This window comes from Williamsia soli (assembly GCF_017377795.1).
Taxonomy (GTDB): Bacteria; Actinomycetota; Actinomycetes; order Mycobacteriales; family Mycobacteriaceae; genus Williamsia; species Williamsia soli.
Genome location: NZ_JAFRDR010000014.1, coordinates 57,672 through 115,342, shown reverse-complemented (window position 1 = coordinate 115,342; position 57,671 = coordinate 57,672). Strand labels below are relative to the sequence as shown.

Sequence of the window (57,671 nt, the reverse complement as noted above, 5' to 3'; positions counted from 1 at the left end):
CCGGCCGCGACAACACCTCAGAGGCCGGATACGACTGACCACGAAGGGCTTTGGCGTAGACAATGGCGCCGACAGGCCTTGTGGGGAGCAGCGGCTCGGACCACGCAGGTGTCACTGCATCCGATGATGCCCGCCCACACGTCGGTCAGCGCACGCGTGGTCGCCGCCGGTGTCTTTGCCTGCGAGATGACGGCGCTATCCCCGACCACCAGCAGTGCGTGATCGCCGGCCAGCGCCGACAGCCAGGCGGCAGGGTGAGTGTCAGGGAACCCCCACAGGGCAAGCGGAGCTTCGCGGTCGCCGGGATAGACAAGATAGGTCAGCTCTATCGCCGACTCGGCGCTGAGATCGAGAGCCACCTGACTGACGGTGGGCAGCGGCGCCGCATCACTGGTTAGAGGGTTCTTGATCGCTTAGCCCTGGCGGGTCTAGCCACCCGTCAGGGCCCAAGCGCACGCGATGCGTAGATGCACCGCGGGCCACCCCAGCGAACCCGGGGTCACATGGAAGTCAGCGCGGCTGACCGAGAACGGTCAGGCCGAGATCGCAGTGCGATCCGCAGCGTCTGCCGGCGCGGCGAACTGTTCACCCGGATTTCTGTGCGCAGCGTGGTTGTCCGGCACCGCTGTGGGAGTCGACACCTGTTGGGGCTCGTCCTTCTTGGTCCGGCGACGCCGCCGCGTTCCGCCGGCCTTAGCGGCCGGCGGCCGCGACGCGGACAAGTGCTCGACGGTGAACGGTTTGAGTGTCTTGGTGTCGAACCCGGCGGACCGCGCTTCGGACACCAGAGTGTTGAGTCGGCGGACGCGTTCGGCGTCGGCGACCAGGAACTCATCGCGGGTATTGGTCAGAGCGGTGTGGGTCTCGACGATCTCCCGGAGCACCTGCACCTTGTGGTCAGCTTCAGCGCGGACCTGCGCTTCTAGCGACTGAAAATCGACAGATGTCATGACGTGTGTTCTCTCTCGTTGACGGCAAAACGGAGACGGAAGGCAAATCCTTCCGCGTACTGCAGCGCGTGAACACAGACGGCAATATGCGTTCACGCACCGAGGAACCCAACGGTGCCTCGGTGCCATCGTAACGCCACACCGCGCTAACGGTCAGGGACGATCTCTATCGCGTAGGTCATTCGCCCTGAGCGTGCAATTGCTCGGTACGCTCGCGCAGTGACTGTGCCGCCAAATGAGTTCACGCAAGAGTCCGTAGTGGGCGAGACACCTGCAGAAGCGATCGTTCGGATGGGCGACGTAAGCCGAGGGATGACAGTCGCGATGGACGAAGCGAGCGCGGCACTGACCAATAGCATTGCGGACGTCGAGCGCGACCTGAAGGCGCTACGAGAAGCGGCGGCAGATTCTGACTTGGTGCGCGAGTCGACGGTGGTTCTTGAGTTCCTAGGCGAACTTCGCACGGACCTGGTTGACCCAGTCGAGTTTCATCCTCCGCGATCGGCCGAGATCAAATTTCGTCTGGGGCATCTGATCCCGACGAAAGAGCTCGCATCGCTTACGGATGCTCTGCAACTCCGGTGGGAGGGTCGGGCACATGATTTAGCTGCGCGCGTCGAGCAACGAAAATCGATACCAGATTCGTTCACGACGTGGAGGGATGCGCAGTATCCAGCTGTACTCGATCAGCTTGCCGACGTTCAGGCAAACGGTATTCAGGTCGTCGCTAGTCCGCGCACGCAGCAAGCGCTATTCAGCAGGCTCGCTCAGCGTCTCGCTCGCAACGTACAGGAGTCTGAGGCGGGTAAGAAGGCAGTCCAAGAAGCAGCGGGCGAAACAGGACAAGAAGTCATCGGACAAACGTTCGGAACTGCGGCTGACACCGAAGCAGCCTCTGCAAAGTGGTGGACGGCGGCGGTCGTAGTCCTGGTGCTTCTGGGGCTCGCAGGAACGCTAGCGGTCGTGCACTTTGAGAACGATTTGCTCGGCTCTCTCGACGGGGGTTGGGGCCTAATCTTTAAGGCTCTCGTCGGGTTGCCCCTATATGGCCTTGCGGCGTACTGCGCACACGTGGCCGGAGAGCACCGAACTCTCGCAAGGCACTTTCGGATACTGGCGGTGCAGCTTCGAGCTGTCGGCGCGTACATCGAACCTCTGTTGGAGGATCAACGCTCGGAGCTTCGCATGATTCTAGGTAGGCAGGCCTTCTCCTCCCCTACCCCGGCCGATGCCGGCAGGGATTCCCTCAACCCGGCGCAAGCCGAACTCACAGCTCTGCTGGGCAAAGCTCTGGACCTGATCAAAGGCGGCGGCAAGGGCAGCGAGTAGCATCGCCCCGCTTTCCTCCGAGCGGCGGCTACTCATCAGCTGCCGGTCCAGTGGTCTCGGATTCATCGGAAGTCGAAGGAGCTGATGACGTCGGCGGGGACGCAGGGCCGGCGTTATCTAGATCGATGATGGTCAGTCCGAGACGAGGCGTGCTGCTCGTTGCATCTGCAGGGCCGACGAACTCTTCTGCACTCAAAGCCGCGTAGACGCAGACCCATTGGTAGTCCACGCGGGACACTTGCAGCGCAACGGTCATGTCGGTCGATCCCGTTGATGTTGGCCCGGTCTCACCCCAGTAGAGCGTGCGGGTCGTTGCATCTTCTGTGAGCATCACGGGCTTCGCGCCGGGGGCGTCGTCGATGGTTTTTAATACTCCGTCTTTGACGACTACTGCGGGCCCGGGCTTTCGGGGGTTTCTGCACGCCTCTTGGATCGTGCTCGGGACATTGGATTTTACGGCCATTACGCGAACCAGCATCTTGTCTCGGCTTCGAAGAGAAAGGCCTGACCCCGACACCTGAATGTTCACGAGTTGGTCGTTCACCGAATCCTGTTGGGCCGACACAACGATGTCCGGCTGTTCTCGTTGAGCAATCGCTTGCGTACCCCAGTACGCAACTAGCAGGGCGCCGAACAGCACAAGTACCGACCCGGCTACCTCCGGGCCAATGGTCTGAATGTCTGTGAGAAGACGGTGGGTGAACCTCGGCACTAGTAACAACGCGAAGGCAAGCACTGCGAGTGCTAGGCCGGCGATTTCAAAGCCAAATGCCACGGAATCCGGCCAGTTGAAGTCGTCCGCCCATAGACGCCCGAGTAGAAGAAACCCTATGCCGAACACGAACGCGACCAGGGCCTTGTCAGGGTCAGATAGTTCAGACTTGTCTTTGCTGGCCTCCCTGTTCCGCGCTTGCTGTGCGCGGACCGCCGCGAACACCGCAGGAAGTGTCACGCCGATAATGACCAACGCAAGTGGCGTGAAGACGCGGAACGGTTCGTCGCGGATAAAGCGAGACCGTGCGTCGCCTTCTAAGCCGAGTGTGAGAAGGATGCCGACCACGACGGCTGTCCCGAGCGGAATGGCCATGCGCGCAGCGTCGGTAATTGCTGCCCCCGTTGTGTTCTCTCCTGAGCCCGCAGAGGTTTCCTGTTGCGCTTTCGGATTGCCTTTGCCATCGGCTGCGGGAGGGGTCATGGTCGCCTTCCGTTCGCACCGTAGAAGCGTCCGTCGTGCTGACAAACAATGGCGCTTCGGGGCATTGGCTTGATGGCACCGACTGTAGTGCCCTTCGCGCAATCAGTCCTTGCGAACGGTGGATGAGCTAAGCGCAAATGTAGTTAGTACGCAGCAGTATTCATCTTCGATTGTTTTGAGAAGCCCTCGCGTGGGCCGGAGGTCATCGGTGCCCGATGCCTAGCCGCCCGCTGTCCTAAGCCGTCTTTCATGACCGCAACCCCGAAGTAGCTGTGCTGTGCATCTAGAGCAGCGGATGTTTCGGGTTGGCGTTTGCGCGCCGACAAGCGGCATCACCCGAGGGGACGATGCGCAGGCAGTTGCTGCGGTGGAGCAGTTGCTGCGGTGGAGCAGCGGAGCAAGCTGTCGTTTAGGCATGCCTAAACGCTTGTTTCCGTTCCTGGGTCGCGGTACGGTGCATCCATCAACGGTGTTGGTGGATGAGTCCCCACGGGTGGGTTCGCTGCGCTGAGCCGACAGAGTGACGAGCGGAAGGGAGGGATCGCGATGGCCGACGAAGCGGCTGATGAGGAGCAAGCATCGCGTCCGTCCCGGTCGATAATCCGGCGTCGGCGGGCCAACGTTCCTGGTGGGCGCGACGAGAAGATCGAAGTGAAGGTCACCGCGGAAGAGAAAGAGTTGCTGCGGGCTCGCGGCAAGCTGATGAACATGTCGTCGCAGCGGTTAATGGTGACCTCGGCGCTCGGTCAGAACAACGCTCCGCGTGTGGATTACATCGAACGGAAGCAGGCGTGGGAGCAGGCGTGCGAGCTACGCAACCTCATCGCTGCGATCGGCAACAACATGAACCAGATCGCCCGCCAGGCCAATAGTGACGAGCAGATCCCTGAGGATTTCGGGGCGGCGGTCGACGCTGTGATGCGTGCGCACCGACGGGTGTTCGATGCTTTCGGTGAAACGTTCGGGTTCGAGGGCCAGCGCGGATGATTCCGAACATCGAGACCGGCGCGAAGATGACCGGCCTCGTCATGTACCTCGCCGGCCCAGGGCGGGCGAACGAGCACGCTAACCCCCACATCGTGGCCGCCAGTACCCCGTCGCTGAGTTTGGTCGGCGGCGCAGGTGTGGAGCTAAGCCACGACACCGCGCTGGAGTTGGCCGGCGAACTCGACGCGGCACGCCTGGTGTTCGGAACCGAAGTGAGCCGTCGCGACAAAGGCGCACTTGCCGCCGCACAAGAGCGCGGTCTGCGCGGCTCGGCAGCGATCGCCGAGGCCACTAAAGACGAAAACGTGTGGCACTGCTCGCTGTCGCTCTCCCCCGAAGAAACCGAGGCACTCACAGGCGAAGGAGCCAGCGAGCAGGGGTTGTCGGACGCGCAGTGGCAGAAGATCTCCGAGCAGTTCATGGCGCGGATGGGATTCGACAGCGACGGCGATGCACCGGCCCGGTGGGTAGCCGTCCGCCACGGACTGACCAAGGCCGGCGGCGATCACATCCACATTGCCGCGTCGCGTGTGCGCGACGACGGCAGTGTGGTCAAGCTGTGGTTCCCCGAACCGGGCGAAGACCGGCCGCGCGGAGACAAATGGCGCGCCCAGAATGTGTGTGTCGCACTCGAGGAGGAACACGGCCTGCGGATCACTGCTGGCCGCGCAAAAAGCTACCCAAGCAAAGGGACTTCACCCGCACAACAGAACATTGCCGACCGCACCGGCCGGGCAGAACCAGCGAAACAAACACTGGCCCGCCGCGTCCGTGGCGTCGCCGCGGCCGCCGATTCTGAAGCGGAGTTCGTGCGCATGGCACGAGCGAACGGGCTCCTGGTCCGACCGCGCTATGCCGCAGGGTCGAAGACGGATGTTGTCGGTTACTCAGTCGCACTCCCGACTGACAACTATGCCACCCGCGACGGTCGACCGGTCTGGCACGGTGGCGGCAAACTGGGTGTCGACCTGACACTGCCTCGCCTTCGCGAACACTGGGCAGCGCCCGATGACGGCGCACGCGCCGACGCAGTGAGCGCCTGGGCGCACAATCACCGAGAGCAGATCGACCCCCACCGCTCCCCCGCCTCGTCCCCGGCGGCCGGAACGGATAAGCGTGCAGCTTCCCCACCGCGTCGACTCAACGCCGCACAAGCCAAGGAACGGCTGCGCGCAGCGGTCGCAAAAGTCGCAACTGCGTCACCGACCGAAGATGCGTTCGTCAGCGCCGCCTACACCCATCCAGATCTACTGATCCGCCCTCGGTTCGCCGCCGGCAGCACCGACAAGGTTGTCGGCTACTCAGTTGCCCTACGTCCCAGCGTTTATGCCGCTGCTGACGGCAAGCCGATGTGGCACGGCGGCGGGAAACTCGACAACACGCTCTCGCTGACAGCTCTGCGAAAGAGATGGCCGCGCACGGGCGTGCAGGAGCAAATGGCGGGCCACGCGTGGCAGCGCGCAGCCGGGCGCGCCCAAGACGCTGAACGTGTCGGAGCGAGTACCTCGACTACGGCCGGGTCGGAGTACTTCGACGCGCACCGCACCGCACGCGAGTGGCGTGACCGAGTGAACGGCCTCAACGACACTGGCGGATCGGACCGCGCCTGGACACGCGCTGCCCGCGAGACCGCAGGCGTCATGTCGGCGTGGGCCATCACCGCCGAAGGCAACCGGCCAGCTGAACTATCTCGGATGGCCGACGCGCTCGCCACATCCAGCGGAGAACGCCGGCCACGACATGCTGACGGCAAGCACGCCGCGAGCATGATGCGGCGATCTGCCGCGATGATCCTGGCCGCGAGCCACGACGATCCGCGCTATGCGTGGATGGCTATGTTTGCGCAACTCGCAGCCACCGCCCGAGCTATTAGTGATGCATTAGAGACACAAGGACAAGGGAGGCGGGCTCAGGAGCTACGTGCGGCCACTGTAGCGGCCTCGGGCCGCTACGAAACGATCGCTGACAGCGCTCGTGGCGATGGACTGCGTATCGCCAGGACGACAGCGCCACAGCGGGCAGGAGCACCCGGACCGGGCCGGAATGCAACCACAGTTCGGTCCGCCCCGGGCCAGCCCTCCTCCCGCGACGACGATCTCGGACGCTAAACGATGAGCGGCGAGAATGCTACTGAGAAGCGCGCGCGGCTTGTGCTGGAGACCGTTTTGGGCGTGCCGCTTGGTCGGGTCGATCCCGGAGCCGGTGGTCAGGCCTCACCGGACTTTCGATGCGTGCGGCCAGCTATGGCTGTCGAAGTCAAAGAGTTGACGAGCGAGGACTATAAGTCTCTTTCGCGGGCGGCCGACAGAGAGGCAGAGCGTCTGCACACAGCTGTCCCGGGACTCACTAAGTTGTGGATGATCATTATCGTCGCGCGCAATGCGGAGGAGGAGCTTGATCGGCATTGGGGCGCGGCACCTGACCAGCCGTACCTAAAGAAGCTGGCGAAACAGCTGCGTCCGCATCTGTTGGTACTCGAAGCCGCCGGGATTCAGGACTATCGCACCGCACAGTGGTTCAGTAGAGACCCGGCTGTGCGGGCAGCATGCGCTGCGGTCGCGACCCTCGTGCGAAACGGAACATGCTCGGCGGGAGAACCGATTGGCGAATTCGGGCCAGGAGTGATGGGGGCGGCGAGCGCGATCGGATACGTGCGGTCACCGGACCCCAACTCCCTAGTGGGGTTGCTGAACCGCTGGCTAAGCCGCAGAGGCACAAACCTGCGCGACTCACTCCGTGATGAGCCCGGGGAGCATCACGCCGTAATCGTTCTCGACCGTAGGACGGTGGCGGAAGTCGATGCGGCCGAGGAACACGGTGACAGCTATATTCCTGACGCCCGCCTAGAACTACCAGACGAGATCGACTCGCTCTGGGTCATCGCTGGGGCAATCACCTTTCGCTACAGCAGCGCCACTGCAGTATGGCAGCGCATCGTGATCTAAGTTTCCTCGCCCGTAGCATCATCTAAAGGTGCCGGCCGATCGCTCTGACCACTTCTGAAGGTGACGTGATGCAACGGGTGTATCTCGACCAAAATGCGTGGATAGCGCTCGCGAAAGCGAAACTAGGGCGCCCCGACGCGCCCCGGGGATCTCGAGACGTTTTCGACTTCGTCCGAGAAGCAGCACGGAGAGGCGACGTCTCGTTTGTCTTGTCGCTGACGCACCTATACGAAACGCAGAAACGGGGCTGGGACAGCCGACTCGACATAGTCGAAACAATGGCCGAACTCTCGAAGTTCGAGACCATCGTCCACCCAAAGGTGATCGTTCCCCAAGAGGTTGATCACCTGGTGGCGATGATGCTCAACGAGCAGGAGCCACGAGTGAACGTTTTCGGTCGCGGGCTGTTTGACCTTCTGGGTCCGCAGGCTCTTGAGAAGTTGGCGATACCGGCGGAGGTTGACGCAACACATCTCACGGAAAGTGCCCGGCTCGCCGAGCTTTTGAATGCCCATCGCGGCGTCGCCGACCAACTTCTTCTACTCGCCGGACCGCAGGGGTACGTGGAGGGCGATCTCGCGGCGTTCGCTGAACACCTGCGAGAGATCGACCGAAGATTCTCAGACGGTCAGACCGACGTAGCAGCGAAGATAGCGGGCCTGGGCATCGACAACACGCAACTGGACGACGTACTGGTTAGTTACGTGCTGCTTGAGATAAAGGACGAAATCATGGCGAGTGCGCTGAGATACGGAGTGTCGCCAGACTCTGTAATGGATTGGTGCATAACCCATCCGCGCAGGGCTCTTGAACTTTTACCGAGCAGGCATGTCGTACAGAAGATGATGTTCCGCCAACATGTTCAACGTCAAACGAAGTGGAAAGAGAACGACCTCCATGACTTTACGGCCCTGGGGGTCGCAGTCCCGTACTGCGATGTCGTAGTCACAGAGAACCACTGGGTGGATACGCTGCGCCGAACCGGCACGGACACGACCTACGCCACTTCATTGGTGAGTATGAAGGAGATCGGGTCACTGCACACGGTGCTACTTGGTCTCCTGCACTGATCCTCGGTTCGAGCCGTCGCGGGACTAGTCGGGCTGCCACGTATGAGTCGCTTCGATAAGCCCGCAATGATGGGGTGCGGCGACCATCTGCTCGGCCGCGGCATGCGCGACGCGCGAGTCACTGCCCGCGCCGGGAGTCAGCAACAAATAGCCATCGCCCGGCGTACCGCTGCCCAGGATCTCGACCGCCACATCGGGTAATTGCGCACGCACAGCACGTTCGCACTGCTCAGCAGTGATATCCACAGGGAAGGCGATGTGGACGATGACTGACTGCCGGACGTCTCCGTCGGCAGTACAGTCCCCGTCCTGGTACATCACGTTAGCGCCCGAGGCCACGTTCGGGGTTTGGTTGTGAGCGTGAGGGTTTGACTTTCGGTCGTTTCTTGTTGGCGGTGGCGACCGCATCGCGCGGGCGGGTGGGGTGATCGGTGGCGGCCACGGCGGCGGCTCTGCCAGCTCTGGAACCACTGTGTTCGGCGGCGAGATCCGATCGGTTTGCGCCGACCGTCTCTGGTGCGGTCTGAGCTATCGCGTCGCCGTGCGAGTTGAGGTCGGCAGACCGGTCGTCGCTTTCGCGGAAGGTCTGGTCGCCGCCGTTGGCTTGGTCGAGGAGCTGTTCGACATGTTCTCCGTCGCGGTCGGCGTCGGCTCGTTCGGAGCTGGTACCTTCGGGATCGAAACCGCGTTCGGCCCAGTGCTGGGCGCGGGCGGTTTCAAGCTGTTCGGCGGCTGCGCCTCGCGGCTGATGGAGCAGCTCGTTGAGGTCCAGTCCGTAGGACGCCAGCTCGTCGGCGATGTTCTCGCGCAGTGACCGTGCGACGTCGGAGCGGCCAGCCCACCGGTCTGCGGCGTCGTAGGCGGCGAGGACTTCGCTGCCGGGGGCGCGGGTGATCCACTGTTTGTCGGCGCCGGCCTCCCCTACCCGTCGGGGGTCGATACCGTGTTCGCGCAGGACCTGGTCGTTGAGCATCTCGTAGGGGGCACTGCGCCACAGCTCGCCGTCGTCGCGATTCGTCGCGAGTTCGGATCGCGCTTCTTGCTGGATGTCGACCTGCTCTTTCACAACTTGTTGGGGGTCGGCTTGCTCGCCATCGCGCGATTGGCGTGCACGACGGCGGTGGTGGGCTTCGACGAGTGAGGCAAGGGTGGCGATCGCGCTGGCGAGCGCTCTTTCCATCCCGGTGGTGAGTTCGCGTTCCTCGTTCTCGTGGTCTTCCATCATCAATTCCCCTCTGTGAGTTGACCGGCCATGATTTGTCGCAGTACGTCTTCTTCCATCAGTGCGACGGGGAGAACTTCGGCGGCCGGGTCGTGACGATCGAACTCCGCCGAGCAACCGTCGAACGGACCCTCGGTATCAAGCAAGACCGCCATTTGGCGGTCGGCGTGATCGAGCCACCACACGTCCATGCCGGTGCCAGGATCGAGGCGTAGTTGCTCGTAGGCACGCCAGAGCGATTCGAGGCGACTCATCGCTTCGGCGTGCGCCCACCATTGCCGGCACCACTGCCGTCCGGGCTTGTTCACGTCGCGGGCATAGATGTAGACGAGGTGCTGTTCGACGAAGTCGTAGACCGACGCGAACCGCAGCTCGGGTGGCGCCTCGGCTTCGGGAGGTGTCGTCGGGGCATCAGCAGGTGCTGCGGCCGCTGGTTCGGCGGCGTCGTTGTCGAGCCAGGACTCGTCGTCCTCGTAGTCAGTAGTCATGGCGCGCGTTACCTCCGAAGTGGTGTGGGATCGCAGCTGTTGCGGTGTGTTTGGGACGGACAGGTTCAGGGGCTGTACCGACTTCCGGTGAGTGCAGGCGCAGAGATTCTTTGATGAGTCCGGCGTACGGCTTGACCATCCAGGGCACCGTTTTGGCGATGGTGGCAGGGTTGCCGGCGGAGAACACCAGAGCTCGCCCGCGTGGCCACGCTTGCAGGTCCGAGACGGTGAAGATCCGTTCGCGGGAGATATGCCGGGAGACCGAGTCGTTGCCCCGTGAGCGGGAGACGGTGGCGATGTCGCGGTCGTAGTCGCCGACCAGCTTGGACAGGTGCTCGAGGAAGTCGTCTTCTTTGACGTTGCCGCCGTAGACGAACACGTTGGCCGCGCCCATCAGTTGCTGCATTCCTTCTTTGCCCCACACCCGGACCCCTTGGGACCAGTTCTGCAGCACAGTCATGATGTTGATACCGCGAGAACCGTAGTGGCTGTACAGATCTGGCAGACGCCGCCAGCGGACGACATTGGCCGCTTCGTCGAGGGCGCAGAGCATCGGGGTCGGGAGCCGCCCACCTGGTGAGGCGGTGGCGATCTCTTCGGCTGCCTCACACGTCGCGACCGTCAATGCCGCGATCAAGGGTCCAGCGGAGCCGACCCCTTCGCGGGACAGGCAGTACAGGGTCTCTCCCCCGCGCACGAGCTGGTGCAGATCCAGGTGCGGGCGCAGGTCGCCGCGGTTGGTGGTGATCCATGGTGCGATCTGCCGAGAGCGCAGGCAGTGCACCATTTTCAGGGCGGTACCGAAGATGCCGTCCTGCTGTTTGGCGGCCAGCCGGAGCCGTGCCTCGAGGGTGGCGGCGATCTGGTCGTAATGGTGCTCACGCAGGATCTTGACCGCTTCGGCGCATCGGTCACGCCGGGTCAGGCGGTCGTAGACGGCGGTGATCGGTTCGCGGGCCAAGGCGGAGGCGAGCAGTAGGTTCGCGACGAGGTCCTGGCCTTCGGGATCAAAATACGGGTCCTTCTTCGACGCCTGACCGTCGTCGCCGTCAGCGAACTGCTCAGCCAACGATTGCGCTTTGTCTTCGTCGGTGACGTAGGACAAGGGATTCCAGTAGAACTCCGGTTCGGAGTTGGCGACGCGCTGGGGATCGAACACCCACACCCTCCGGCCCATCTGTTCACGGACGTGCCGGGTGTGATCGAGGTTGCCGCGTTTGTTCTCCGTCGCCAGGACCGCTCCCGGGGCTTCGCAGATGGCGGGAATGACCCGGGAGGTGGACTTGCCCTGGCGAGGCCCCCAGATGTCGAGGTGCATGTCCTCGAACGATCCGAACAGCGCGGGTCGTCCGGTCAGGGCGCTGCCGATGGGAACCCCAGGGCTCGCGTGTGGGCAGGTGCTCGGATCGGGCATCACCACCCCGATGCTGGCGGCTTTGGCCGCCACCGCCGGCCGGGTGATCGAGGCGATGTCGCGGCCACGCCCCAACAGTGGTGCGGCGGCGTCGACACGGACTCGTGGTCCCCGATGCCGGGTCCACAGCACAGCGCCGACGACACCGATTACGGTGATCACCGCGAGCAGTCCCACCGCCAACACAGTGGCGGTGGTCGGCCACAGAAGCTCCCCGCGCGCCACTTGCCCGGCCGCAGTGATCGGATTGCTCGGCACACTCTGGCCACCGGCCAACTGCAGCGCCGCCCAACCGACCATGACAACAGCAGCTAACAACCCGAGGCCGCCGAAGATCAGCGACGCTTCGGAACTTTTCGGATCGCGTATCTTTCCCGGCGTTGTGGGCATCTCAGACCTGCCGGGCCGGGAGAGGGACGAGCGCGGGAGGTGTATCGGTCATCGGAGTGCTCCTTGGTTGTGAGAGTTGGGACTGGTGGAACGTGATTGCCAGGTGAGCGCCTGCTGTAGGTAGGACATCGCCTGAACTCGCTGGCTATCAGTTGATTCAGGGCGAACGAGAACGTCGGCCGCCTGGGTGGCGGCATGGTGTGCGCAGCAGCGTCGGCGAACGGAGTTGTCAGGTTCGTTGCCTGCGTCGATCAGAGCAGCGTGCGCATCGGAGAGCAGTGCTACGGGGTCATTGGGAATCCCCACCATTCGGTGTCCTTGCTGTTGGAAGGGGACAGGGCCGCTGACACCGAGGGGTGTCAGCGGCTCTGGTCGTCAGATGGTTTCGCCCCAGAAGTACCAAGCGTTGACCGGGGTGGGGACCCAGAAGCACGGTGAGACCTGGATGAAAGGGCTCGGTGCGTTCTCGCACTCCTGCTGGGAGCTGTAGGGGCCGACGCGATAGTTGGGCCAGGCCGGATCATCGGCGTTGGCCGCTCCCGCCCCGGTCAGTACGGCCGCGGTGGCTGCGCCGGTGACGACGACTGAGGCGATCTTCGTGCGCATCGTGTTCTTCATGATGAGTCTCCTTGTGTGTTGTGTTCTAACGAAATCTGGATTGGCGTGAAACGCCTTATTTGGCTGTGCGGCAGCTCCTTTCAGCCGAAACAGGTCGCGGGTTGGTTGGCGGTGCGGGCGTCATGACGCCGTTGCAGGGGTGAAGAGGCTGTCGAGTCGGATTTCGCGCCAGGTTCGGTAACCCGGGGCCCGACACAGCGCGATCGCCGGGTTCTGGTCGGTCAGTTCGATGCTGACCGCTACCCGGTGCCGTGATGCGGTGGCGGAGAGGTCTTCGGCAGTGAGGTCGTGGTGGCTGGTATGCACGATTAGCCGCACGGTGTCGAGGCCGGCTTTCTCGCGGGCTTTGCCGGCGAGGTAGATCGCTTTGTCGGCGGCTGAGCGCTCAGCCGACAGTTCGTCCCCTGCTCGGTAGATGACGTCTTTGGCGTGGAACTCGCCGTACCACGATTCGTGATCGTCAGCGACCGCGCAGACTGCATACGAGGCGACTTCATCGTCACCGGCGCAGAACAATTCGATGACCGGTGCATCCTTCGCTGCTGCCTCGATGTGGGCGGCTTCGGCGGCGATCGCGTCAGCGCGGATTTGGTCGTAGTCGATGTCGAGTTGTTTGCGGAGCTCGGTTTTCACTTTCGGCCACAGGTTCTTCGTGGCCACGCCCGCGTCAACGGCCCACGCCCGGATCTGGCGATGATCTTTGGCTGTGATGAGCTGCTCGGCGCCGTCGGTGACGGCTTGTTCTGCGGTGTCCCAGTCCTGGGTCTGTGTCATGGTCGTTCACTCCTTCATCGGGTTATGCGTGTGGTGACTTCTGTTGCGGTCGGTGGGTTATCCGGCGGTGACGGTGAATACGGTGAGCCGCCAGCCGGTGTCGGTGTGCGAGAGGGTGGCTTCGATGCGCATCGGGGTCAGGGGTGTGGTGTCGCCGCCCGAGTGCAGGGTTTGTTGGCGGACGGTGACCAGGCGCACGGCCGTGGTGGGGGTGTCGGGGATGTGTCCGGCGTCGACGTCGGCGGTCGCGGTCACCACATCGCCGCTGCGTCGCCACGATGCCCACCGCGAATCGGGCCGCTCGGGTGTGGCGGTCTGGGTCGAGGACGCGGCGGCCGCGAGATCTCCGCCGAGCCACGGCGCTGCCCGTCGCAGGGCCGCCCCGGAACTGGGGTCGGTGACCGGCTGCCAGGTGAACATCATCGACAACGCCTGGGCCGCGACCACATCGGGTCCGGCGGTGGCCGGGTCCGGCGCATCCGGCGCACCGGGCAGCTCGTGGTCATGATCGTGTCCGGCTGACGGTCCCGGGGAGGGCTGGTCCGGGCCGGTGGCGCCGCCGCACCCGGCCAGGAGGATCACCAGGAGAGCGGCCAGTGCAGCGATGACGGCAGCTACTGGCCCGCGGGCGGCGTCATGGTCAGACATGGCCGTCACCTGCCGGGTGGACGGTGATGTCGAGGTGGTCGAGGTGGTTCTGGGTGGGCGAGCCCCGGTCCTGCATCGGTGCGCCGTGGTACCGGTCGACGGGGAACGGCCGGTAGTGCTGGCGCCAGATGAGGTAGCGCACCCGGTAGTCCTGGGCGTGCTCGCTCACCCAGGTTGCGATCTGGTCCCCCAGTTGCTGACCGGCGGGGGTGTCCCAGCCGGGGATCATCACGTCCAGGGCCAGGCCCTGGCGGCGTTCGGGGTACGGGTCGTTCGGGCGCATGCTGCTGAACTCAAGCGGGCCGAAGGTCGCGGTGAGGTCCTGGGCCAGCTCGACGATGGCCCGGTCACCGCTGATGATCTGCTCGGGACTAACGCTCGCCGAGATAGGCGGTTCACTGATCGGTTCGGCACTGGTGCACCCGCCGAGCGCTACCGCTACGGCGAGGGCGGCGATCGAACCCGCTGTGCGGGAGGTTATGGGCAGCATGAATGTTCTCCTTTATCGGGCCGGAGCCGGGGCAGCCGACGACGAACGTGGGACGGGTGCGGCGGCGAGTTGAGCTTCGTAGGTCGGTTTGTTCGCCAGGATGATGTCGGCGTAGGGGCGGGTCTGGGTGATGTAATCGGCTCCGTCGGTGGGGAATCCGTGGTTGCGTTGCACCGCGCCTTCGCCGGCGTTGTAGGCCGCGAGGTAGAGGGCTTCGCGGCCGCCGGGGGTGTCATCGCTGACCGATCCGTCCGCGATCCAGCCGTCGATGGTGGCCGCGATCGCGCACATGTACCGGCCTTGGGCCATCACCCCGTCACCGATGTCATACGGGTCGACTCTGCCGTTGCCGTCGTCGTCTTTCCCGTAGGCCGGCCAGGTCCCCGGCATGAACTGCCCCGGGCCCATCGCACCGTCGGGTGAGGTCGCGCGGGGGTTGAATCCCGACTCCTGGTGCCCTTGGGAGGCGAGGAACGCCGACGAGATCGGACGGCATAAGGTGCCGGCTTTGCGGTACCAGGGCTCGAACTCCGGCGGGACTGTCCCGGCCGCGAGGTTGTCTTCCCCACCATGGGTGTCTTCCGGTTGCTTGCAGTCGTCGCTACTGCCGCCTGCGGTGCTGCCGCCTTCGGGCGCCTTGCCGAAATCAGTTCCAGGCGCAGGGAACCCGTGACCGATGGTGGTGACGTGGACGTGGTCGAAGTGGTTTTGGGTGGGGCTGCCGCGGTCCTCCATCTCGTTGCCCTCGCCGTCGGCGGGGTTGTAGTGCTGGCGCCAGATGGTGTACTCGACGGCGAAGAAATCTTTGTTGTCCAGGACGTAGGTGTTGATCGCGTCTCCGAGAGCTTTGCCTTCGGCGCTCTCGAAGTTGGGGATCATGATGTCGGCGGCACGGCCCGACGGGTGATCGGGATAGGAGTCGACCGGTCGCCAGCCGCCGATGGTCTGTACCTGCGGGAACTTCAGTGCGACAGCCCGCGCCAGACGAATGGTGTCGGTCTGCCAGTGCTCCTCGGAGCCCTTGGCCGCGTCCATCGGCTTGTTGAGGTCGCCGCCGGCGGTGTCGGGGGCACCGGCGACCGGTGGTGCGCGTGGCTGGGCGGGTGCGGGGGCCGCCAGCTGCTTCGGCGCTGCCGGATCGGCGGCGGTGGCGAATGTCCCAGCGGGAGCGGGCTTTTTATCGCGCACACCTGCCTGCACGGAGGTGGTGGGCCAGGCGTCCCAGCCTTGGCCGGCGAGAACAGAGTTCGCGACTTCCATCTGCTGGCCCTTGGTGGCCTTGTCGGCGGTCGGTGCGTGCTTGCCGCCGCCGAACCCATTCCAGGTTTGCTCGGTGAACTGCAAGCCGCCGTAGAACCCGTTGCCGGTGTTGATGGCCCAGTTTCCGCCCGCTTCGTGTTCGGCGATCTTGTCCCAATCGGCCACCGACACCACCCCCGGCGCTACCGGGGCATCGCCGCCTCCGCCACCGGGCGGTGGGGCGGGTTGTCCGGGTTCGACTGCTCCAGCGAGCCACGGCATCGGGTCGATCGCCGAGCCCCCGAATCGGCCGCCGTCCCACACCTCGAAGTGCAGGTGCGCTCCGCCTGGGCCGCTCGGGTCGACCTGGCCGTTGTAGCCGACATTGGCGATGTGCTGACCGGCGGTGACGGTGTCACCTTCCTTGACCAGCACACCGTTGGGGAACATGTGCCCGTACACGGTGGAGAAGACTGTGCCGCCGATGTTGTGATCGAGGACGATCCATTGCCCGAACCCGCTTGCTTCACCAGCTTTGGCGACCGTGCCGTCGGCGGCAGCGTAGATCGGTTGATCGGGTGTGGACCCGTAGTCCTGCCCCTGGTGCATGGTGCCCGCGCGTGGCCCGAACGGGGAGGTGAGCTGGTAGGTGCCCGTTTTCATCGGTGACACCTTGGAGCCGGGCGCCAGCGTGCTCCCGCTGGGTGCGGCGGTGGGGACAGCGCAGTCCGATCCGCTGCCGCTGAAGGCCAGGGCGATGACCATGGGAATGGCCACGACCAACGCTATGGCGGCCGCGATCAGCTTCCCGGCGCCCCCGGACTGCTCGTCCATCGTTTTACTCGGCCCCTGGGGGCGGTGTGCGGCCAGCGGCGAGGGCTTCGTTGAGTTCGGTGAGCCGCGCGATCTGCGCCTGCGCCGCAGCTAGGCGTTGCTCGGCCAGGGTCTGGGTGGGGTCGATGCCAGCATTGGCCATCCAGTTGCGGATCGAGTTCGGTGACACCGAAAAGCGCTCCGCCACAACCCGTACCGCCTGGGCGACAGAGGCGGTGTGTGGCAGTAGCTCGGTGACCTGTTTGACCGCCTGGCGGCGGGTCTCGTCGGTGATCCAGCGGTAACGCTGCGAACTCATCACGGCCGATGCCCCTGTCCCGCTGCTGCGTAGGCTTTCGGGGTGTCTTGTGCTCCGCTGCTCCAGCGGGAGTTGGTGTTGTGCACGCCCGCCCCGGTTTCGGTTGGAGTGAACGTGGTCTGGAAAGGCATCCCGATCTGTTCATCGGAGGTGCCGTACTTGAGCAGGAAACAGCCTAGGCCGGTGGGCTTTTGGCGCTGACCTTGTTTGATCTTTCGGATCGTGGCGGGCGAGGGCGGTGGTGTGGAGGCCAGCGAGGTCAGCCAGTGCTCTTCGGTGGCGGTGAACTTGGTGACCGCTTTGAGTCGTGCGATCTCATCGGGCCCGACCGGGCCGATGATCTTCGCCGGGGCGCGTTCGATGAACCCCTGAGCGTTGTTGACGTCGGCGGCTGAGTCGAAGGCCCCGAGGTCCTTCATGGTGTGGGTGATCATGATCAGCGCGGTGCCGATGGTCCGGTTCAGGCGGGTCAGTGCGTTGACCCGGTCGACCATCCCGGCGCCGGCGCCCAGGACGCGCCACAACTCGTCCATGACGACGAGGAAGTTGCGGTGGGGGGCAAGGCCGGCGTCGGCGAGGGTGTGCGCGGCCTCCACGGCCCCGAACCCGTCGGACCAGCACACCATCAGCACTGCGGCGAGGAGTTTGCCGTCGGACTCGTCGATGCCCGAGACGTCGACGCAGATCGCCGGGGCGTCGATGTCGATGGGGTGTGAGGTCTGAGCGTTGAAGACCCGACCGAAGTTGCCGTCGATCAGGGCGTTGAGGGACTGGCGCAGTTTGCGGGTGATGAGCCGGTATTGCTCGCGGTTGTCGGCTCCGACCTTGGGCCACAACCGCTCATCGCTGCCATCGATCGCTGCATACAGGTCCGACAGGATCGGAGGGTGGTCGTAGGTGAACCCGCCGGCGGCGGGGTCGTAGAGCTGGTCGAGGGCGACCCGGACCAGCGTTTCCTCGAAGTCCTCGATCGGGCTCGAGCGCACCAGCTGCAGAAGTCCGTTGATCATCTGCACCTGGCGGGCCCGGACCTGCTCACCGACGCCCACGATCAAGGCCTCGAGTTCAGCGCGCCGGTTCGGATCCCAGGCCAGCGGCGGCTCGACGTCGTCGGCGGCGCGGGCCGCGGCCTGCAGGCGACCGATCACCGCTCCCAGCCCGCCGGCTGCGAGCGGGTTGACCGTGCCACGGCTGTAAGACAAGCCAATGTGCTGCCCGCCGACGTGGGCGGTCAGGTCGGAGTATTCGCTTTTGGTGTCGCCCATGAACAGGCTCGTGTGGTTTTGGGCCATGATCCCGGTCGCCATCCGGCGTACCAGCGAGGACTTGCCGAACCCGTTGAGCGCCAACACAAAGGTGATGGGGGCGTTGATTAGGCCGCCGGCATCGAACCAGACAATCGGGTCGAACCCGCAGTCGGCGCCGGTGATGGCGTGCGAGCCGAGCGGGGTGCCGAGCATGGGGGCGGAGGCGCCGATGGAGAACGGCCAGAACCCGCCGCCGGCCTGAGTGGTGGTGGCTCGCCATTCGGGCAGGCGCGCCACCGACCGCATCCGGCCCCCGCCCCGGCCGGAGAACCCTCGGCCCCCCGACATCGGGATAGGGCGGTCGAATCCGCCGTAGTCGACGACTCGCTCGATCGAGGCCTTACGCAGTCGGTGCTCTCGGCGCAGCAGACGCCGAGCGCGTCGTCCCCGCCACCCCGGGGCCTGCGCGGCGGCGTTGAGCTCATGCCAGGCGCGGGCGGTGCGGATCTTGATGCCGCCGATCCGCACGAACTCCACGTCGCTCGCGCCGCCATCGTCGAGAATCGCCTGGACATCGCTGTCGGTGAACACGTCGGGATCGGGGTCGTGTTCGGTGGCCGAAGAGACCCCGGGCCCGGCCTGTGCGGGCGGGGCGTCGATGTGGTGGCGGCCGGTGAGAGTCACTGGTGAGCCTTCTTTCTCGCGAGAAACAGCAACGGTGTCTAGGCGGAGACTTTGGAGCTGGTCGAGGCGTATTCGGGCAGGATGATCCCGATCCCTAGAGCGCCAGCGAAGGCGGCGTCCTGGTAGCCGTAGCAGCGGCGCAATCCGATGTGGGCGCCGTCGGCCATGCCTTCGATCTCGGCACGGATCGAGGGCAGGTCCTCATCGGGTGCGACGGTGGCGGTCACGAGCATTCCGAACCGGGTCAGCCCAGCGCCGGTGGCCTGTTCGCGGCGGGCGGCGTTGGTGTTTTCCACCCGTACGGTCGCGGCCGCGGACACCACACCCTTTTTCGACTGTTCGGCGGCGAGGGCCTCGCGGTAGTCGGAGTCGACGAGCTTGACCGCTTCGGCGGTGTTGTGGACGCGGTAGATGATGGCGATCCGCTTGCGGCGCACGTCGGCCCGGGGAATCAGCAGTGGGCGCAGCACGTGCGCCGGGACCTGTCCGGCGGGGGCGGTCGCCATTTCCCAGGTGATCGACCGGTACCCGTTGTGCACCCAGTGATCCCACTTGTTGACCGCAGTAACCGGACCTGCGGCTTCCCAATGCAGCTGGTCTTCGCTGCCGGTCCCGGCGATCGCTTCGAGGTCCTCGGTCAGCTGCGGGTTGTAGGCCCGGGTCGGGGCCACACACCACTCCCCCGGCGTCATCGGCGTGGCCTCCAGGCCGGCCCGTGCTGCCGCGGCCATCAGCGTCGACATTCGCCGCCCGATCTCGGCGGCCTGGTCGGCGACCTCTTTGCCCGCAGCCTCGCGCAGACGCCCGAAGGTCAGGGTCAGACGAACCTCTGAGCGTACGACGGCCGATGAGGAGTGCATGGCTGTTTCTGCCATCACCTGCTTGGCGTAGGCCGGCGCCGACGGGTGGGTGATGCGTTTGACTTCAGCGGAGATGCGGGTGCGGTTGTCGGGGACTGATTCGACGACTACGCACGCCCCGACCGCGCCCCGGGAGCTGCCGAGCTGGGCCAGAAAGTCGCCCCATCCGAGCACCCAGTCGTTGATCTGATGCTGGTCGACGCGTTCTTGGCCGCGTGACTGGATCGAAAAGGACACCGCGAAGTGGTTTTTCGCTTTCAGGTGCACCAGACCGAACCGCTCGCCGTTGCGGAGTTCGTATTCGTAGAGGCGGGTATCTCCGGCGATGCCAGGCATCCGCCCGATCCCGGGGACTGCGCCGAACGCTCCCCCTCGGAAGAGGGTTTCCCCGCGCCATTTCGACCACTGGAACTGGGTACGCAAAATCATCAACTCCCACCCTGTGCGGCCACCGATCGTGATGACCATCGGACCGACCAGCAGCGCTGAGGCCGCCAGCAAGATGCCGGTCGCAGGCAGCGACCGGGTAAACCAGAACACCCCGATATTGAGAATCACTAGGATCCCGGCGAAAACGGTGACACCCCAGGTCATTCCGTAGAGGCCGGTGGTTCGGGGTTTCTCCCACCGCCCGTACAGAATCAGCGCGTTGTTGGCGTGTACCTCGCTCATTGGTCCGTCCCTTCGATGTCAGTGCTGTTGCGGTAGCGCTGCGCCGCCATACCGGCCCCGGCGACGAGCAGTGCAGCTGCGTAGAGCGCGAGCACCAGTGCCGCAGGCAGGGGTGCAAAACCCGCGATCAGGAGCAGAACCGTCGCGATCGCGGCGGCCACGCGCAGCGGAGTGGCTGTGATGTGCAGGGCCTTACCTATGCCCATCGGTGGTTGCTTCATCGGGGATCGCCAGCCATGGCGGGGGCCTCTTCGTTGAAGAAGTCCTCCGCGGCTTGGGACATTTGCATCGAGGACGAGACGGTGCTCATCGCCTCAGAGACCGTCGACCCGCCCCCGCCCCCGCCGGGACCGCCACTACTGGTGCTGCCGCTGGAATTGCCGCCGCCGGCGGGTGAGGCTTCTGTGCCGCTGCCCGAGGTCGCTGATGGGGGTGGCGGGGTGCTGCGGCCGCCAGCGGGCGGACCGCCCTGACCGCCGTCGGGAGCGCCACCACCACCGCCTCCGCCGCCTCCGCCGCCGGAGTCGCCGCCGCCGCGGGTCACCCCGCCGCCACCGGTGGATCCGCCGCCCGCGCCTGCCTGCCCGGCGGTCGGACCACCCGCGCCGACACCCGTACCGGCACCAGCTCCTGCGCCTGCTCCGGCGCTCGCGCCGCCGGTGGCGGCCAGGCCGCCGACGGCAGCGACCACGCCCATCGTCATTGCGGCTGCTTGCAACCCGGAGCCGCCGGACATCGCCATGCCGCCGGAGACCAGTTTGGTCAGCATCGGCAGCACCGCCGCTGCCAGCGAGAGCAGCAGTACTCCGTACAAGATCTGGGTGCCATCTTCAGAGCCGGTTCCGGCCAGTTGGAACGCGACCGCATAGGTCAACGCCGCCACCGGTTTCCACAGCAGCAAGGCAATGGTCCAAGAGATCGTCTTCGAGAACGCGTTCTTGCCGATCTTCGTTCCGGACGCCGCCCCGATGATCGGCAGAATCGACACGACCACGATCAGCATCGATTGGCGGGCAACGAGAATGATCGCCTGCAGGACGGCACCCAGGATGCCGATGATCGCGATCACAAACATTAAACCCACCCCGAGCTGACCTAGCATCGGCCCGGTTTGGAACATGTTTTTGGCCATGTTCACGGGGGCCTCGCCGGAGGCCCCCAACTCGAGGAGTTTGGTCGAGATGCGGTCGACGCCGGCGGTGAGGCCGATCATCATCGCCCCAAACATCCAGGCACCGAACACGGCCCGCATCAGCGAATGGAACAGCTCCTCGCCCTCGGCGTAGATCTGCTGTTTGCGGGCCAGCTGCAACCGGATACCCCCGGCGATGATGGAAATCACCAGCCCGAGAATCTGGATCTGCAGTGTCCATTCCTGGATCTTCTGCACCGGTTCCCACTGCTGGGCCTTTGGCGTCGGCAGTTCGATGAACCAGGTCAACGACTTCTGCAGCATCGTCGAGAACCCGGTGAGCAACGACTCAGTCATCGACTTGAAGCCATCGTTGGCGGCTTCCTTAATCGTCCCGCCCGGGTCAGTGACCGCACCTGCCACATCGCCTACGGCATCGCACGTTTCGTCGCCGGCACCTGGTACCACGGCGCCTACAACAGCTCCGACCACGTCGCAGGCGTCGACCGCCCGCGCGGTACCGGCACCGGTTAGCGGAGTCGGCAGTGCCGGGGCAACTACGACCAGAGCCAGTGCCGCGATCGCGACCAGCGCCAGGCGCCGTAGCCAGGACGCAGAGGTGCGGCCTTGAGATGGCGCGACGGCCGTCATTGCCACTGGGTCCACCCCGCTACCGATTCGGTTCGGGTGTCGCCCGTCGCGGTGGTGAAACCATCGTCGGGGATACGCCATTTCCACTGACCGTCGTCCCAGACCATGACGAAGGTGGATACGCCGTAGTACTGGCCGGAGGGGTAGTCGCTGTTCGGTTTCGGGCCGGTGGCCAAGGAGATCCGGGAAAAGGTGTCGGAATATTGCTCGTCGATCTTGACGAACCGATCGAGTGCGTATTGCCGGTCGGGCATGGTGAGGTCACGGATCATCTGCTTGGCCGACTCGGGCCCGATAACCTGCTGGGCCAGCACTCGCATCCTGACCTCAGGCGGCCCGTAATAGGCGCGGGCCATGATCTGACTGGCGGCAATCACGGACCCCTGCGGAGTCTGGGCAATGCCTTCGGCCAGGCCATCCGGACTGATACTGCGAGGCCCGTCCGACGTCGAAAAGACGGCGGCACCAAAGCCGTACAGCCGCTGCCACTGAAGGCCAACAGCGGCATCGTTGAGCCCTCGCTGCGAGGTGACCGGGCGTTGCGGCAACGCAAGTCCGGCCGGGTCACGCGGCACCCGGATCTGCTGCCCGAACCTGTCGACGGTGTCGGGGAGGTACCCGTCCTGCCCGTTGCTGGCCGATGGAGTCGACGGGGCAGTGGCAGGCGGAGGTGCGGCGTCGTCATTGTCGCCGCCGGTGATTGCAACGACGGCAGCGACCAGCGCCGCGACCACAATCGCTGTGAGCAGGATCAGCCAGAGCGGGCGCCGGTACCAGCGCTGCTGATCGTCCTCCGGTGGCATGGCGGCCAGGGGTGTGCCCATCGTCGTTTCTCCTTTGAGGTGATGGTGTTAGGGGGCAGTGAGCGGAATCATCTGCGGCGGAACCGCATCGAGCGCCTTCACCGGATTGACCGGGTTGGGTGCGTTCGGATCCGGTAACACCCGCCGCCAATCGCCGGGCGGAGACCAGGCCACGGTCGTGGTCGTTGAGGTCAGCGACCGGTCGGGATTGGAGGTGATGATTGAGATGACGGCCCGCTCTGGGGTGTAGTCGTCGACGAGGTAGCCGAGTACCTGAGGTGCCTGCCCGTCGGGGACTGCGCTGGTGATGGAGATTTGCGTTCGCTCCAAAGACCAACTGTCGCGGCCCGGTCCGGGAGCAGCGAGCGCACCGGCGATCTGCGCCCACTCCTGATCGGGCGCCACCGACATGCGGATGGTCGCCGAGATCGCGGCCAGACCCGCCCCAGGTCCGTTGTGCTGATAGCCGGTCGGTGACACGGTCTGCTGGCTCGCCTGGGGTCCTTGATCGGCCTGCGGAATGGACATGCCCGCGTAGGTGGTCCACTGCACGTTCGTCGGCGGCGTCCTCGGATCGACCTGCATCGCCGACGTGCTGGCCGGCGCGTCGTCGGTGGCCTCGCCGCAGCCGGTAGCGAGTACCAGGGCCGCGACGGCAAGACCTACTACGACAGCAACGCGGTGGCGATACCCGCGGCGCTGGTCATGAGGCAGATCCCGATCAGTTGGGCGACGATTCCTTCGATGCCATCGGAGTTGCCGCTCTTGCGGGCTTCGTACAGCAGTCCGCCGAGCCAGACGATCCGCAGGATCGCGATCAGACACCCGAACCACACCAGCCACGACGCTGCGGTCCAAAACTCCGCCAGATCGCTTACGGTGATTCCCTCGGCCACAACGCTTGTCGTCATCCATTGCCCCTTCCCTTCTCTTGATGGTGATAGGGGTTATCCGACGAGAGCACCGACGAGGGACCCGGCGATAGCGATGAGCACGCAACCGACCAGGGTCCAGCCGACCTTGCCGGCCTCTTCATTGGTGGCGCCGCCGTGCGACTTCTGGAACCCGAACCTCGCACCGGCGACGACCAGCGCCAGGATCGCGACGAGCATCGCGCCCCACCCCACCCACGACACGATGGTCAGGAACTTGTCGGACCCGGGCGGCGGTGCGGGTTGGGGTTGAGTCGGTCCATCGGCGATGACGATCATCAGGTGTGTATTGACCTGGGTAAGAACACTGTTCATGGGTGGTTCCTCTTTCCTGTTGTTGGTTAAGCGGTGGTGTGGGGGTGGTGGTCGGTGCGCAGGTCGGTGCAGATCTGCTGCCCGACTTCGGCTATTTGAGGTGGCACCAACTGGGGCCAGACGTCTTTCTTGGCCGGTGGTGGGTCGGCGGGCGACCACTGAGGGAGCCGGTGGGTGTCTGCGTGGCACATCAGCGGCTCGAACCAATCCAGGTCGTAGCGGTGTGGGACGAGTTCGGCGACCGTCCCGGCGTAGCGGGCAATGTCTTTGGGTGTTTTGCCTGGCCGGGCGGCGGTCAGGATTAGTCCGCACACCTGCACACCCGGCGGTGCTTGGTCGACGGCGCGCAGCACGGCCGCGGCCCGCCGCAACCCGGCCATGTTCGCTCGCGCGCATACCAGCACCAGTTGTGTGGTCCCGGGATGAGCGGGCCAGCTCTGTCCGGTGTCGGCGGCTGGTGCCCACATCTGGGCCACGGTGGTGGTGCCGGCGAAACCGTGGGCACCCAGCACCGCAAACAACGGCGGGTACGGCCCGGTGACCGGCAAGGGCTCACGCCGCCATCGGGTTTCGCCGCTGGCGGATTGCTCAGGGTAGTGGTCGTAGGCGGCACTCATGACTGCTCCCCCGTGACGGACCCGGCATCGTCGAGATGGGGCTGCTCCAGCCGTGAGAGCAGCAGAGTTGTCGAGGACGCCAACTGGGCCGGATCGATCGGGCCTCCCGATCCCAGGTGTGGGTCGTAGTCCCACAGCAGGACTCGTCCGGCGCGGCGCGACAGCGCATCGGTGAGCCGGTGGCCCACCAGATGCGCTGCCCACGGGTCCAGGCACGACACCACTACGGTGGCGTGCTCGAGGAGTCCGGCGACATCGAGCGCGGCCAGAGCAGCCTTGGATCGGTTGGCGGTGTCTGGGCGGGCAGCGATGATCAGCACCACCGATACCTCGCCCGGCCACCGCGCCGGGTCGTCGAGAACGCCGGCGTCGAGAACGATCGACGCCCCTACCGGTGCGGTCTCGACGACCTCTGAGAGCGAGCCGCGCTCACCGGTGAGCAACTCTGCGCCAGAGACGCTACGCACCCCAGCGTCTGATCCGTCAGGTGTAGTGATCCGGTTGGCCGCGTCACCAGTGGCCGAGCGATCAATCCAGACCGCGTGCTGACCTGCCGCTGCTCGGGCATCGGCGGCCAGGACGGACAGGACACTGGTACCGGCACCGCCCGCCGCGCCGACCACCACCACGGTGCGAGCCGGCCGACGCCGCGGTGGCAGCGCCACCACTGGTGCTGCGGGCCGATCATCGGTGGATGCGTCGAGCCAGCCCCATCGGTTCGATGCTGCTGGTGTACTCATCGGGTCCCTCCCTTGGTCGTCTGAATTGCCGCAGTTGTCAGCTGGTTACAGCGCAGGCACGGTCTGCGGATAGGCGATGTGCAGCCCGTCGACCATCGAGGTGAGGCCGTCGCTGACCTGCTTGGTCACCGAGGCCACCGCCTGTTTCGTGGGCTCGGCCCACGGGCCCAAGACCTCATACGGCTGCGCAGCCTGTTCGGCGGTCCACCCGGCCTCCACATGTGGGATGCCGGCGATGTTGGCCGAGAAGTTCACGTCCCCAGCGGTGTTGACCGTGTAGTCCACGGCCGGGAGTCCGGCATCGGACGCGGTCGGGGCGTCGAGCACCAGCTCGTACTGATTGGCGCCGGGGTTCGGCAGCGGAGCGGGAGCAGGCGCGGGTGCGGGCGGCGGGGTCTCCCACGGTGCGGCTGGGTTGGCGTTGGGATCACCAGCGCCCAGGGCGTATCCGAGCGCGGCGCCGATGATCGCGCCCGTGGTGCCTCCGATGACAGCGGCGACTGCTCCGGCTCCCCCGGCCACTGCTGCGCCGGCGCCGAGACCGATCAGTGCGCCCGTCCCGATGTTGAACGGCTGCGGCGGAACGGCCGACCCGATGGCCGCGCCGATTGCCGCACCCGCAGGCAGGGTGAACAGTCCGACGGCGATGGTGACCGGGACCCCGGCAGCGGTCGCGCCGGCGACGCCGCCGATCACGCCACCCAGTACGGCGGCCGCCGCACGGCGGTCGGCTTCCTCGTCGGAGAATCCGACCGATCGGAACGCTTGGGCGATTTTCGCCTCGGCGTATGCCGAGTACTCGTTGATCGACACGGCGTAGTCGCGCGGGATCTCGGCAGGCCGATCGGTCACGAAGTTGCCAATACGGATCTTCGCGGCCGGGTCCTCGACGATCTTCGGGGCGACCGGTGCGGCCGGCACGGGTGCGTGGATCGGGCCCGACGGAGCCGGGTCGTAGCTGGTGGCTGGTGGACCGGATGGTGCCTCCCAGATCACGGGGGCGACTTCCTGCGGCGGCGAGGGCAGCACGCCCTGCGGATAGTCCGGAACCGGCGCGGGTTCGGGTGCTGGCTCCGGGGCGGGTTGGGGGTCGGTGACGCCCGGCTGCTCGGGTGCGGCGGGGGCGGTGTCGGTGACGCCTGGCTGCTCGGGATCAGCCACCGCTGGGCCGGCCATGACTGCGCCCATGCCCACGGACGCCACTACAGCGGCAGCGACCACCCGCACACGGATCGGCAGGTGATGATGGTGGGCCGAGACCGGTGCGCATGGCGGCTGGTGGGAGGTGAGGTTCGTTCGTGGTGATTGCATGTGGGGCAGTGCCTTTCAGTTAGTGATGAAACAATTCGAGCGAGGAAATCTGTGGGCTGGCTCGCTATTGGGTGGTGTCTTTGGTGATGGCTGTGATGAGAGTCCGGCCGTCGACGACGGCGGTGGAGATGAGTTGCCGCAGAACTTGCGGTTCGGCCCCCGCTGGGGGCAGGACCGTCAACTCGACCCCCCACAGCCCGCCCGTGCGGTCGGTGATGGTGAGGCAGTAACCGGTGCCCGGGGCGACTCCGGTGTCGAGGCCGCCTTGGATCTCTTGGGCCGACGGGACACGTGCCAGCGGCGCAACCACTTGGCGGGCCTTCTCCCCGGACCGGTCCACGAAGTACGCGTATTCGAACGCCTTGATCGCCGCCGGTCCGGACGTGGTGCCACCCGGATCGCGGCCGGTGGTGACTGGCCCGTCGGTGCGATTAGGACAGTCCGGATCAGCGGGCGCAGTCACCGCTTGCGTCGCCGGTGCTTCGGGTGTGGTCTGAGCTGCGACTGGGGCATCGGAACTACTGCCGCCGGAAAACACGACGAACGCACCAACTCCCGCCACCACCGCTACCACCGCCAACAGTGCCGCGGCGATCACGTAGCCGCGCAGAGAGCGCCGACGGCGACTCGGCAGGGGTCGCGGCCCGCCCACCGACAATGGAAAGACATCGGTGCCGGAGTGCTCCTCCGGGTGCGCTGCACGGCTCTGATCAGTGGGGCCCGTCTGCCAGTCGGCATCGGAGCTAGCTGGCCGCTCTGCCCCGATCCACTCCCAGCCCGTTGCGTCGGGTGCGAGAGCGGCGAAGGTGTCGGTATCGGCTTCCCCCGGCCCAGCGGCCGGGGGTGGGGTGGGTGCACTGGAGGAGACCGCGGAGAGGGTGTCGGTCTCCTCCAGTGCCTCGCCCGATGCCGGGTCGGGGGTACCGACATCGTCTGTGGTGTCCCCGACGGCGGTGCCGCTGGCCTGCTTGGGGTCGGCGTGGTGAGTTAGCGGGGCGAAGTCGTCGAACCACCCTCCCCCATCGCCAGCGGTGGGTCCTGTGGGGTTGTTGGTGTTCACCAAGAGCTGGTTCCTCCTTTCGGGAGAACGACTTTGACTACGTACGAGATGGGGAGGAAAGCGGCGCGGGCCTAGGAGTCGCCGTTGGTATTGAGCGGCGGACGGCTCCAGGTCGTCGTCGGCACCTCGCGCGCGGAGGGATCGCTCGAGGCCGGCGTCGACGACGCAGTGCCGGGCTCAGGCGACGACGATGTCGTCGACGGGGTGGTCGGTGCGCTGGAGCTGGTCGTGCCTGCGACGGTCGGGGTGGGTGCGCCGGAGATAGCGGATCCGGAGTCGTAGCGCAGCAGGCCGTCATCGGTGTAGGGGGCCACGGTGTCGCCGGCCAGGTCGTGTGCGAGTGCTGCGAACCACTGTGCGACAAACAGAGTGGAGCTCGCGCCGGACGAGGTGCTGGCGTCGTTGGTGTACGAGCCGTGCGCGGCGGCGGTCTTCCAGTAGTTGACCATCGTGGAGACCTCGAACAGTTCCTTGTTGTCGGTGAGGTTCTGCTCCACGGCGGTGAATGCCTCATCCGCCCACCGATTGACGGTGACCGGAGGCACCAGATCGACGATCGCCGCGCCGAGTTTCGCGCCGAGAATGCCCAGTGCTGCTGGCGGGTTCGCCAGGCCGACAGTCGCCAGAGCTCCGATGGTGTCGGGGGTGAATGTCTTGCGCAGGACTGTGGTCACGGCGTTGAAGCCGATGGTCCCCACTTTCACTACTGCATTGATCGCCTCGGGAACGGTCGGCATTGGTGTCCGCGGATCCGACGCGGTCGCCAGGCGTTGTGAGATCGACTCGGTCGGCGTGTACGACAGCTCTTCGAGCGTGGTGCCTTGTACGTCTTCGTTGACGACTTCGACACCTGCTTTGATGGAGGTCACCGCCAGTGCCTGCCCGATGGAGGTCAGGGCGGCGACAGGGTCGGAGCTGTCGAGGCTCGATTGTCCGGCGATGTTGGCCACCAGGTGGGCCACGGGAGCATCAGCTGGTGCAGCGCACGCCAAATCGCCTGGAGCGCAGCGGTCCATCACTCGTCCTGACAGTGCGCCGTATCCGGACTGCTGATCGCCGGTAGGGCCGATGCCGCCGCCAGCAACAGCGACCGCCTCCGGTGCGGGGACCTGAGCCAACGACTTGCCCGATGTTCCCGGAGCAGGGTCGGGGGTGGATTTGCCCGGGGCGCCTGGAAAGACCGGTGAATCGGTCGGACGCGCGGGGTTGCCGAACAGTGCTACCCCGGCAACCCGATCTGCGGCGATCGGTCCCTGCCCGGCGCCGATCTGCTTCGCGATATTCGCGGCTGCGTGTGCGCCTTGCGAGTACCCGGTCAACGCAAATTCGGTGTCCTCGCACTGGGTGGCGATCTGGGTGATCATCGACGAGAGTCGATCCATCGCCGTGGTCACCGACGCCGCGTACGGCTCCTTGCCGCCGGCGACCGCGCCCCCGAAGCCCGCCGGATAGGGCACATACGCTCGGGCGACCTTCGACCCGGCCAGCGACAACAACGGCCGCATCACCGAACCAAGCATCCCCGAATCGGTGTCAACCGCGGCATCCTCCGACGACTCCCCCGTCCCCTGAACGCCCAGCACATACAGCGTCGGGCACCCGCCGGCGGTTGTTTGATCGGCGAGCGCAGGCCCGACGCCGGCAACTTGTGAAGTCGTGGCAATAACAGACACGGCGACAAAGCCTGCGAACGTGGTGGTCAGGCGCGAAGTTGTTGAACGCCAGCAGAACACGGACATAGTGGTGCCTTCCAGGGCAAGTGTTGAGAGGAGGTGCGTCAGTGCGTTGAAGACAGGGTGCTTACCGCGCTGATCGGAACGCGGTACATCGCGTGGCCCAACGGACACGTCGGGCCAGGCCCAAGCTGATGGCTCACGCAGAAGAACCCGACCGGCTGGGCCGGGCAACTAACACGCGGTCTTGAGCCACGAAGGAACCGCACAACACCTAAACTGGAAGAGTTCGGCGCTGTACCTACACGGTCAGAGGTTGGACAACTGGTGCCAAGTGAGTGGTTAGACGGCAAATCTCGATCACTCGCTCGGTGCTTTCCGCCCTGGGAGAGGCCAGACGGCAAATCTCCTCTCCCAGGGCACCCCGGTCTATCCGGCGGCCGCCCGTACTGGGTCATAGTGGTCAACTCTTTCCTTGCTTGCTAGATCTGGCGTACGCCACCCGAGGCGGCCGCCTGTGGGGCAACAACCACTCAGGCCGGGGGCAGAGATGCTGACCCCGCCTGAGTAGTTGCTGTTTCTCATCTCGTTGAACAGTCGGCCATTCGCCGGGTACCGGCCCGGCGAAAGGTGGTCCGACCTGTCCGTGTGCATCTGAGTTTGTTCCTTCGATTTGCTGGCGGGTTGGTCGTTTTCCATGGGGGTGACGGCAGCCGCCACTGTCGCCACCCCCTCGCCCTCGCGGTTCGACAGGGTTGAATTGGGCCCAGAAACACTGCCTAAGTTTGTGTTTCTAACAGGTGCTTGTGTTGGGAGGTGTAGATGGGCGAAGGCATGCGAATACGTCCGGGCGTCAGCAACTTTCGGCCCGCCTTTCGCGCCTTCGGAGGCTCGGAAGTCCATTCGCAGACCAGTTGCTTCGGATGAGTGATGAGTCAACAAGGCATACATCCGCGCTTTGATAAGAGCAGTCCTGAGGGGTCCGCGTTGAGTAACCAAGGGTGGGTACACGAACTTCGGGTTCCTCCGTTGTGTTTCGTCGACGACGTCGACCAGTGCCCTTAGAAGAGACAGTGGTCGTACGGCATGGCGGCTGGCTGCCAGTGGATTCTCGTGGACGACCAAATCTCTAGAGAATCCACTGGGCACAACACAACTCAGGGTGGTGAATGCACGACTTCACCACCCTGAGTTGGTCTCGTGGTGCGTGTGGAGAGCATGGGCGTGGACGGCGTCGTCCGCGTTGTAGTTCTGGTGGTGCTCACGAAGGCTCCCCCCGAGGGACGGTCGATTTACGCGCGCCAAAGCAACGCTTCGATTCGTCCGCTGGCGAGTAGTCAGCCTGCGGGAAAGCTCTCCTCATGGAGTGCTCAGTGAGCATAGGCAAACGTGACACAGAAGTGCAAGCGCTGTCCTCAGTGTGGCGTTTAAAGACCGGCATGGAAACAGCCTAAAGCGTGCACGACCGGCGTGGCAAGCAATAAGCGCAAGTATTCATCGAGACGACGGTGTCTAGTCTGTCCTGCGCGGTCAAGATGGGAGGCTAGATACAGGACAAACGGAGAGGCGGAGCGCGTGCCACGTGGCGGTACTGCCGGATTCTCTCCGGCTGCGCTGAGGAACGCCCTAGATCGACATGCTTTGACGATCGAAGATTTCGCCGACGAAATTGGCATCTCGAGGCAAGCTGTGTCGTCTTGGTTGGCCGGTGTCACCACACCTTCACCTGGCTCTCTGGTCCGAGCCGCCCGGACTTTAGAGCTGACGCCAGCTGACCTGACTCCGGGTATCAGTGCCAACCTCTACATTGCTGACCTGCGTGTGCGAACTGGAATGACTCAGACCGCAACGGCTGAGCAACTCGGGATCTCACAAAGTGCACTAAGCGAGATCGAGCGGGGGCGTCGACAACCCGACCCGAACTTGGTGGCCTCAATGGTCAGCCTCTACTCGGTGGACGAGGAGTTCATTGTCGAGGCGTGGGAGCGGACGGTAGCCGATCGTGAACGTCAGCGCGTGGCTCGACTCTCGGCGCGCCGAGCGCGCAGCTAAATATCGCAAGTATTCATCTGTAGTGCTCGCGTTCGAGTCGACCCGTTGGGTTGCACGCAAGCGAGTGGCGTGCACACTAGTGCGCATGTCTGTCCACACCCAGCGTGCAGCCTCAACATTCCCACATCCCCGACGTAGACTTCCCGGCCTGGGCGACATCCTTGCCGTGTCAACGGCGAGTCCGACCCAGTCCGAGTTTGAGCTCTCTAAGGAGCTAGGACCGATCTACGAGCTGAAGTTTGGCACGCAGAGGTTCCTCGTAGTCACCTCCGGCGAGTTGGCAAAACAGGTCAACAACGAGCAGGCGTGGTCCAAACTTGTTGCAGGTCCGTTTCTTTCAATGCGCAAGAACCTCACGGGGGCTGGCTTGCTCACTGCAGCGAATTCCGACCCGCTGTGGGGTCACGCGAACCAAGTTCTGCGCCCCGGTTTCGTACCCCAGGCTATGCGCCGCTACCACGGAGCAATGAGCGAATGCGTTAACGGTCTCTCCGAACTATGGGCAAACCAAACCAAATCAATCGATGTCTCGCGCGATATGAGTCGACTCACCCTCGAGGTGATAGGCCAGGCCGGGTTTGGCACCGAGATCGGGGCCCTACGGCCCGACTACGACTACGGATTCACTGATTCATTGACCCGCGCACTTACAAACGTGAGCCGCTCGGCGAACGATCTGCCATTCTCTCAGTGGATCTTTCGGAGTCGTCTGGCGCAGTTTCGGCACGACACGACCGAGCTACGGGCGTTCGCGCAACAGGTGATTGAACGACGACACGCGACGGGTGAGCGACGCAACGATCTACTCGACATGATGCTTCACGGAAGTGACGCCCTCAACGCGCTGCCGGATGAGAACATTGCTGACCAGGTACTGACCTTCTTGGCCGCCGGCAACGACACGACCGCTGGCTTGCTCAGCTTCTGCTTCTATTACATGTCACAGCAGCCCGAGTACTTCGCAGCAGTGCGAGCGGAGGTCGAGGATCTATGCGGTCAAGAGCCGGTCGGGTTCGAGGATGTCGCTCGACTGAAGCTCACACGCCGACTCATTGACGAAACACTGCGCTTGTGGCCTGTCGCTCCCGGATACTTCCGGAAGGCCACGGCCGACCAGGAACTTGCGGGCCGCTCAATACCCCGCGGGACCGTAGTCTTCGTCCTCACCCTCGGAGTTCACCGCGACGAAGGGACGTGGGGACATGACGCGGACGCATTCGACCCGGCGCGCTGGGAGAACTCAAAACCGGCGTCAAACCCGAATCGGGTCTACAAACCTTTCGGCACTGGGCCACGGGCGTGTATCGGCCGGATGTTTGCCCTTCATGAGGCCACCTTGGCAGTGGCCGAGCTTTCTCGTAGGTTCACTCTGAACACGGCGGGCTCATCTGAGCTGCACGTGCATGAAATGTTGACCCTCAAGCCCGAGGGTTTCAGTGTGCGGGTGCAGCCGGTCGCCTAGGGGCCAGACGGGTCGGGGAAGGGGCTGTTTGTGGCGCGCGTTAAAGATGGATACCCGCAAGACGGGTGGGTAGTCGTGGAAACGATCACCGACGGTGGAATGACGGTTGTCAGCGTGGCCGGTAGGCAAGCAGAGTGGCAATCAGTTGAGCGCAGGGCACCCGCGTTTGTTCCAATCAAGAGGTTGATTCGGGAAGTCGCCGCCCGTAGGCAGGCGATCGATGTTGATGTTCCCGGTGACGGGGGCCGCAGCGCACGTGTTGTGGCGTTACCCGTACCTACACCTCGAGGTCTGTGCCACGGCGTTCAATTCTGGTGTGGGCCAAGCGGCGCCACTCCCCCGCCTCCTCGATCCATCGCCGGATGCATTTGGGATTTCGACCGACAGATCTGCGTTCAGCCCTATGAAAGCAATGTCATGTCAGGGCGAGAATCGGTCTACACCGAGGAAGTCTCGCTGGCACGAATCTTGAGCCTGGGTGACCGTTACGACGAGTATGCGCCAGTGTTGCAGCAATTGTTTGCGCCGGAGCCGGGACACCGATCGCAGTCCCTTGTGACTGTCCCGCACGCCGAGGGGCGTCTCATGCGCTGGCAGGTCAACGTCATCGCACATCCGCCGGGCGTCTTCACGATCTGGGAGGACGTCACCGACGTCAGGCCCGTGGAGCCACCTACCCTGCACCAAATCGGTCTAGACAGCGCGCAAAGCTTAGGGCTGAATGTTGCAGTTATTGCTCCCCAGCAGGGAACTTTGGCAATGTTCCTTACGCCGCCTCCAGACTGGGTCCAGTACAACTACCGTCAAGCGGGCGTCAGCATCTTTCATCCCGACGATCTCGGGAAACTGGCAGACTTCGTCGACTCTGACAACTTCGACTCGGCCGAGCACAGCCAGTCCATCAGCATACGAATACTCAACATCGACAACGAATATGAACCGATCAACCTGACTCTCAGGCCCTATCCAGACGCCCTTGGCAGCGGTTTGGTCGTGGGGTCATTTATGCGCAGTACCCCGTCGGTCCCCGGGCCGTGACACGGTCGCCGCGACCTCCACTTGCGTCGAGCCATTTCAGCTCTGCTAGCCCCCAAGGGGGTTTTCGGCGCCCGGTTCTCGGTCTCCGAGCTGAGTTGGCGGTTATCTGTACCTGTTTCAGGCGTGTCGCTACCTGTACCTGTTACAGGCATGCGCCACGATAGACAGGTTCGCATTGAACGGCCGCGAGAAAGGAAGTTCACTGATGGCTCAACCGAATCTCGGTAAGCGCAGAGAGCATATGGTGCGCGTTCCAGCCCCCATTGACGTTCCGGACCTTGCGGCGCGCGCGGGCTACAGCACGGTCAGCAGATACGTCGCTGACCTGCTTTGCGACTTGGACGGTCAACCTGAACTCAAAGTTGGCCCGGATCTTTTGAAGGAGGAGCAGCTGCCGCTAACGGGATAAGACCCCGGAAGTCCGATCACAACTTCACACGCGGTTTCGTCGACTCCTGGAATACACGAAACCCCCTGGCTGGCGGGCCAGAGGGTTTCGTAAGGTTTCGAACTCTCAGCGCTAACTGAGAGCCAGGACGGTTTGCGGCCGCCCCATTCCCCGAAGGGACTGTCTTGGTGGACAGAGCCCAGGGTACAGTCGACCCTTGTGCGGCTGCAATCCCTGCACATCGCGTGTCGGAAACAGAATCCGGCGCATCACTAATCCTGCGTGAATATTGCGGATCAACGCCCCTACGTCCGAGGCGTGGGCGGTCTACGACCGCTTCGGCCCGCTTGCGCAAACTGGGTTGCTTCGGCCTCCAGGCGATCGCCCTGGAGCCTGGCGACTTCGCGCACGCGGGTGTGGCCTGCTGGAATCGCGACGACCATTGGCTTACCTGGGCCATTCCGATCGCGTACGCGCACCGCTATGCCGACATCGTCCCCATCCTCGGTGGCCCGAAGAACGGAATTTCACTGCGTGTGCTGACGCAGATCGCGGCCGCTCACGCAGTGCATGCGGACTTTCGAACCGGGCGCAACTGCCGGCCCAGTATTAATCGGGTGTCAGCGATCTCCGGGTACTCCGAGAGGACCATCCAGCGTGCGCGCCAGGTTCTACGACTCCTGGGCTTGGCTACCGAGATACTGCGCGGCCGCCAACGGACCCTCGACGAACGCCTCGCCTCGCACCGAGTTGGTGACAAAGGCCGCGGGTGGACTTCGGTGTACGCACTTCACAATCCGCAGGTTGTGGATAAGTCCGCAGGTAACAGTGTTGCGGCACCCCACCCCGAAGGGCGCCCTTTAGGGCGCACACCTCTTGTACCAAACAACTTACTAACCTCAACCGGCAAAGCCGGAGAGAAAAAACAGAGCGCTCCGCGCGCTAAAACCGCCACCACCCGCCGGCGATACAAGGCACCTGATCGACATGGCCTGTTACTAGCTGCGAAATGGCGTAGAAACCCACAGACACCTCGGTGGGCGCACAGATACTCACCATCAGCGTGGTCTCACGTTCTAGCCGGTCCGGCCGCGCACGGGTGGACAGACCGTGACTTGAACCAGCTACTCGTCGATGAGGTTGGGTTGGGACGATGGATTGCTAGTAGCCCGAGCCGGCCGATCCTTCTTCTGGCAGGGATCCTCAACCGTCACGAGAATCTAGATGACCGCCCCGCGGCCGCTGATGATGCAAGACAGCTCGAATACGAGTCGTGGCGAGACACTGGCTTAACGTGCGCAAAGTGCGACGAGCACGGCTGGGTGTTGCCGTATAGCGAGCCGGCTCAGCGATGCGACCATCAGTAAATACCTGGCCGAGAGCGTGACCGCAGCCGTGAGAGCTTCCGGTTTGGCAGTTCAGCCGTCCGGTGCGCTGCGAGCAGTCAAGACGCCCTGTGCTGTTGGTCCACAGCGGTGCTTCCTAGAACCGCGTCGAGGAGCTTTCGGAACTCGGCCGCCAAAGGACTGCCGTCATCGAGCCCGACGAGAACGCCTTCCGCGCGCGCAGTAGCTAGCTCGATGTTCGGGGACCCCCCAGAGCTCGGAGCCGCCGCCGCCGGCGGCGTGTCGATGTCGTATGTCGCCAGGTCGCGAGTCAACATTTCGGCCATAGATCGATGATGTTCGAGTTGGGCGGCCAGGCGCCGAGCATCGCTCTCGGCCTCGCGCCGGCAGTCGTCGGAACAGTAATGACGTGGTCGCCCTCGACCCATTGTGCGGCGGAACTCTTTGCGGCACTGAGGCCGTGCGCAGTACGCGGTAACAACTGCGGCGCGCTTGGAGCTGTTTTCGACCGTAGGTGTGGATGGCACTGCCTCGGCTACACGCCGAGTTCCAGGTTTGCGCTCCACCTCTTTATTGTCTCATAAATCGCGCGAAAACCCGGTAGGTGAATGCCGCTTGAGCTGCGCTAACGGAGCCGAGCAGTCCGTTCGGCCACCTGACGCGCCTGTAGTCGAGTCATTAAATCGGCGCGAAAAGTGCGCCAATATACTTACATCGATGTGATTCACATCTGGGGAGTGAGTACCAGCGCTCCCCAACGCCAATCCTGACATCTCGTCGCCGCCATCGACGAGGTCCAGACCAACCAACGAGAGGTGGGAACCCACGTCCTCCAGCAGGGCCTGATCGCACACTTCAATAGTCAGCGTGAGTCCCAAACGAAAAGAACCCCCCGGGTACCAGCCGGAGGGCTCTTGATCTGACGTTTGGCAGATCGAGTAACAGCTCGATCTTTTGACTCACGCCATCCCCGGAGGGACTGTCTTGCCTGACAGATCTCAGGATACTGCGTGCGCGGATGCACTCGCAATCCTTAAACACCGCGTGTCGCGTGCTGACCATGATCATCGCCTCCCCATTGCGAAGCGATGCTGACGTGGTGGCGGCGCTGGTCGCCTAGAAAGACTGCCCGGATTGATTCTGGTCGCACCCATTCCTACCGGTCGACACCGTGGCCGACGAGTCTTCCCGAGTTTCCGATAGCTTCCTACCTGTCTGATCGCGCCGGCAACTATCGCTTGCTGGCATTCGACTTCGATGTCGGCCGCTACGGTAGCGATGCCGTCGATGTTGACTGGTCGATTCTGGCTAAGGTGCTCGATGAGCTCGGCGTACCGCACCTAGTTGTCCGATCGGGCCCGGCCGGCGGAGTCCACGTCTGGGTGCGGCTCTGCGACCAGGGCGTCGAAGCACCGCTAGTCGCAGGCGTGGCGCGCGCGATTCGTTCGCATCTACCGACGCTCGACATCACTCCACTGAGCAACCCCCAGTCAGGGGCCGTCCGAATCCCGGGTTCGCCTCATCGGATGAACGGCTGCGCGACTCCCCTGCTCACCGGGACTGACCTCGATCGTGTTCTCCAGGCAATGGACCGAGAACCTGCTCCCCCAGAGCTCATAGACTGGCTTCACGCTCGCTTCCCGACGCAACCTCGACACGACTCGCACCCTGCAGCGTCTGGACGGACGGAGCTCGAGTTGATAGGCGCCGGGTCTAATCAACGACTGAATCGAGTCAGAGCAGCGCTGTCGCCTCACACGACGAAGCTCCTCCAGGCGCCGTTGCCGTCGTCGGCAGACCGTTCCGCGGTCGCATGGACCATCATTCTTGGCATGGCGGCCAGCGGCTGGTGCTGGAAAGAGGTTGCGAGGCAACTGGATCAACCTGGGCTAACGCGAATGCGCGAGGATCATCAACGGTGCGAAGCCCACGCGATCAACCAGTGGCATAAAGCTCTAACGACGGCTGCGCGGACAGCGTGGCCGAGAGCCGCACTTGATCAACTGGTTGAGGACCCGGTCACTGATCTGATCGCCGGCGCGGCACAAGCAGTGTTCGCGCATCCGGGCCACTGGGTGCGCCCTGGCTACACAAGCGCCCAGCGGGTGCTCGCCGCCTTTCTTAGCATCTGTACGGCGGCTCACAATGAGGTGATCAACATAGACGTCCGACGCCTTGCAGAGAATGCGAATGTCCACGCCGCCACGGCCTCACGCGCCCTACATCGCTTGGAAGGAGAGGGGTGGATCACCTGTGTTGATCGAGCCACAGGTACGTCGGCCGCGACCTGGAGGTTAAACGCTCCGCCGCTAGATACAGCTGCAACACAAGTGGAATCACGCCCCCTACTTCACCACCTCCAAACGCGCCTTAACCACGCGCAACACGACGTATGGGTCTGGGGCGGCGGACTCGGCGGGTGCGCCGAGCTAATTCACCTGAGCTGGGAGAACGGCTGTACAACCGCGGGCCAAATCGCCGGGGACACGGGATACGGTCTAGCGACTGTCAAGGGCTGGCTCAGGCGATTACAGGGACTCGGGATGCTCTGCGCGCGACCGGCGTGGACGAACGCCGCCCGTGTGCTTGGGGTGGACGGGATCATTCTGGATAGGGTCCACCGACATCGTCGTGAGCGTCTAGTTCGTGAGTGGTGGGAGCAAGAGCTGGCTTGGCGGAGGTTGCGAGGGAAGCGGCGCAAGCGCGGTCCGCGCGCTGCAGATACGACTCCGGAGGTGACATCGCTGCCGATCGCAGTGCCGGCCCGGATGCGCTACGGCCGCTTTCCGACCAGACCTGGTGGGCGAATGGCGTATGCCGATGCACTGGCCCACGTGGAACTGCATGAAAGGTACCGCGTTGTGGCGTGATTTTCCTGATAGATCTACGGGAGAAACGCATCCAGAGCAGCGTGGCAAAGCTGAGACCGGTTCTCCGCCATAATCTCATCGCTTGCGGCTAAATCGTCGATCGCGACAACATTGGCCTTTCGCGTGCGGAACGAGATCGCAGTACGATCTTCAACTTTACGCGGTGTTGTCCTAACGAAGATCCCATCGGACTCCTCGTCCGGCCGGAGCCGGGATACCAGAACGGCCAGCTCATCACGGCTGGCCACGATCGCATCCATGACGACGCTAGCGTACGAAACCTCGTTGGCTTTGGCGTACTTTTTGAGGCGCTGCACCAACGTGACTGGCAACGAAAGCGTGACCGGCACTGTCACATTTGCTGTCCGGTCCTCAGCTCGTTTTGCTTGCCGCTCAGGCTTAGATGGCTGTCGCTGGATTCTGGCGGCGGCCGGGGGCCCAGTAACGGCGTCAGTCGAAGGGGACGTCGGCGATTCGCTCGCTTCAGGTCGTGAACGGCGCGGCGGTGGCGGGGGCAGTGAACTAGTGCGGGCGAGACCCGGGACTGCGGCTAAAGGTGTCCTGTCCGTCACACTGCTTCCTCTCCGACGCCGGTGGACTCAAGCTGCGCGATTCGCTGCAGGATCTCCTGGCAGAGAAGCACGTAGTCCTCTGCGAGTGCTGGGGCGCTGCCTGGCACACGAGTGGGCTTGCGGCCCTCTTTGAGGGCCTTCCAGTATGGCTCGGCGTCTTCCACTTGCTCAGCGAGTTCGTGGATCAGCTTCCCCTCTTCGCGAGACTGTACCGCGCACGTCTCGGTGTGGCGTATGACTGACCCGAACAGTGGAGCTGCACCGCCGAGCGCATTTGTGATGTCAGCAACGGCGTTGCGCCGCACGGCCTTAGCGGACGTAGAGACGTCGAACAGAACTGCGCCGAGAACGTCGATATCGGAATGAAACTCGCGAACGTGATTCAGTTGCGTCGCGAGGGCGCCTAGGCCAAGGATACTCGCCCGGTCGGGTTTCGTCGGCACAACAATCCACCGCGTTGCGCCTAGCGCAACCTGCAGCAAGCTCGGTCGCGTGGGGGGTGTGTCCAAGACAATGAGGTCGTAATCGCCGGCGATTGGAGCCAACGCTTCGGCCAGCATCGAGTGAACCTTCTTTGCGCGCTGCGCGCGGCCGACGAGTATGGACTCTAGGTCATCAAGCGCATCGCCGCCGGGGATGACGTCCAGATTTGGGCGAACGTCGCGGATTACAGGCTGAAGCTTTTGGCCAGTACCTATCGCATCGAGTAGATGCTGACCGTTGTCCGTAATGCCCTGTTGGTTGTAGCCAAGGTCCTCCCCTGCGTTGCCCTGAGGGTCTAGATCGATGAGCAGCGTGCGCCATCCAGCTGCGGCTGCAAGGCCAGCGCAGTTTACTGATGTGGACGTTTTGCCTGCGCCCCCCTTCCCGTTGGCGAACGCGACTACACGCTGTAGCTCATGGGTTAGTTCATGCATGACTTCCCGCTTTCAGTCTTGGAACATCGCCCAGTCTGCGGCGAGGCATAGGGCACAGTGCAATGCGAAGTATGTGACGAAGCGTACGGCCCACCACGTGGCATTAGGTAGAGCGACACGCAGTGTTCTACCTAATTTAGGCCCTGTGTCTACAGCTAAAGCCCAGCGCAAGAGGCGGGATGTTGCGCTGCGTGTGGCAAAGAACAGTTGATGCACTAGGGCGCATCTGACTGCGTTAGGTGATGTGCCACGCAAGGTAAACATCACTGCAGACCGCGCAGCGCATACTAGTCGCAACAATATGTCTGGCTTTAGTGCGCTGAACAGGTTGGACAGTACATGTCGATCTGTCACAAGCCATCAGAGGCGCGATAGTCCAAAGGCTACGATGCGCACTAGTGCATGCACTAGAGCATGCATTAAACCGTCTTGAACAGGCATTATGGAACGGATACGTTGGCAGAAAGTCTGTTCGTCAGAGTCCCGTAGGATGGTCATTGGTCGGTGATTTGCAACATCTGCGAGGCGGATCTTTACAGGCCAACTGACATGCGGCGGCGGCACTTACGGGCGCACGCGGAGTGGCATACTCAGGAATCCGACGCCACACGCAGCGGCAGTAGGTTGCACGAGGCGGCGATCTTCTGAGTGGGTCGAAGAAAAGTCGCGCGCCGGTAGTGTGGCGGTCGTCGGCGCCAGAGCGCACCGAAGGGTCGTTCCTCGTAAGCGTCCCCTTCGCAATATCGGTCACGGCATGTCCGTTCGAACGCTCCATCAGGGGGCAAGATAGTGACCGACGTGGATCTGGCGGATGAGCTCAGGTTCCCCTCGGCACAAACCGGATGCTCGACGGGAGCAAGCGGGCACACTGTGTGTGACGCAGTACGGCGCGCATTAAGCCCTGCATTAATGCATGCACTAAATACCAGCGGTAGTCTGCGGCTAGCTCAAATAAGCAAAGTGCGGTCAGATCGGTCCGTGCGTAGAGGTTGCCGCCGACCGAAGTCGCCAGTTGGGCGAAGCGATCGGGAGCTCTTGGATCTTCCGGCTGGTCTTCAGTCCGCGCGCGTGGGTGCGCTTCATTGATTTACGGCGCTCTGGGGGCGGTGTTTCGGGTGTTCAGTGAGACTGAGGTCGTGCCTGGCGAAGTGGATGTGCGGAGCCGCAATCGGCCAGTAAGACCGTCGGCTGACCACTTTCGGCGATGTGGACCGGCTCGGACACGGACAACCAACAAAGCATGTGATCTCGCGGTATCCGAAGGCGTGCAGACGCGGATATTGAGCCCGGGCGGAATAATTTCGAGGTCCCGCCGCGAAGGTCTGTTGGGCCGTAAGTGCCATACGAGGCGGCACGAAGGGTGTTGGCACTCGGTCGCGGGTGATGGTCCTGCGCGCCAAGCTGGATCGCGACAAGCTAACGCCTGGCTCGTAAACGATTGGCTGACAGACTCGCTCGAGAGCATGCGCCGTCAGCGCCTTGGTCGCGCCCCCACGGATCCATCGGTTCAAACGGTGCGGCAAGCAAACCGTACTGTGACGAAACCAAGAACGGCTATGCCGCACCGGGGGAATGGCGCTCCGGAAGAACAGCGAAGGCTCCATGGCCCCGGGGTAGAGGTTGCGCGCGAAGAGCCTGCGGAACACGACTGCCAAGCCACGGGCACCGACAGTCAATGATCCGCCCGTCGGGCACGGTTTCGCACGGCACGCGAGTCAGCTGCGCTTGGAGACCGCGCGTTGGACTACGCAACGCACGGTGCCCATCGAAGCGATGGCGTCGCGGCGCAATCCGCTGTCCAGGCAACCTTTGCACGACCGCAACAGTCGTATTGTCAGTGCCAGCAACCGAGGCCGGTAACGATAGTCGCGTTCCGGCGTCTCCACGGCCAAGCGGCCTGTAGCTGGGCCGCCCGACCAGGAGATCTGTGCTCGCCGTAGTCCGTTAAACACGCTAGCGATGCGGGCTCGAGAACGCGTCTGCGCACTATGACTGCGACCATGGTTAACGGCATCTGGCTTCCACAGGTCACCTGGATGCTAGGCACGAACGGTCGGGGACGCTGCCTGGCAGTAGCCATTGTTCGTGTCGCTCAAATACGGACATTTTGAAGTCGTCTCAGGGGACCTTTGAGAAGTCAGGAATCTGGAACAGTCACAACGCGAACTCGAGACAACTACTGCGCTAAATCCAATTAGCGCGGACACCATACGAGCTACCTGCTATAACAGTGAGATTATTGCCCATCTTGGGGTGCTAAGCTCCGAAGAAGGGGCGGCACGCAGAATTCGAGCGTTGTTCTGCGTGACCGCACGGTGGGGCCGCCCGTCCTGGGTCGCCACCGCCTTCGCGAACGCAAATCCGGACGCGGTCTCGATGTCTGCGGATGCCGCGTCTTGCTTAACGACGACGCGGACTGGGGCTGCCAATCCGCGCGGATGTGGTTGCATTCAAACTCAATAGTCCGATCTGCGCTTCACTCATCGACCGCTTCTGCGTTCGGCCCCAAGGCCCTCAAGTTCCGTCGCAAGAAGTGCCGCGGTAGGCGCATCGTAAACCGCGTCCGCGTCGACTTTAATGCCGAGGTCACTTGAGAGCTGAGACGTCAGCCCCACCACCAGCAGCGAGTCCCAGCCAAGCTCGAAGAAGTCGTCGTCGGCGCCAATCCCATCGGTGCTCAGTTCGCGTTCGACGAACTCAATGATCCGGGCCTCGAGTGCATCGGCCGCAGGCCGATACGGCGTCGCCATCGGGGGACGCGGATAACGGCGGGCCCGAGATGAGGTGGGCGCTTGCGCACCCGGGATTGTCTCCGGCGCAACCACCGGTTGAGCTTTGATACCGGGCTCGACTGCAGCGGCGAAAGAATATTCGCGATGTTCAAAAGGGTAACCCGGAAGTCCGATTCGACGACCCTCCGCCGGGTACTGGATCGTCGCCCCGCGCGCCCACGCGTGGCCGACACTCTCCAGCGTGGCATACCCGTCGCTCGAGACCACTACGGCCGCGGCGCGGGAGCGTCGCAGGTTCGACGCCGCCATCAGGCCTGGGCCGAGCTGTACGAAGACGGAGGTGCCGGCATCGAGTGCGGTGCGCACTGCAGGCTCGAACAGCACGGTACCGCGCGCCTGTTGAACCCAGTGGTCCACCGATGTTGCCTGCTCGGCCGTTGTCCACGTGCCTGTCACGCACGAAATGTATGGATGCGAGGGTGCGTTTCGGGCAACGCCGGCGATTACTTCTCTGTATTGCTCCAGCACAGGGTCGACAAGGCGCGAATGGAACGCGTGGGTGACCTCGACCGGAAGAGTGCCGACCCCGTAGGACCGCAGCTTCGCATCGACTGCCGCGATTGAGTGGATACCGCCCGAGAGCACCGATTCGTCTTCGGCGTTGTGTGCGGCCAGATCCCAGCCGTCGACGCCGGCCAACCGCTTGCGCAGCTCCTTTGGAGCGAGGCGGACCGCGAGCATTGCACCTGGACCGGTAGTCGAGATTAGACGGCCACGCGCTGCAACCACGCGCATCGCATCCTCCATCGAGAAGACGCCGGCTAGGCAAGCGGCGGCGAACTCGCCCACGCTGTGGCCGAACATCGCGGTCCATTCGAGGCCGGCGGTCTGCCAACTCCGCGCCCGCGCGTACTCCATCGCGAACAGGGCAGGCTGCGCGAGGTCGGTCCCGAGCTTGGGATGGGCGGAGTCGAGAAGGTAGGACCGAACTTCTGCCCGTTCACCGGTCGGGAGCGCGTCGAGACACGCGTCGAGGTGACGCCGGAACCCTACGTCTTCCTCGTACGCGCGAGCGGCCGCTCCAGGGTGCTCGGCGCCCTGGCCCGGAAAGATCACCGCGGTGTGGCCGGCAATGTCGACGGGCGCACGCGTGACGTCTGCGGTGGCCAGTGCCCGCAATGCGCCCTCCACGGTTCCGGCGAGTACAGCCGTGCGGTACAGCATCGGAGTGCGCCCCTTGTACAACGTGTAACCGACGTCGCGCAGGTCGGCGTCCGGATTTTGATCGAACCAGTCCCTAAGCGCGGTGACCGAGGACGCGAGGGCTTGGGGGCTGCGCGCAGAGAGCCGCAACAGCACCTGATGGGCGTCGGGCGGCGCGACGACCGGGGCAGGGGCGGCTGATGGCGCGGTCACGAGCATGTGAACGCCGCTGCCGCCCATGCCGAACGAGCTGACGGCGGCAATGCGGCGTGGGAAGGATGCAGGCCAGGGCTCGAGCCGGTCCTGCGCCCGCAGGCGACCGTCGGCTAAGTCAAGGTCCGGGTTGACGCCGCATTCGAGATGAAGGCTGGGTGCGATCTGGCCGGACTCGAGGCTGAGCACGACCTTGATGAGCCCGGCGATCCCGGCAACGTGGTTAAGGTGTCCGGTGTTCGACTTGAGCGACCCGAACCGCGCTGGCTCCACACGGCTGGGCACCCCGTAGATCGCGGCGAGCGCGCGCGTCTCGACGGGATCGCCGAGGCGCGTTCCCGTGCCGTGCGCCTCGACGTAACCGACCTGGGCAGGGTCGACCTGCGCGTAGCGCAGCGCCGCCTCGATGATCTTCAGCTGCCCCTCCACACCGGGCGCAGTGAAACCGATCCGGCCGCTGCCATCGTTGCCGATTGCCGAACCGAGGATGGTTGCGTAGATGCGGTCGCCGTCGGCGAGAGCATCTTCGAGACGACGAAGTAACACGCCCGCGGCGCCGTCCGCCTCGACGGTTCCTTCGGCGTCAGCGGCGAACGGACGGCAGTGCCCGTCCCCGGACAAGATTGAACCGGGCACCCGGATCAGGCCGCGATCGGCGGGAAAGCGGATTGATGCGGCGAGCGCGAATGCAGTGTCTGAATCCCCGCTCAGCAGGCTTTGGCAGGCGAGGTGCACGGCGGTGAGTCCGGACGCACAGGCGGTGGACACCCCTACGCTGGGCCCGTCTAGTCCGAGCTTGTAGGAAACGCGGGCCGCCGCGAAGTCGACATCGTTTCCCACCTGTACTTCGAGTGGGTCGACTTCCGCGGGCGGCGGAAACCACCGTATGTACGTCGGTGGCGCCGTCGCGGCGAACACCGCGACGGAGCCGTGCATCTCGTCGGGCCGAATGCCGGCATCCTCCGCGATGTGCCATGCAGTCTCGAGGATGAGGCGCTGCTGCGGGTCCATTAGCTGGGCCTCGCGCGGACTGTAGCCAAAGAACGGCGCGTCGAAGCCGAGGGGGTCAGAGACTGCGCCGCGCGCGGGTACATAGTCGGGATGATCGACCATGCTCTCGGGCACACCTCGCGTCAGCAGCTCGTCGCGCGTGTAGGAGGTGATCAGCTCGCGTCCGTCGAGGATGGCGCGCCAGAACTCGGGCACGCTCTCGGCGGCCGCGAATCGCCCGGCCATGCCGACAATGGCGATGGCGTCGTCGGGGGGTAAGTCGCTCACAGGTTCCTCCGTTCACGTCGGGCGGCGACAGCGTCGCGCCTGGGTCTCGTGGTTTCCCGCGCTGCAGGGCTAAATGCAGCTGGGGCGGGTCGGGACAGCCGCTTGCTCAGCGATCGAATAGTCGGGTATGCGAAAAGGTCAGTCATGGTGACGTCGGTCCAGCCTTTGTTAAGCAGTCCACTGAGGACGGAGATAAGCAGCAGCGAATCCCCGCCCAGGTCGAAGAACGGAGTGTCGAGCGGCACGTCGCGCACGTCAAGAACCTTCGACCACAAGTGACGGATGTCCTGCTCGCACTGCAGCTGCCGGTTCGCGTCAGGTGCGCCCCCATCCTGTGCAAGCGCTACTTTCGGCACCAGCCGTTCAGGCAGGGCCGAGCGGAGCGCACGGTTTAGCTCCCGCACCGAGCACGGGGCGGCAGCCGTTACGACGGCCTCAAGCCGGTCAATCCGGTCAAGCCGCACGACGCAGGATGTGACGCCAGGGCGGCTGACGAGCACGCTCTCAACATCGGTCGCGTCGATCGCGACGCCCGCATGAGGTAGTCGCTCTCGATCATCTGGGTCGCCGTCCTCGTCGTCGGTACCGGCCGCGAGGACCGTGCATCCTCCGGTGAGCGGAGCGATCCACATCTCCCAGGGCGACAGGGCACCTCTGCCAGTCCGCGAGATCACCCAGTCGTCGCCATCTGTGAGGCCCAATAAGGCGGCGGACTCAGCCGCCGCGCTTATGACGTCGGCGTGGTTGTAGCGTGCGGCCCGCGGAAGAAGAGCAGATCCGCCGTCATAGACGAGGAATGCTGTATCCGCACGACTCGAGCAGACGGGCGTGTGCCCTTCGGGTGGAACGGCGCGCTCGCCGAAGACAGCGTCAACGTCAATCCCCTCCCAGTCGGGCCGGACGTCAGGATGAGGGGTCAGAATGCGGCTTAGCCCTGCCTCCGCGATCACCGCCCTGCGGTACGGTGCGGGGTGCCTCGGGTCGAGCAGGACGACCACGCCGCCGACGGCAAGGATCGCGAGCGTCGCGATCGGCACGCCCGCGGTGCCGTCTGACAGGATGCCGACCCGGTCGCCCGCGCGGACGCCCCGCGCACAAAGGTGTGCGGCCAGTTCCTCGGCTTCTTGCACGAGTGCACCTAACATCAGGAACCCCGCGCCGTCGTTAAACGCCGGCCGCTCGGGGTGCTCGAGGGCCAGCGCGCGGATCCGCTCAGGTAGCGTGTGCCACACGAATGCTGGTCCTGTCGCCGTCACCTTCGTGACGGTTCCGGCCGTGGGCGCGGTGGCAAGAGCATCGAGGAACTTGGCCCAACGGTCTAGTAAGGCCGCCGCATCGCTTACCCCGATCCGCCGCGTGTCGATCGTCAGTTTGAGGCAAGGATCCCCTGCAGGCAGTCCTGCCGTAAGGGCGAACTCGGTAGACTCGTTCACCCCGAGGTAACGCACCGCCAGCTCGTCACCCACGTCCGGGTTACTCAACCCGGCATGCGCGTATGCCTCCACAGCAAGGATGTAGCGGAATGGCGCCTCGGAGCCGTCCACGCTCCAGCGCCGGTGATCCGCGAGGTTCCCGGCCAGCTCTTGACTGGTCGCCCGTTCGATCGAGATCTGCCGCAGCCATTGCACGATAGGCACGTCGGAGAAATCGATCCGCATCGGCGTCGACGCAACACACAGGCCCACTACGTCGGCTCCATCCGGTCCACGGCTATCGACGACGGTGCCGAACGTCACCTCGTCCGGACCAAGACCAGCTGCGCGCAATGTCATCGCCCAGGCTGCGTGAACCAAGGTCGAACGGGTCGTGTGGTGTTGCTGTGCCGCAGCATCCCAAAGATAGAGGCGATCCGCCTCGATGGGCAGGACGCACTGGGTCCACGGGTCGTCCAGCCGATCGCTCCGCGGATTGTCGATGTCGATTCGCGCGCCGCCTCCAGAGATGACGTGGTCCCAATGGGCATCAGCGTCTATGCGCCGTCGCTGTGATGCGTTCGCAATTCGTACAGCGAAATCGCGGAAGCCTGGCGGCCGATTTGGCAGGCTGCCGCCGACATAGAGCTGCCAGAGCTCCTCCATTACATGCGCAGTAGACCAGCCATCGAGGATAAGGTGGTGATGGGTCCACACCATCTCTTGTTCGCCGTCCCCGAGGTCGAGGAGAGTAACGCGCGAGAGAGGAGCCCGCTGCAGCTCGAACCCGCGCCGACGATCTCGGGTGAGAAACCTGGTGACCGCGGCCAATTGCTGATCCGCCAGTAGGTGTGTTAAATCGACATGCTCGACCGGCATCGCCGCGTCCGTCAAAATCACGTTGACCGGGCTCGAGGTCGTGTCCCAGATGATTGCCGTCCTCAGCATCTCGTGTCGGGTGACCAGCGCATCCCATGCCGCGGTCAGTCGCGCGACATCGACCTGGCCCGAGAGCGCGAACCGCATCTGCACGACGTAAAGGCCGGGCTCTGCCTCACGCAGTGTGCTGACCAGCATGCCCGCCTGTGCCGGAGTCAGCGGGAAAATGTCGGCGACGTGATCGGTCATTCGGTACCGCAGTCAGGCCCGGACAGCTGGGCCATCACCGCTGACAGCTCGGAAGCGCTCAGCCCGCTGTCCGCGAAACGGATGGTTAAGTCGTCGGCCAGCTCGGCGATTGCGGTCGCCAGGCTTTCGCGGATGCGAGCGGAGAGCGCTCGCACGATCGATGAGGAATGACGTGAGCCGCCCCGCAGCTCCCAGCCGAGCTCGCCGTCGAGGATTCGGGACTGAAACTCAAGGGCGTACGGGCGGCGCCCAGCAGGCGGGGACTGGACCCCCGCAGGCGCTTCAGTGAGAGCCCAGCCGATCGCGTCGTCGAGCTTGCGGTCGCGTCCACCCATGTAATTGAACAGCACCTCGGCCGAACGTGACGGAGCGATCTCGCCAAGCCGCAGCAACCCGAACTCCGCCCCGTCCCATGGCTGTCCGCCGAGCGCCGAGTGGGCCGAGCCGATCAAGTCGACCACCGTCTCACCCGTGAGCACTACCGGGAACACCGCCGTGCACCATCCAATAGTCCGACTGGGATCCACGCCGCCCTCGACTTTTATGCGGCCGTGGCTCTCGACATCGACCCGGGGTGGCTCGATGCCAAATGTCACGCTCACCGCGTCGACGAGCGCCGCGAGTAGCACCTCGTGGACGCCGACTTTCGCCGCGGTCGCCGCGTCCCGCAGGTCCGCGGTAGATTCGCAGTCGAGCGCGTCGCGGAAGTAATGCTCGTGGCGGTAGTCGTCGACCTCGTGATCCGACGGCAGAGTGCCGGCGGGTGACGCTAGCACCCCGTCCCAGAACGACCGCCGAGTCTGCACTTCCGGCCGATCTGCAAAGCGAGCGAGGTCGGTGCGCCATTGCGCAAACCCCGCTGGTGCCGCGGCGACGGAGCCGGTGCCGTCGCGGTAGGCAGCGATCAGGTCGTCGAGCAGGACGTACCATGAGACCTCGTCGATGATGAGGTGGTGCGCGACGAGCACAAGGTGATCGGGGCCGTTCGGCGTCCGGGTGACGACTGCGCGGAGCAACGGGCCGGCCTCGATACCAAGCCCCATGTTGGCCTCGCGGATAGCCTCCTCGAGCGCTGCCCGATCGATAATGTCGACTTCGCGCAGTTCCACCGCGGGATTGCCGCCAGTATAAAACTGCCGCCCGTCCCGGAACCGGTATTGGAGGACGTCGTACCGGGTTACGATCGTGCGGAGTGAATCATTTAACCGGCCCACTTCGATTCCCGCCGGTGCGGCTATCACCTTGATCTGATTCCAGTGATCGGGGTCGGGCAGCTCGAGTGAGAAGAAGTCGAGCTGCGCGGGGGTCAGCGCAATCTCTTGTCCGACCTTGGTCGCGGGCAGGGCCTCCGGGGCGGACGCGCGACCGGCGATCAGCGCGGCGAACGCCTGAGGTGTCGGATGTGCCGGTACATCCGCGAGGGTAACTGCGTGGCCTTGGCGCCGTAGGCGCGCGACGAGCCGGATGCTGCTCATCGAGTCCCCACCCGAGGCGTAGAAGTCCGAAGCCGAGCCGATAGCCCCGGCCGGCAGCACCGCGGCGAACTCGGCGACGAGCGCGACAGTGAGGGCGTCGGGCTCATTCCCGGGTTCGGATACCGGCGCCATCGACGCAACGAGAGCGGCCACATCTGCCTTGGCATTCGCGGTCGTAGGCAGTACATCGGATGGAAGGATGCGGTGCGGAACCACCCACGCCGGAACGCGAGCGGTTAGGTCGCGGCGGATGGCACCCGGATCCGCATCGCCCGTGTACACGACGGTGGTAGTTACCTCGCCGTTGTTGCGCTCGGCGAACGCCGTAGCATCGACGACTCCGGACGCGGCGCGGACCGCAGCCTCAATCTCGCCGAGTTCGACGCGATAGCCGCGCACTTTGATCTGGCGATCGGCGCGGCCGTGGTATTCGACAATTCCGTCGGGGCGTACCGAGGCTAAGTCACCGCTGCGATACATCCGGGTCCCGCGGTCGCTGAACGGGTCCGGCACGAAGCGCGCCGCAGTCATGCCGGGCTGGGCGAAGTAAGCGTTGTCGGCCGATGGACCCCCAATGAAAAGCTCGCCCACCTCGTCTGTGGCAGAGCTGTGGCCCCCCTCGTCTAGGACATGGATCTGCGCTCCAGCGATCGCGCGCCCGATTGGCACGGTCGCGCCGAGCGCCGAAAGCTCGCCCGGCAAGACGGTGAAGGCGGCGCAGCCCACGACCGTCTCGGTCGGGCCGTACTCGTTGACGACTGGGACCGGGCAGATGGCCATCCATCGCATCACGGTCGCGGTGTCAAGTTCGTCCCCGCCGACGACGAGATAACGCATTGCGGCCACAAGCGATTCGCCCTCGAGCATCTCAGTCAGGAGACGGACATGGTGCGGTGTCGCCTTAACGAACGAGAAGTCAGGGCGCCGCCGAAGGGTCTCCGCAAGCTCAAACATCGGGTCGTCGCCAATGACGACAATTGTCGCCCCCGCCAACAGTGGACCGAACAGCGTCGTAAGGGTGGCGTCGAAAGCAATCGAGGAGAAAAGCGGGGCGCCACTGCCCTCGTCCATCCGGTACTCGGAGCGTGCCCACTCGAGATACCTATGCAGAGCGGTCATTCCTATAACGACGCCCTTAGGCTCGCCCGTCGTGCCAGATGTGAAGATTACGTACGCTGGGCGGTCTGAGTCCGGCACGGCGGGCGTCGGCGCGTGCCCGACCATATCGGCCAAAGTGACCACGGCCTCGTTCGGGATCGCGTCACTCAAGAGCGCCGCCTCAGTCACCACGAGGGCGGCGTCGCACTTGCGCACTATCCCAGCGGCCCGTTCAACTGTCGATGTCGACTCAATCGGTACGAACGCGGCGCCCGCACCCAGGACGCCAAGCAGCACAGGGAACAGGTCCACGCCCCGAGCCATGCGTACCACCACGCGATCGCCATGCCCCACGCCGCGCGACCTGAGGTATCCGGTCACCCGGCTGGCCTGCTCGTCAAGTTCGCGGTAGGTCAGCTCGCTGGCCGAAGAGTGCACCGCGACAACATCACCAGCTGAAGCGGCGACACGGGCGACCGCACTGCGCACCGTCGTCATCGTGCGATGCGTCGGGTGTCGGTACCAACATGCTGGGCGAACTCGTGTTCGTTGCCCATCGCGACTAGGAGGCGGCGTGGACCCTCGTATGCATCGCGCGCATGCGCGGACAGCACGTTGTCAACGATAAGCACGTCCCCTACGATCCAGTCGAACGAGCTCTCGATCGATTCGTGGGCCGCAACCAACTCGACCATGACCGAATCAGGGATGACCGATCCGTCGCCGAAGCGGCAGTCGCGTGGGAGATCGTCGACGCCGAGAACGTCAATCAGCGCCTCGCGGGTCTCGTCTTCCAGGCACGCGGGGTGCCAGTGGGTCGGCTGACCGAACCACGCCAGCTCGCCGGTCAGCGGATGCGAGATCATCGCGGGACGGACGCTCCAGGTCGTCAATTTGCCGCCAGTGCCCCACTCGACCGCGACGCCCTCAGCGGCCGCACGAGATTCGAGCTTCGAGCGGATATCGGTCCCGAAGACTTTCTGCCAGGGCAAGCCGATGCCGTTACCGAAGCGGCGCACATAGGTGATGCCACGCTCACGGAACAGCTCGACGATCGCAGGGTCGAGCACCCTGAGTAGCTCTCGAGCGTCGGTCAGCGGCGTTCGGCCGCCGCTCGTGGCCGTGACAACTGGGCAAAATAATAGGATCAGCGGCCAACGATGGTTAAAAGAGTTCTCGTTGTGCCAAAGCAGCTTGCGCTCGGGGCTGAAGCGCACCGGAGTCTGCACAAAACTCGACGCCCCGATGGGTTCGTGCTCGCCGTTTTCGCGGACGACGTCGTCGAGCAGAATCTCGGCCACCCCAGAGAACTCTTCGACGCTGAGCTCATCGAAGCCACGGAGGAGAACGGACCCCATGGAGTGTACGGTCTCAAGAATCTCGGCTCGGCGACTTTCCACTGCCCCGGAGGCGTCACCCGCGGGCACTTCGATGACGGCGGTCTTCTCGGGCATGGGGACCTTTCTCGAGGAGGCTGCGCAAACACAAGACTGTGTAGACGGAGTCGATGGGGTCGAGGCAGAAAGCTTTGGGATCCGCCGAGACATTCGTCCACCCGGCCGGCACGGCGCGTTTTGGAAGCCAGATCGAGTGCAGTCCTGCTCGTCGAGGACAAGAAACCGCTCGTCCGGACCGACCGACATCGCGATTCTCTCTTCGTTCGGTAGCGAGAGGGCGCTGCGCCCTGACGATGAAGCGCCTAGGAGAAATCAGAATATTTGGGGCGGATTGATCTGTCGAGTCGCACGTTCGGATTACGCCGAAGGTCTGCTCGTGCGTCCGCGAAAGACCGGTGCAATCCGAGCCACGGACTCAGGCCTTGAGGTACGCACGCCAGGCGGTTCGTAGCCGTTTGGCTCCTTCGATCAGGTGCTCATCGTCGGCCGCCGAGAAGCACAGGCGCATGGCGAGAGTTCCCGATCCCGGCTGCACCTGAAAGAGCGAGCCGGGGTCGAACGCTACGCCGTGGTGGGTCGCGGTCCGCAACCACTCTTGGTCCGCCGTCGGATGCTCGCTGACATGGTCGGTTTGGAGGAAGAGCGCGAACCCACCGGCGGGTTCTAGAAACCTCCACTCTGGAAGGTGGCGCCGGACGGCGGTCGACAGCACGCTCGCGCGGCGTGCATAAAGCGAGCGTGCTCGGACCAGGTGGGCGTCGTAGTCTTCGGTCGCGAGGAACCGTTCGACGAGCAGCTGGGACATGGTCGATGACTGGAGGTCGGTCGTAAACTTGGCTCTTCGTACCCGCCCCACCAAGTGCGGGGGCGGGACGAGCCACCCCGTCCGCAGTCCGGGCGACAACGTCTTGGACACCGACCCGACGTGCCAGACCCGGTCGCGAGCGTCCGCGAGGAGCGGGCGAGGAATACGGCCTTCGAAGTCGAGTTCCGCGTAGGCCTCGTCCACGATCAGCGGAAGTCCTTCGCGGATGAGGTCGGCGCGCGCATCTGGATCCGACGCGGACCCGTAGGGGTTGTCAATTCCGTCCATCACGTAGACGCAGTCCGCGGGCGCCGTCCCCACGGCGAGCACCACCTCGCGCTGGCGGAACAGCTCCAGGGCAGCCGGATAGCTTTCGGCCGAGACCCGTACGCGCGAACCGGGTCTCAGCAGAAACTGGCAGGCCAGACTGATGCCCTGCTGCGCCCCGGCTGTAAGAATGACGGCGTTGTGATCGACGTCGGCGCCGCGCCCACGCAGTCGCGCCGCGACCCATTCCCGTAGACCGTGTCTCCCTTCCGGCCAGTCGTATTGAAGGGCCGCTGCGGCGGGGTCATCCATCGCAGCGCGGAACGCATCGGTGAGCGCGGCGCGTGGAAAAAGCTCAGTAGCCGGCATCCCGCCACCCAGCATGATCACGCTGCTGTCAGCTGCGCCCTCGCGGACGAGTGCGTCCAGGCTCATCGGGCCCGGACAATCCCAGATAATTCGGCCCGGTCTATCTTGCCGCTCGGCGTTCGCGGCATCGCGTCGAGGCGGGTAATCTCGTCCGGAACCATGACCTCGGGCAGGACGTTGCGCAGGCGCCGTCGCAGTGCATCGGGGTCGGTGGAACCCGTTACGAATGCGGTCAACCGCGGCCCGCGGCGCTCGTCTTGCTGCACGACGATGACGCCCCCGGTAATGCCGGGGATAGCGCTCAGCACCGACTCCACTTCGCTGGGCTCAACGCGTACCCCCCGGATCTTGACTTGGGCGTCCAGCCGACCGACAAACTCGAGGACGCCGGGCTCGCTCCACCGGACCCGATCACCCGTGCGGTAGAGACGTTCGCCCTCCGCCCACCGATCGGGGACAAACGCCTGTGCCGTCAGACCGGGACGGCCCGTATACCCACGCGCCAATGCAATACCCCCGATCAGCAGCTCTCCCGGAACCCCGACGGGTACGAGTTCTCCGCCCTCGTCGACCACTCGCAGCCGGACGCCCGAGATCGGACGGCCTATCGGGGTGCGCGTCGCCCCGGCACGGCACGCCCACCTGGTGACATCGATTGACGCCTCCGTCGGGCCATACAAGTTGTCGATGGCAGGGAAAATCTCGAGTGCCTCGTCAACGGCAGTCGGGCTCAATTCCTCGCCGCTGCAGATGATCTGCCGGAGCGTGTGGCATTCGCGCGCCTTCGGGTGGGCGGTGAACAGCCGGAGCATCGACGGGATGAAGTGCGCGAGTGTTACGCCGTGACGGCGGATGATGCTGGCAATTGCCCCGGGATCGTAGTGCGCCCCCACATCTGCCACCACGATGCGAGCGCCCGCGCTGAGCGGCCACAGCCATTCCCACATGGCCACGTCGAACGAGACGGGCGTTTTGTAGAGGACGCGATCATCTCGGGTAAGGCGGTAGGTGTCCTGCATCCATGCAATGCGATTGCTGATCCCGCCTTGCGTGTTGACGACACCTTTGGGTCGTCCGGTTGACCCGGACGTAAACAGTGCGTACGACCCGTCTTCGGAGGACAGCAGGTCCTGTGCTGGCGCCGGGGAGGGCCCCGCTGGCGCGTCCGCCAAAGCGGTAACGACGTCGAGGACCGGGAGCAGACTCGTCCGACCCACTGGACCCGCATCGCCCGAGAGCACGAGGCGCGCGCGCGAGTCGGACAGCATCACATCGATGCGCTGCTGCGGCTGCTCCGGGTCGATAGGCAATAGGATGGCTCCATAGGCCATGACTGCGAGCTGGGCGATGATGAGTTCGAGACTGCGGTCGAGCATGACAGCCACAACGTCACCACGCCGAATGTCCCAACCCGCGAGCAGCCCGGCAAGGTGCTGCGCGAGACGTCGCAGGTCCCAGTAGCCGAGCTGCTCAGACTTGAACTGGACGGCTACGTCGTCCCCGTGCCATTCGGCGATCGCGAAGATTGATTCGATGATCGGGACGAACGGAGCCGCCTCGCCGGTGCGGTCTCCCGCAGCAAGTAACACGTCACGTTCGTCGGATAGCGCCGGATGTCCTGCGCGGGTGCAGTCGACGGGGGATTCCATTGACACGTACTTTAAGCCACGTCCAGATGCGTGCGCTCGCCCTGTTAGAGTTCAGCTCCGGAGTCGGGCCCCGCCGACGGCGACACACCGGAGCGACGTCGATGAAGGCAACTGAAAAGCAGGCTATCGACTGGCTGGAGCGAAGCCTCGCGAAATCGCCGGCCGACTTCCTCGGCTCAAATGGCTCCACTTGTTCACGCTGCGGTCGCGCCATCCCTACGGCCGAGACCCGCATCCGATGCTTCGAATGCGGCGGCGATCTCTGCGCATACGAGCCGGCCTGCAATCACAAGCAACGCTCCCTATACCGAGGGTTCCCGCTGATTGAGGATCCGGCGGAACTCATTCCACTCGCCCGTAAGCACCTGGCAGACGCCTGTTACGACCGCTTTCATGTCAATGACAGCATCTGGTTCTCGGGTTTCACGGTATTTATCAACTACCTCGAGAACCGCGTGACTCCGAGCACCGAGTTCGCAGCGGACCTAGACGGACGCTCACCTGACCTAGTCACATGGCTCGACGCTCATGCCCACAATGTGGTGTCGCAGTGGGTCTCGCTGAAACAGATGGGGCGATTCGTCGAGTACACCGACCGGCGGGCCATCGCAGGAAACCTGCCCGACTTCTTCACTAGCATCACCGCGCAAGGTATGAACGGCCCCGTAATGTGGGCGGGCCGTCCGACCATGCGTTCGGTGTGGGATTTTGCTCTCGCCCCCCTGATAGTCAACGAGATCCAGCCGAAGACGATCATCGAGCTTGGCACCGCATCCGGCGGTGGCACTTTGCTCTGGGCTGATCTGCAGAAGCTCAGCGGGCTGACGCCGCATGTAGTGAGCATGGACATCGACCCGCCGGAGTTCGAGCACGAGGGAATAACGTTTCTGCGCGGCGACTCGAATCGCATCGACGAAGGTTTGCCGGACGACCTGCTCACATCGCTGCCACACCCATGGCTCATTATTGAGGACGCGCACGTCAATATCAGCGGCGTCCTCGAGCACCTCGACCGATTCACTCAGGCGCTCGACTACTTGATTGTGGAGGATGTTGAGGCAGAGTCAACCCTTGGGCCGTTCTTCGCGGCGCGCCCGGGACGGTACCAAGTCGATACGCTCTTCACGGACTACTTCGGCCACAACGCGACATGTGCCCCGGACCAGATCTTCCGCCGGGCGCAATAGGCTAGAGGCAGCACGGTGGCGAAGCCTCTCGTCCTCGGGATCTTCCAGTTCGTCGGCCCGAACGGCACTGTGGGTTCGGCGTGGCAGAGCGCCCGGGATACCTCAAGCAACTTCACGAAACTGAGCCACTGGACAGCGCTTGCGAAAAAGTTCGAATCGGCGAAGCTCGATTTCATCTTCTACGCCGTCGCTTACGGGTTTCCTGCTCTCAATGGCGAATTGCTCGACGCGGCGGTCCGCGAAGGACGCGGCATCCCGCAGGGTGATCCGATGCCCCTGATCAGCGCGCTGGCGGCGGTGACCAGCGACCTTTAGATTGATCTGGACGATATGTCACCTGCGCCGGATGCTGTTGCTGTCCGACTAGTTTGACACTTCGCTGCTGAGGATTGTGCTGACTGCGTCACAGTGTGTGCGAACTTCCGAGACGGTGGGGGATAGGTGGTATGCGTGTTGGTGGCAGAAAGTTGTGAGCTGGTGCCAGGAGTCGATGAGGGCGGCGCCCGTTGGTGTCGCGTCCAAGGATATGAGAACCGCGAGTTTCGCCTTCGCAGATCCACCGAAAACAGTTACGCCGCACAGTCGTTCGCAACGCTGGTCGATGAGGTCCTCGACTGCTTGTCGGGTAAGAAATGCCGCGAGTCGGGCTGAGTTGCCGATGGTGGGACCGGCAGGGGAGTCCAGGAGGGCTTCGGCCCGTGTGAGGAGAGCCTTGGCCGCGCTTGTCATTTAGACTCCGCGATGTCGCGGATGGTGTTGCGGAGATCGCGGATGTGGGTGCGGTCTAGCAGTAAGCCGCTGTGAACGGCTGAGGCGGCAACTGCGATGGTGGGGAAGCGGTAGTCGCGGTGAGATTTCCATGTCGAGATGTCCGCGTCGGCAGTGCCGGTCAGTGCCAGCGCCACGCGACGCTGTGTGGTTTTGGCGTCTTCCCAAGCAGCATCGGATTGGTAGAAGTTAGCGCCGGCCCGTGCCTGATCGCGGAAAAATCGCTGGTAAGCGGCGGCTTCGATTGCTAGTCGGAACAGGCCGGGCGCCGCCTTGTTTTTGACCATGTCGTCGAGCGATTCGTCACGGATCAGTGCTTCGGTGTCGGCGACATAGCGATCTGCGGGATTGCCATTCTCTTGGATTACGACGCTGGATCCGTGTTCTCTCCTGACTTCGAGTAACTGTGCCGGGATAGAGCGAACTCGGATCGCTGCAGGTAGGCGGTCGTCGTGCG

Annotated in this window: 49 protein-coding genes (2 of these 49 cut by a window edge); 11 read left to right on the top strand and 38 right to left on the bottom strand. The window is 64.3% G+C overall.

Annotation, left to right across the window (positions count from 1 at the left end; translation table 11 throughout):
* Positions 1–38: the end of a Fic/DOC family protein gene (locus J3S28_RS26515; protein WP_207844034.1), read on the top strand. 895 nt of this gene lie to the left of the window's left edge; 38 of the gene's 933 nt are visible here — the last part of the coding sequence; the start codon falls outside the window, past its left edge; its stop codon occupies positions 36–38.
* Here the strand turns inward: J3S28_RS26515 and J3S28_RS26510 are convergent.
* Positions 18–359 (bottom strand): hypothetical protein, encoded by a 342-nt coding sequence (locus tag J3S28_RS26510; RefSeq protein WP_207844032.1) that lies wholly within the window; start codon positions 357–359, stop codon positions 18–20. The two genes, J3S28_RS26515 and J3S28_RS26510, sit on opposite strands and share 21 nt — an antisense overlap.
* 174 nt (positions 360–533) lie before the next feature.
* Positions 534–950: a hypothetical protein gene (locus tag J3S28_RS26505; protein WP_207844030.1), complete on the bottom strand. Its 417-nt coding sequence runs from the start codon at positions 948–950 to the stop codon at positions 534–536.
* 219 nt (positions 951–1,169) lie between these two features.
* On the opposite strand from J3S28_RS26505, the gene J3S28_RS26500 reads away from it, so the two are divergent.
* Positions 1,170–2,279, top strand: a complete 1,110-nt coding sequence (locus J3S28_RS26500) for a hypothetical protein (RefSeq protein WP_207844028.1) — start codon at positions 1,170–1,172, stop codon at positions 2,277–2,279.
* Positions 2,280–2,307: 28 nt separating this feature from the next.
* Here the strand turns inward: J3S28_RS26500 and J3S28_RS26495 are convergent, their stop codons facing one another.
* The gene (locus tag J3S28_RS26495) at positions 2,308–3,474 is read right to left on the bottom strand and encodes a hypothetical protein (RefSeq protein ID WP_207844026.1); all 1,167 of its coding nucleotides are present in this window, start codon (positions 3,472–3,474) and stop codon (positions 2,308–2,310) included.
* A 546-nt stretch (positions 3,475–4,020) separates the two neighbouring features.
* On the opposite strand from J3S28_RS26495, the gene J3S28_RS26490 reads away from it, so the two are divergent.
* From J3S28_RS26490 to J3S28_RS26475, 4 genes are all read left to right on the top strand, one after another.
* Positions 4,021–4,461, top strand: a complete 441-nt coding sequence (locus J3S28_RS26490; RefSeq protein ID WP_207844023.1) for a plasmid mobilization protein — start codon at positions 4,021–4,023, stop codon at positions 4,459–4,461.
* Entirely contained in the window at positions 4,458–6,569 is a 2,112-nt protein-coding gene (locus tag J3S28_RS26485; RefSeq protein ID WP_207844021.1) for a relaxase/mobilization nuclease domain-containing protein, read from the top strand. The genes J3S28_RS26490 and J3S28_RS26485 overlap by 4 nt, the downstream gene beginning before the upstream one ends.
* Positions 6,570–6,572: 3 nt before the next feature.
* Positions 6,573–7,406, top strand: a complete 834-nt coding sequence (locus J3S28_RS26480; protein WP_207844019.1) for a hypothetical protein — start codon at positions 6,573–6,575, stop codon at positions 7,404–7,406.
* Positions 7,407–7,474: 68 nt separating this feature from the next.
* A complete protein-coding gene (locus J3S28_RS26475) occupies positions 7,475–8,476 on the top strand; it encodes a hypothetical protein (RefSeq protein ID WP_207844017.1) in 1,002 nt (333 codons plus the stop codon).
* A gap of 24 nt (positions 8,477–8,500) precedes the next feature.
* Here J3S28_RS26475 and J3S28_RS26470 read toward each other — a convergent pair whose 3' ends face one another.
* From J3S28_RS26470 to J3S28_RS26360, 23 genes are all read right to left on the bottom strand, one after another.
* Positions 8,501–8,797, bottom strand: coding sequence for a hypothetical protein (locus tag J3S28_RS26470; RefSeq protein ID WP_207844015.1), 297 nt, complete (start codon positions 8,795–8,797; stop codon positions 8,501–8,503).
* 1 nt (position 8,798) lies between these two features.
* A complete protein-coding gene (locus tag J3S28_RS26465) occupies positions 8,799–9,701 on the bottom strand; it encodes a hypothetical protein (RefSeq protein ID WP_207844013.1) in 903 nt (300 codons plus the stop codon).
* On the bottom strand, positions 9,701–10,186 hold the full coding sequence (locus J3S28_RS26460; RefSeq protein WP_207844011.1) for a DUF4913 domain-containing protein: 486 nt from the start codon (positions 10,184–10,186) through the stop codon (positions 9,701–9,703). The genes J3S28_RS26465 and J3S28_RS26460 overlap by 1 nt, the downstream gene beginning before the upstream one ends.
* Entirely contained in the window at positions 10,176–11,990 is a 1,815-nt protein-coding gene (locus tag J3S28_RS26455; protein WP_207844009.1) for a type IV secretory system conjugative DNA transfer family protein, read from the bottom strand. The genes J3S28_RS26460 and J3S28_RS26455 overlap by 11 nt, the downstream gene beginning before the upstream one ends.
* A 375-nt stretch (positions 11,991–12,365) precedes the next feature.
* Positions 12,366–12,608, bottom strand: coding sequence for a hypothetical protein (locus J3S28_RS26450; RefSeq protein ID WP_207844008.1), 243 nt, complete (start codon positions 12,606–12,608; stop codon positions 12,366–12,368).
* 120 nt (positions 12,609–12,728) lie between these two features.
* Positions 12,729–13,382, bottom strand: a complete 654-nt coding sequence (locus tag J3S28_RS26445; protein ID WP_207844006.1) for a hypothetical protein — start codon at positions 13,380–13,382, stop codon at positions 12,729–12,731.
* A gap of 57 nt (positions 13,383–13,439) precedes the next feature.
* Positions 13,440–14,030 (bottom strand): hypothetical protein, encoded by a 591-nt coding sequence (locus J3S28_RS26440; RefSeq protein ID WP_207844004.1) that lies wholly within the window; start codon positions 14,028–14,030, stop codon positions 13,440–13,442.
* Entirely contained in the window at positions 14,023–14,520 is a 498-nt protein-coding gene (locus J3S28_RS26435) for a VldE C-terminal domain-containing protein (RefSeq protein WP_207844001.1), read from the bottom strand. The genes J3S28_RS26440 and J3S28_RS26435 overlap by 8 nt, the downstream gene beginning before the upstream one ends.
* A gap of 12 nt (positions 14,521–14,532) precedes the next feature.
* Complete coding sequence (locus J3S28_RS26430) at positions 14,533–16,593, bottom strand: transglycosylase family protein (RefSeq protein ID WP_207843999.1); 2,061 nt, start codon at positions 16,591–16,593, stop codon at positions 14,533–14,535.
* Between the two features lie 4 nt (positions 16,594–16,597).
* On the bottom strand, positions 16,598–16,891 hold the full coding sequence (locus tag J3S28_RS26425; RefSeq protein WP_207843997.1) for a transposase: 294 nt from the start codon (positions 16,889–16,891) through the stop codon (positions 16,598–16,600).
* Complete coding sequence (locus J3S28_RS26420; protein ID WP_207843996.1) at positions 16,891–18,822, bottom strand: putative type IV secretion/conjugal transfer ATPase; 1,932 nt, start codon at positions 18,820–18,822, stop codon at positions 16,891–16,893. The genes J3S28_RS26425 and J3S28_RS26420 overlap by 1 nt, the downstream gene beginning before the upstream one ends.
* Before the next feature lie 38 nt (positions 18,823–18,860).
* The gene (locus J3S28_RS26415) at positions 18,861–20,354 is read right to left on the bottom strand and encodes an SCO6880 family protein (RefSeq protein ID WP_207843994.1); all 1,494 of its coding nucleotides are present in this window, start codon (positions 20,352–20,354) and stop codon (positions 18,861–18,863) included.
* The gene (locus J3S28_RS26410) at positions 20,351–20,575 is read right to left on the bottom strand and encodes a hypothetical protein (RefSeq protein ID WP_207843992.1); all 225 of its coding nucleotides are present in this window, start codon (positions 20,573–20,575) and stop codon (positions 20,351–20,353) included. Before J3S28_RS26410 ends, J3S28_RS26415 begins: the two co-directional genes overlap by 4 nt.
* Complete coding sequence (locus J3S28_RS26405) at positions 20,572–22,137, bottom strand: hypothetical protein (protein ID WP_207843990.1); 1,566 nt, start codon at positions 22,135–22,137, stop codon at positions 20,572–20,574. The genes J3S28_RS26410 and J3S28_RS26405 overlap by 4 nt, the downstream gene beginning before the upstream one ends.
* Positions 22,134–22,961 carry a DUF8175 domain-containg protein gene (locus J3S28_RS26400; RefSeq protein WP_207843988.1) on the bottom strand — a complete coding sequence of 276 codons (828 nt, stop codon included), beginning with the start codon at positions 22,959–22,961 and terminating at the stop codon, positions 22,134–22,136. Before J3S28_RS26400 ends, J3S28_RS26405 begins: the two co-directional genes overlap by 4 nt.
* 27 nt (positions 22,962–22,988) lie before the next feature.
* Positions 22,989–23,585 (bottom strand): DUF8175 domain-containg protein, encoded by a 597-nt coding sequence (locus J3S28_RS26395; protein ID WP_504970643.1) that lies wholly within the window; start codon positions 23,583–23,585, stop codon positions 22,989–22,991.
* Positions 23,586–23,605: 20 nt separating this feature from the next.
* The gene (locus J3S28_RS26390) at positions 23,606–23,851 is read right to left on the bottom strand and encodes a hypothetical protein (protein WP_207844087.1); all 246 of its coding nucleotides are present in this window, start codon (positions 23,849–23,851) and stop codon (positions 23,606–23,608) included.
* A 36-nt stretch (positions 23,852–23,887) separates the two neighbouring features.
* Positions 23,888–24,187: a hypothetical protein gene (locus J3S28_RS26385; protein WP_237342153.1), complete on the bottom strand. Its 300-nt coding sequence runs from the start codon at positions 24,185–24,187 to the stop codon at positions 23,888–23,890.
* Positions 24,188–24,213: 26 nt separating this feature from the next.
* Positions 24,214–24,804, bottom strand: coding sequence for a hypothetical protein (locus tag J3S28_RS26380; protein ID WP_207843985.1), 591 nt, complete (start codon positions 24,802–24,804; stop codon positions 24,214–24,216).
* On the bottom strand, positions 24,801–25,544 hold the full coding sequence (locus J3S28_RS26375) for a hypothetical protein (protein ID WP_207843983.1): 744 nt from the start codon (positions 25,542–25,544) through the stop codon (positions 24,801–24,803). The genes J3S28_RS26380 and J3S28_RS26375 overlap by 4 nt, the downstream gene beginning before the upstream one ends.
* 45 nt (positions 25,545–25,589) lie before the next feature.
* Entirely contained in the window at positions 25,590–26,855 is a 1,266-nt protein-coding gene (locus tag J3S28_RS26370; RefSeq protein ID WP_207843981.1) for a hypothetical protein, read from the bottom strand.
* Between the two features lie 64 nt (positions 26,856–26,919).
* Positions 26,920–27,915, bottom strand: coding sequence for a DUF8176 domain-containing protein (locus J3S28_RS26365; protein ID WP_207843979.1), 996 nt, complete (start codon positions 27,913–27,915; stop codon positions 26,920–26,922).
* 71 nt (positions 27,916–27,986) lie between these two features.
* Complete coding sequence (locus J3S28_RS26360; RefSeq protein WP_307797442.1) at positions 27,987–29,588, bottom strand: cutinase family protein; 1,602 nt, start codon at positions 29,586–29,588, stop codon at positions 27,987–27,989.
* Between the two features lie 1,470 nt (positions 29,589–31,058).
* On the opposite strand from J3S28_RS26360, the gene J3S28_RS28935 reads away from it, so the two are divergent.
* The 3 genes from J3S28_RS28935 (at position 31,059) to J3S28_RS26345 (ending at position 34,140) form a co-directional block, all read left to right on the top strand.
* Positions 31,059–31,640: a helix-turn-helix domain-containing protein gene (locus tag J3S28_RS28935; protein ID WP_372436079.1), complete on the top strand. Its 582-nt coding sequence runs from the start codon at positions 31,059–31,061 to the stop codon at positions 31,638–31,640.
* An 85-nt stretch (positions 31,641–31,725) separates the two neighbouring features.
* Positions 31,726–33,102 (top strand): cytochrome P450, encoded by a 1,377-nt coding sequence (locus J3S28_RS26350; RefSeq protein WP_207843973.1) that lies wholly within the window; start codon positions 31,726–31,728, stop codon positions 33,100–33,102.
* 75 nt (positions 33,103–33,177) lie between these two features.
* Positions 33,178–34,140 carry a GAF domain-containing protein gene (locus J3S28_RS26345; RefSeq protein WP_207843970.1) on the top strand — a complete coding sequence of 321 codons (963 nt, stop codon included), beginning with the start codon at positions 33,178–33,180 and terminating at the stop codon, positions 34,138–34,140.
* 1,059 nt (positions 34,141–35,199) lie between these two features.
* On the opposite strand, the gene J3S28_RS28660 is transcribed toward J3S28_RS26345, so the two are convergent.
* The 11 genes from J3S28_RS28660 to J3S28_RS26295 form a co-directional block, all read right to left on the bottom strand.
* Positions 35,200–35,322 (bottom strand): hypothetical protein, encoded by a 123-nt coding sequence (locus J3S28_RS28660; protein ID WP_272874251.1) that lies wholly within the window; start codon positions 35,320–35,322, stop codon positions 35,200–35,202.
* A 650-nt stretch (positions 35,323–35,972) separates the two neighbouring features.
* Positions 35,973–36,200, bottom strand: coding sequence for a hypothetical protein (locus J3S28_RS26340; RefSeq protein ID WP_207843968.1), 228 nt, complete (start codon positions 36,198–36,200; stop codon positions 35,973–35,975).
* A 2,558-nt stretch (positions 36,201–38,758) separates the two neighbouring features.
* Positions 38,759–39,100, bottom strand: a complete 342-nt coding sequence (locus J3S28_RS26335) for a hypothetical protein (protein ID WP_207843966.1) — start codon at positions 39,098–39,100, stop codon at positions 38,759–38,761.
* 212 nt (positions 39,101–39,312) lie between these two features.
* Positions 39,313–40,233: a ParA family protein gene (locus tag J3S28_RS26330; protein ID WP_207843964.1), complete on the bottom strand. Its 921-nt coding sequence runs from the start codon at positions 40,231–40,233 to the stop codon at positions 39,313–39,315.
* 2,480 nt (positions 40,234–42,713) lie between these two features.
* Positions 42,714–45,659 carry a type I polyketide synthase gene (locus J3S28_RS26325; protein WP_207843962.1) on the bottom strand — a complete coding sequence of 982 codons (2,946 nt, stop codon included), beginning with the start codon at positions 45,657–45,659 and terminating at the stop codon, positions 42,714–42,716.
* Complete coding sequence (locus J3S28_RS26320; protein WP_207843960.1) at positions 45,656–48,199, bottom strand: condensation domain-containing protein; 2,544 nt, start codon at positions 48,197–48,199, stop codon at positions 45,656–45,658. Before J3S28_RS26320 ends, J3S28_RS26325 begins: the two co-directional genes overlap by 4 nt.
* Entirely contained in the window at positions 48,196–51,270 is a 3,075-nt protein-coding gene (locus J3S28_RS26315; protein WP_207843958.1) for a non-ribosomal peptide synthetase, read from the bottom strand. Before J3S28_RS26315 ends, J3S28_RS26320 begins: the two co-directional genes overlap by 4 nt.
* Positions 51,267–52,226: a TauD/TfdA family dioxygenase gene (locus tag J3S28_RS26310; RefSeq protein WP_272874250.1), complete on the bottom strand. Its 960-nt coding sequence runs from the start codon at positions 52,224–52,226 to the stop codon at positions 51,267–51,269. The genes J3S28_RS26315 and J3S28_RS26310 overlap by 4 nt, the downstream gene beginning before the upstream one ends.
* The gene (locus tag J3S28_RS28985; protein ID WP_504970642.1) at positions 52,186–52,359 is read right to left on the bottom strand and encodes a hypothetical protein; all 174 of its coding nucleotides are present in this window, start codon (positions 52,357–52,359) and stop codon (positions 52,186–52,188) included. The genes J3S28_RS26310 and J3S28_RS28985 overlap by 41 nt, the downstream gene beginning before the upstream one ends.
* A 225-nt stretch (positions 52,360–52,584) precedes the next feature.
* Complete coding sequence (locus J3S28_RS26300) at positions 52,585–53,676, bottom strand: aminotransferase-like domain-containing protein (RefSeq protein WP_207843952.1); 1,092 nt, start codon at positions 53,674–53,676, stop codon at positions 52,585–52,587.
* A complete protein-coding gene (locus tag J3S28_RS26295; protein ID WP_207843950.1) occupies positions 53,673–55,259 on the bottom strand; it encodes an amino acid adenylation domain-containing protein in 1,587 nt (528 codons plus the stop codon). Before J3S28_RS26295 ends, J3S28_RS26300 begins: the two co-directional genes overlap by 4 nt.
* A 101-nt stretch (positions 55,260–55,360) precedes the next feature.
* Here J3S28_RS26295 and J3S28_RS26290 point away from each other — a divergent pair, with 101 nt between their 5' ends.
* On the top strand, positions 55,361–56,446 hold the full coding sequence (locus J3S28_RS26290) for a CmcI family methyltransferase (protein ID WP_207843949.1): 1,086 nt from the start codon (positions 55,361–55,363) through the stop codon (positions 56,444–56,446).
* A gap of 15 nt (positions 56,447–56,461) precedes the next feature.
* Positions 56,462–56,761, top strand: a complete 300-nt coding sequence (locus J3S28_RS26285) for an LLM class oxidoreductase (RefSeq protein WP_207843947.1) — start codon at positions 56,462–56,464, stop codon at positions 56,759–56,761.
* 410 nt (positions 56,762–57,171) lie between these two features.
* Here the strand turns inward: J3S28_RS26285 and J3S28_RS26280 are convergent, their stop codons facing one another.
* On the bottom strand, positions 57,172–57,671 hold the final stretch of the coding sequence (locus J3S28_RS26280; RefSeq protein WP_207843945.1) for an AAA family ATPase. The gene runs 1,957 nt beyond the window's last position; only the last 500 of its 2,457 coding nucleotides appear in the window; its start codon lies beyond the right edge, outside the window — the gene reads right to left on this strand; its stop codon occupies positions 57,172–57,174.

What these genes read in the sequence shown, in the direction of transcription:
- J3S28_RS26375 (WP_207843983.1), bottom strand. Translation starts at nt 25,544, where the DNA reads ATGAGTACACCAGCAGCATCGAACCGATGGGGCTGGCTCGACGCATCC.
- J3S28_RS26430 (WP_207843999.1), bottom strand. Translation starts at nt 16,593, where the DNA reads ATGGACGAGCAGTCCGGGGGCGCCGGGAAGCTGATCGCGGCCGCCATA.
- J3S28_RS26425 (WP_207843997.1), bottom strand. Translation starts at nt 16,891, where the DNA reads ATGAGTTCGCAGCGTTACCGCTGGATCACCGACGAGACCCGCCGCCAG.
- J3S28_RS26340 (WP_207843968.1), bottom strand. Translation starts at nt 36,200, where the DNA reads ATGGCCGAAATGTTGACTCGCGACCTGGCGACATACGACATCGACACG.
- J3S28_RS26295 (WP_207843950.1), bottom strand. Translation starts at nt 55,259, where the DNA reads ATGGAATCCCCCGTCGACTGCACCCGCGCAGGACATCCGGCGCTATCC.
- J3S28_RS26300 (WP_207843952.1), bottom strand. Translation starts at nt 53,676, where the DNA reads ATGAGCCTGGACGCACTCGTCCGCGAGGGCGCAGCTGACAGCAGCGTG.
- J3S28_RS26490 (WP_207844023.1), top strand. Translation starts at nt 4,021, where the DNA reads ATGGCCGACGAAGCGGCTGATGAGGAGCAAGCATCGCGTCCGTCCCGG.
- J3S28_RS26315 (WP_207843958.1), bottom strand. Translation starts at nt 51,270, where the DNA reads ATGACGACGGTGCGCAGTGCGGTCGCCCGTGTCGCCGCTTCAGCTGGT.
- J3S28_RS26465 (WP_207844013.1), bottom strand. Translation starts at nt 9,701, where the DNA reads ATGATGGAAGACCACGAGAACGAGGAACGCGAACTCACCACCGGGATG.
- J3S28_RS26495 (WP_207844026.1), bottom strand. Translation starts at nt 3,474, where the DNA reads ATGACCCCTCCCGCAGCCGATGGCAAAGGCAATCCGAAAGCGCAACAG.
- J3S28_RS26400 (WP_207843988.1), bottom strand. Translation starts at nt 22,961, where the DNA reads ATGGGCACACCCCTGGCCGCCATGCCACCGGAGGACGATCAGCAGCGC.
- J3S28_RS26405 (WP_207843990.1), bottom strand. Translation starts at nt 22,137, where the DNA reads ATGACGGCCGTCGCGCCATCTCAAGGCCGCACCTCTGCGTCCTGGCTA.
- J3S28_RS26415 (WP_207843994.1), bottom strand. Translation starts at nt 20,354, where the DNA reads ATGAGCGAGGTACACGCCAACAACGCGCTGATTCTGTACGGGCGGTGG.
- J3S28_RS26410 (WP_207843992.1), bottom strand. Translation starts at nt 20,575, where the DNA reads ATGAAGCAACCACCGATGGGCATAGGTAAGGCCCTGCACATCACAGCC.
- J3S28_RS26455 (WP_207844009.1), bottom strand. Translation starts at nt 11,990, where the DNA reads ATGCCCACAACGCCGGGAAAGATACGCGATCCGAAAAGTTCCGAAGCG.
- J3S28_RS26290 (WP_207843949.1), top strand. Translation starts at nt 55,361, where the DNA reads ATGAAGGCAACTGAAAAGCAGGCTATCGACTGGCTGGAGCGAAGCCTC.
- J3S28_RS26310 (WP_272874250.1), bottom strand. Translation starts at nt 52,226, where the DNA reads ATGCCCGAGAAGACCGCCGTCATCGAAGTGCCCGCGGGTGACGCCTCC.
- J3S28_RS26450 (WP_207844008.1), bottom strand. Translation starts at nt 12,608, where the DNA reads ATGAAGAACACGATGCGCACGAAGATCGCCTCAGTCGTCGTCACCGGC.
- J3S28_RS26485 (WP_207844021.1), top strand. Translation starts at nt 4,458, where the DNA reads ATGATTCCGAACATCGAGACCGGCGCGAAGATGACCGGCCTCGTCATG.
- J3S28_RS26440 (WP_207844004.1), bottom strand. Translation starts at nt 14,030, where the DNA reads ATGTCTGACCATGACGCCGCCCGCGGGCCAGTAGCTGCCGTCATCGCT.
- J3S28_RS26385 (WP_237342153.1), bottom strand. Translation starts at nt 24,187, where the DNA reads ATGAACAGTGTTCTTACCCAGGTCAATACACACCTGATGATCGTCATC.
- J3S28_RS26445 (WP_207844006.1), bottom strand. Translation starts at nt 13,382, where the DNA reads ATGACACAGACCCAGGACTGGGACACCGCAGAACAAGCCGTCACCGAC.
- J3S28_RS26380 (WP_207843985.1), bottom strand. Translation starts at nt 24,804, where the DNA reads ATGAGTGCCGCCTACGACCACTACCCTGAGCAATCCGCCAGCGGCGAA.
- J3S28_RS26505 (WP_207844030.1), bottom strand. Translation starts at nt 950, where the DNA reads ATGACATCTGTCGATTTTCAGTCGCTAGAAGCGCAGGTCCGCGCTGAA.
- J3S28_RS26475 (WP_207844017.1), top strand. Translation starts at nt 7,475, where the DNA reads ATGCAACGGGTGTATCTCGACCAAAATGCGTGGATAGCGCTCGCGAAA.
- J3S28_RS26330 (WP_207843964.1), bottom strand. Translation starts at nt 40,233, where the DNA reads ATGCATGAACTAACCCATGAGCTACAGCGTGTAGTCGCGTTCGCCAAC.
- J3S28_RS26390 (WP_207844087.1), bottom strand. Translation starts at nt 23,851, where the DNA reads ATGACGACAAGCGTTGTGGCCGAGGGAATCACCGTAAGCGATCTGGCG.
- J3S28_RS26370 (WP_207843981.1), bottom strand. Translation starts at nt 26,855, where the DNA reads ATGCAATCACCACGAACGAACCTCACCTCCCACCAGCCGCCATGCGCA.
- J3S28_RS26460 (WP_207844011.1), bottom strand. Translation starts at nt 10,186, where the DNA reads ATGACTACTGACTACGAGGACGACGAGTCCTGGCTCGACAACGACGCC.
- J3S28_RS26350 (WP_207843973.1), top strand. Translation starts at nt 31,726, where the DNA reads ATGTCTGTCCACACCCAGCGTGCAGCCTCAACATTCCCACATCCCCGA.
- J3S28_RS26480 (WP_207844019.1), top strand. Translation starts at nt 6,573, where the DNA reads ATGAGCGGCGAGAATGCTACTGAGAAGCGCGCGCGGCTTGTGCTGGAG.
- J3S28_RS26320 (WP_207843960.1), bottom strand. Translation starts at nt 48,199, where the DNA reads ATGACCGATCACGTCGCCGACATTTTCCCGCTGACTCCGGCACAGGCG.
- J3S28_RS26435 (WP_207844001.1), bottom strand. Translation starts at nt 14,520, where the DNA reads ATGCTGCCCATAACCTCCCGCACAGCGGGTTCGATCGCCGCCCTCGCC.